The 56771-nt window shown below is 62.2% G+C and carries 54 protein-coding genes and 1 pseudogene (1 of these 55 running past the window's edge); 27 read left to right on the forward strand and 28 right to left on the reverse strand.

Annotated features, from left to right (window positions below):
• Positions 1 to 125: pseudogene (locus VFB05_RS32235) on the forward strand (IS110 family transposase); the annotation flags it as partial.
• 47 nt (positions 126 to 172) lie between these two features.
• Here the strand turns inward: VFB05_RS32235 and pimD are convergent.
• The 5 genes from pimD to VFB05_RS23315 all read right to left on the reverse strand — a co-directional run bounded on the left by pimD (position 173) and on the right by VFB05_RS23315 (position 7791).
• On the reverse strand, positions 173 to 1315 hold the full coding sequence (pimD, locus tag VFB05_RS23295; RefSeq protein WP_325016659.1) for a pimeloyl-CoA dehydrogenase small subunit: 1143 nt from the start codon (positions 1313 to 1315) through the stop codon (positions 173 to 175).
• A 135-nt stretch (positions 1316 to 1450) separates the two neighbouring features.
• Positions 1451 to 2641: a pimeloyl-CoA dehydrogenase large subunit gene (gene pimC, locus VFB05_RS23300; protein WP_325016661.1), complete on the reverse strand. Its 1191-nt coding sequence runs from the start codon at positions 2639 to 2641 to the stop codon at positions 1451 to 1453.
• A gap of 164 nt (positions 2642 to 2805) precedes the next feature.
• A complete protein-coding gene (locus tag VFB05_RS23305; RefSeq protein ID WP_325016663.1) occupies positions 2806 to 3993 on the reverse strand; it encodes an acetyl-CoA C-acyltransferase in 1188 nt (395 codons plus the stop codon).
• Positions 3990 to 5681 (reverse strand): dicarboxylate--CoA ligase PimA, encoded by a 1692-nt coding sequence (gene pimA / locus VFB05_RS23310; protein ID WP_325016665.1) that lies wholly within the window; start codon positions 5679 to 5681, stop codon positions 3990 to 3992. Before pimA ends, VFB05_RS23305 begins: the two co-directional genes overlap by 4 nt.
• Positions 5682 to 5694: 13 nt before the next feature.
• The gene (locus tag VFB05_RS23315) at positions 5695 to 7791 is read right to left on the reverse strand and encodes a 3-hydroxyacyl-CoA dehydrogenase NAD-binding domain-containing protein (RefSeq protein WP_325016667.1); all 2097 of its coding nucleotides are present in this window, start codon (positions 7789 to 7791) and stop codon (positions 5695 to 5697) included.
• 235 nt (positions 7792 to 8026) lie between these two features.
• Here VFB05_RS23315 and VFB05_RS23320 point away from each other — a divergent pair, with 235 nt between their 5' ends.
• The 8 genes from VFB05_RS23320 (at position 8027) to VFB05_RS23355 (ending at position 16667) form a co-directional block, all read left to right on the forward strand.
• Positions 8027 to 8890 (forward strand): IclR family transcriptional regulator, encoded by an 864-nt coding sequence (locus VFB05_RS23320; protein WP_325016669.1) that lies wholly within the window; start codon positions 8027 to 8029, stop codon positions 8888 to 8890.
• Positions 8891 to 8953: 63 nt separating this feature from the next.
• On the forward strand, positions 8954 to 9751 hold the full coding sequence (locus VFB05_RS23325; RefSeq protein ID WP_325016671.1) for an ABC transporter ATP-binding protein: 798 nt from the start codon (positions 8954 to 8956) through the stop codon (positions 9749 to 9751).
• On the forward strand, positions 9748 to 10458 hold the full coding sequence (locus VFB05_RS23330; RefSeq protein WP_325016673.1) for an ABC transporter ATP-binding protein: 711 nt from the start codon (positions 9748 to 9750) through the stop codon (positions 10456 to 10458). The genes VFB05_RS23325 and VFB05_RS23330 overlap by 4 nt, the downstream gene beginning before the upstream one ends.
• 11 nt (positions 10459 to 10469) lie before the next feature.
• On the forward strand, positions 10470 to 11348 hold the full coding sequence (locus VFB05_RS23335) for a branched-chain amino acid ABC transporter permease (protein WP_325016675.1): 879 nt from the start codon (positions 10470 to 10472) through the stop codon (positions 11346 to 11348).
• A gap of 2 nt (positions 11349 to 11350) precedes the next feature.
• Positions 11351 to 12394 carry a branched-chain amino acid ABC transporter permease gene (locus VFB05_RS23340; RefSeq protein ID WP_325016677.1) on the forward strand — a complete coding sequence of 348 codons (1044 nt, stop codon included), beginning with the start codon at positions 11351 to 11353 and terminating at the stop codon, positions 12392 to 12394.
• A 21-nt stretch (positions 12395 to 12415) separates the two neighbouring features.
• Entirely contained in the window at positions 12416 to 13642 is a 1227-nt protein-coding gene (locus tag VFB05_RS23345) for an ABC transporter substrate-binding protein (RefSeq protein WP_325016679.1), read from the forward strand.
• 390 nt (positions 13643 to 14032) lie between these two features.
• Positions 14033 to 15265: an ABC transporter substrate-binding protein gene (locus VFB05_RS23350; protein ID WP_325016681.1), complete on the forward strand. Its 1233-nt coding sequence runs from the start codon at positions 14033 to 14035 to the stop codon at positions 15263 to 15265.
• Between the two features lie 121 nt (positions 15266 to 15386).
• The gene (locus VFB05_RS23355) at positions 15387 to 16667 is read left to right on the forward strand and encodes a glycerate kinase type-2 family protein (RefSeq protein WP_325016683.1); all 1281 of its coding nucleotides are present in this window, start codon (positions 15387 to 15389) and stop codon (positions 16665 to 16667) included.
• Positions 16668 to 16911: 244 nt separating this feature from the next.
• Here VFB05_RS23355 and VFB05_RS23360 read toward each other — a convergent pair whose 3' ends face one another.
• The gene (locus VFB05_RS23360) at positions 16912 to 17421 is read right to left on the reverse strand and encodes a MarR family transcriptional regulator (protein ID WP_325016685.1); all 510 of its coding nucleotides are present in this window, start codon (positions 17419 to 17421) and stop codon (positions 16912 to 16914) included.
• A 146-nt stretch (positions 17422 to 17567) separates the two neighbouring features.
• Here VFB05_RS23360 and VFB05_RS23365 point away from each other — a divergent pair, with 146 nt between their 5' ends.
• The 3 genes from VFB05_RS23365 to VFB05_RS23375 are packed head-to-tail and all read left to right on the forward strand — an operon-like array spanning position 17568 to position 21084.
• Positions 17568 to 18608, forward strand: coding sequence for a branched-chain amino acid ABC transporter permease (locus VFB05_RS23365; RefSeq protein WP_325016687.1), 1041 nt, complete (start codon positions 17568 to 17570; stop codon positions 18606 to 18608).
• Positions 18608 to 20377, forward strand: a complete 1770-nt coding sequence (locus tag VFB05_RS23370; RefSeq protein WP_325016689.1) for a branched-chain amino acid ABC transporter ATP-binding protein/permease — start codon at positions 18608 to 18610, stop codon at positions 20375 to 20377. The genes VFB05_RS23365 and VFB05_RS23370 overlap by 1 nt, the downstream gene beginning before the upstream one ends.
• The gene (locus VFB05_RS23375; RefSeq protein WP_325016691.1) at positions 20374 to 21084 is read left to right on the forward strand and encodes an ABC transporter ATP-binding protein; all 711 of its coding nucleotides are present in this window, start codon (positions 20374 to 20376) and stop codon (positions 21082 to 21084) included. The genes VFB05_RS23370 and VFB05_RS23375 overlap by 4 nt, the downstream gene beginning before the upstream one ends.
• A gap of 4 nt (positions 21085 to 21088) precedes the next feature.
• Here the strand turns inward: VFB05_RS23375 and VFB05_RS23380 are convergent, their stop codons facing one another.
• The 9 genes from VFB05_RS23380 to VFB05_RS23420 form a co-directional block, all read right to left on the reverse strand.
• Complete coding sequence (locus tag VFB05_RS23380; RefSeq protein WP_325016693.1) at positions 21089 to 21787, reverse strand: thioredoxin family protein; 699 nt, start codon at positions 21785 to 21787, stop codon at positions 21089 to 21091.
• Positions 21788 to 22119: 332 nt separating this feature from the next.
• Positions 22120 to 23268 carry an ABC transporter substrate-binding protein gene (locus VFB05_RS23385; RefSeq protein ID WP_325016696.1) on the reverse strand — a complete coding sequence of 383 codons (1149 nt, stop codon included), beginning with the start codon at positions 23266 to 23268 and terminating at the stop codon, positions 22120 to 22122.
• A 53-nt stretch (positions 23269 to 23321) separates the two neighbouring features.
• Positions 23322 to 23744: a thioesterase family protein gene (locus tag VFB05_RS23390; RefSeq protein WP_325016698.1), complete on the reverse strand. Its 423-nt coding sequence runs from the start codon at positions 23742 to 23744 to the stop codon at positions 23322 to 23324.
• Positions 23741 to 24502, reverse strand: a complete 762-nt coding sequence (locus VFB05_RS23395; protein ID WP_325016700.1) for an SDR family NAD(P)-dependent oxidoreductase — start codon at positions 24500 to 24502, stop codon at positions 23741 to 23743. The genes VFB05_RS23390 and VFB05_RS23395 overlap by 4 nt, the downstream gene beginning before the upstream one ends.
• Before the next feature lie 27 nt (positions 24503 to 24529).
• The gene (locus tag VFB05_RS23400) at positions 24530 to 26383 is read right to left on the reverse strand and encodes a feruloyl-CoA synthase (protein WP_325016766.1); all 1854 of its coding nucleotides are present in this window, start codon (positions 26381 to 26383) and stop codon (positions 24530 to 24532) included.
• A 303-nt stretch (positions 26384 to 26686) separates the two neighbouring features.
• Entirely contained in the window at positions 26687 to 27148 is a 462-nt protein-coding gene (locus tag VFB05_RS23405; protein ID WP_325016702.1) for a DUF3237 domain-containing protein, read from the reverse strand.
• Positions 27149 to 27325: 177 nt separating this feature from the next.
• Positions 27326 to 28645: a TRAP transporter permease gene (locus VFB05_RS23410; protein WP_325016704.1), complete on the reverse strand. Its 1320-nt coding sequence runs from the start codon at positions 28643 to 28645 to the stop codon at positions 27326 to 27328.
• 7 nt (positions 28646 to 28652) lie between these two features.
• Positions 28653 to 29162, reverse strand: a complete 510-nt coding sequence (locus VFB05_RS23415; protein WP_325016706.1) for a TRAP transporter small permease — start codon at positions 29160 to 29162, stop codon at positions 28653 to 28655.
• A gap of 25 nt (positions 29163 to 29187) precedes the next feature.
• Positions 29188 to 30204, reverse strand: coding sequence for a TRAP transporter substrate-binding protein (locus tag VFB05_RS23420; RefSeq protein ID WP_325016708.1), 1017 nt, complete (start codon positions 30202 to 30204; stop codon positions 29188 to 29190).
• A 266-nt stretch (positions 30205 to 30470) separates the two neighbouring features.
• Between VFB05_RS23420 and pobA the strand changes: the two genes are divergently transcribed.
• Positions 30471 to 31640 (forward strand): 4-hydroxybenzoate 3-monooxygenase, encoded by a 1170-nt coding sequence (gene pobA / locus VFB05_RS23425; protein ID WP_325016710.1) that lies wholly within the window; start codon positions 30471 to 30473, stop codon positions 31638 to 31640.
• Here pobA and VFB05_RS23430 read toward each other — a convergent pair.
• Positions 31637 to 32017, reverse strand: coding sequence for a DUF6632 domain-containing protein (locus VFB05_RS23430; RefSeq protein WP_325016713.1), 381 nt, complete (start codon positions 32015 to 32017; stop codon positions 31637 to 31639). The two genes, pobA and VFB05_RS23430, sit on opposite strands and share 4 nt — an antisense overlap.
• A gap of 237 nt (positions 32018 to 32254) precedes the next feature.
• Between VFB05_RS23430 and VFB05_RS23435 the strand changes: the two genes are divergently transcribed.
• Positions 32255 to 32671, forward strand: coding sequence for a PaaI family thioesterase (locus tag VFB05_RS23435; RefSeq protein ID WP_325016715.1), 417 nt, complete (start codon positions 32255 to 32257; stop codon positions 32669 to 32671).
• Positions 32672 to 32681: 10 nt separating this feature from the next.
• Here the strand turns inward: VFB05_RS23435 and VFB05_RS23440 are convergent, their stop codons facing one another.
• On the reverse strand, positions 32682 to 33575 hold the full coding sequence (locus VFB05_RS23440; protein WP_325016717.1) for a LysR family transcriptional regulator: 894 nt from the start codon (positions 33573 to 33575) through the stop codon (positions 32682 to 32684).
• 104 nt (positions 33576 to 33679) lie between these two features.
• Between VFB05_RS23440 and VFB05_RS23445 the strand changes: the two genes are divergently transcribed.
• Entirely contained in the window at positions 33680 to 34294 is a 615-nt protein-coding gene (locus VFB05_RS23445) for a pyridoxamine 5'-phosphate oxidase family protein (RefSeq protein WP_325016719.1), read from the forward strand.
• A gap of 23 nt (positions 34295 to 34317) precedes the next feature.
• Here VFB05_RS23445 and VFB05_RS23450 read toward each other — a convergent pair whose 3' ends face one another.
• On the reverse strand, positions 34318 to 35064 hold the full coding sequence (locus VFB05_RS23450) for a glutathione S-transferase family protein (protein WP_325016721.1): 747 nt from the start codon (positions 35062 to 35064) through the stop codon (positions 34318 to 34320).
• Positions 35065 to 35288: 224 nt separating this feature from the next.
• Here VFB05_RS23450 and VFB05_RS23455 point away from each other — a divergent pair, with 224 nt between their 5' ends.
• Positions 35289 to 35987, forward strand: coding sequence for a YafY family protein (locus tag VFB05_RS23455; RefSeq protein WP_325016723.1), 699 nt, complete (start codon positions 35289 to 35291; stop codon positions 35985 to 35987).
• A 2-nt stretch (positions 35988 to 35989) separates the two neighbouring features.
• Positions 35990 to 36310 (forward strand): YkgJ family cysteine cluster protein, encoded by a 321-nt coding sequence (locus VFB05_RS23460; protein ID WP_325016725.1) that lies wholly within the window; start codon positions 35990 to 35992, stop codon positions 36308 to 36310.
• Between the two features lie 157 nt (positions 36311 to 36467).
• Here the strand turns inward: VFB05_RS23460 and VFB05_RS23465 are convergent, their stop codons facing one another.
• Positions 36468 to 36863 (reverse strand): hypothetical protein, encoded by a 396-nt coding sequence (locus VFB05_RS23465; protein ID WP_325016728.1) that lies wholly within the window; start codon positions 36861 to 36863, stop codon positions 36468 to 36470.
• 131 nt (positions 36864 to 36994) lie between these two features.
• A complete protein-coding gene (locus VFB05_RS23470; RefSeq protein WP_325016767.1) occupies positions 36995 to 37348 on the reverse strand; it encodes a DUF3307 domain-containing protein in 354 nt (117 codons plus the stop codon).
• Positions 37349 to 37732: 384 nt separating this feature from the next.
• Here VFB05_RS23470 and VFB05_RS23475 point away from each other — a divergent pair, with 384 nt between their 5' ends.
• The 3 genes from VFB05_RS23475 to VFB05_RS23485 are packed head-to-tail and all read left to right on the forward strand — an operon-like array spanning position 37733 to position 41055.
• Positions 37733 to 39133, forward strand: a complete 1401-nt coding sequence (locus tag VFB05_RS23475; protein ID WP_325016730.1) for a TAXI family TRAP transporter solute-binding subunit — start codon at positions 37733 to 37735, stop codon at positions 39131 to 39133.
• 14 nt (positions 39134 to 39147) lie between these two features.
• A complete protein-coding gene (locus tag VFB05_RS23480; protein ID WP_325016732.1) occupies positions 39148 to 40260 on the forward strand; it encodes a cyclic nucleotide-gated ion channel in 1113 nt (370 codons plus the stop codon).
• 15 nt (positions 40261 to 40275) lie between these two features.
• A complete protein-coding gene (locus VFB05_RS23485) occupies positions 40276 to 41055 on the forward strand; it encodes an enoyl-CoA hydratase/isomerase family protein (protein ID WP_325016734.1) in 780 nt (259 codons plus the stop codon).
• Between the two features lie 150 nt (positions 41056 to 41205).
• Here VFB05_RS23485 and VFB05_RS23490 read toward each other — a convergent pair whose 3' ends face one another.
• From VFB05_RS23490 to VFB05_RS23510, 5 genes are all read right to left on the reverse strand, one after another.
• On the reverse strand, positions 41206 to 41910 hold the full coding sequence (locus VFB05_RS23490; protein WP_325016736.1) for a nitroreductase: 705 nt from the start codon (positions 41908 to 41910) through the stop codon (positions 41206 to 41208).
• A 3-nt stretch (positions 41911 to 41913) separates the two neighbouring features.
• Positions 41914 to 43158: an acyl-CoA dehydrogenase gene (locus tag VFB05_RS23495; protein WP_325016739.1), complete on the reverse strand. Its 1245-nt coding sequence runs from the start codon at positions 43156 to 43158 to the stop codon at positions 41914 to 41916.
• A 145-nt stretch (positions 43159 to 43303) separates the two neighbouring features.
• Entirely contained in the window at positions 43304 to 44548 is a 1245-nt protein-coding gene (locus VFB05_RS23500) for an acyl-CoA dehydrogenase (RefSeq protein ID WP_325016741.1), read from the reverse strand.
• A gap of 9 nt (positions 44549 to 44557) precedes the next feature.
• Entirely contained in the window at positions 44558 to 45685 is a 1128-nt protein-coding gene (locus tag VFB05_RS23505; protein ID WP_325016743.1) for an acyl-CoA dehydrogenase family protein, read from the reverse strand.
• A gap of 25 nt (positions 45686 to 45710) precedes the next feature.
• Complete coding sequence (locus tag VFB05_RS23510) at positions 45711 to 46469, reverse strand: SDR family NAD(P)-dependent oxidoreductase (RefSeq protein WP_325016745.1); 759 nt, start codon at positions 46467 to 46469, stop codon at positions 45711 to 45713.
• A 334-nt stretch (positions 46470 to 46803) separates the two neighbouring features.
• Between VFB05_RS23510 and VFB05_RS23515 the strand changes: the two genes are divergently transcribed.
• Positions 46804 to 47976, forward strand: a complete 1173-nt coding sequence (locus tag VFB05_RS23515; RefSeq protein ID WP_325016747.1) for an acetyl-CoA C-acetyltransferase — start codon at positions 46804 to 46806, stop codon at positions 47974 to 47976.
• 34 nt (positions 47977 to 48010) lie between these two features.
• On the opposite strand, the gene VFB05_RS23520 is transcribed toward VFB05_RS23515, so the two are convergent.
• Entirely contained in the window at positions 48011 to 48505 is a 495-nt protein-coding gene (locus tag VFB05_RS23520) for a hypothetical protein (RefSeq protein WP_325016749.1), read from the reverse strand.
• Between the two features lie 128 nt (positions 48506 to 48633).
• On the opposite strand from VFB05_RS23520, the gene VFB05_RS23525 reads away from it, so the two are divergent.
• Positions 48634 to 49794, forward strand: a complete 1161-nt coding sequence (locus VFB05_RS23525; protein ID WP_325016752.1) for an alpha/beta hydrolase — start codon at positions 48634 to 48636, stop codon at positions 49792 to 49794.
• A gap of 120 nt (positions 49795 to 49914) precedes the next feature.
• Complete coding sequence (locus VFB05_RS23530; protein WP_325016754.1) at positions 49915 to 50253, forward strand: hypothetical protein; 339 nt, start codon at positions 49915 to 49917, stop codon at positions 50251 to 50253.
• Between the two features lie 77 nt (positions 50254 to 50330).
• Here VFB05_RS23530 and VFB05_RS23535 read toward each other — a convergent pair whose 3' ends face one another.
• Complete coding sequence (locus tag VFB05_RS23535) at positions 50331 to 51053, reverse strand: hypothetical protein (protein ID WP_325016756.1); 723 nt, start codon at positions 51051 to 51053, stop codon at positions 50331 to 50333.
• A 165-nt stretch (positions 51054 to 51218) separates the two neighbouring features.
• On the opposite strand from VFB05_RS23535, the gene mbfA reads away from it, so the two are divergent.
• The 3 genes from mbfA to VFB05_RS23550 all read left to right on the forward strand — a co-directional run bounded on the left by mbfA (position 51219) and on the right by VFB05_RS23550 (position 54336).
• Positions 51219 to 52190 carry an iron exporter MbfA gene (gene mbfA / locus VFB05_RS23540; RefSeq protein ID WP_325016758.1) on the forward strand — a complete coding sequence of 324 codons (972 nt, stop codon included), beginning with the start codon at positions 51219 to 51221 and terminating at the stop codon, positions 52188 to 52190.
• Positions 52191 to 52246: 56 nt separating this feature from the next.
• Positions 52247 to 52777: a cytochrome b gene (locus VFB05_RS23545; protein WP_325016760.1), complete on the forward strand. Its 531-nt coding sequence runs from the start codon at positions 52247 to 52249 to the stop codon at positions 52775 to 52777.
• A gap of 86 nt (positions 52778 to 52863) precedes the next feature.
• Positions 52864 to 54336, forward strand: a complete 1473-nt coding sequence (locus tag VFB05_RS23550; RefSeq protein ID WP_325016762.1) for an amidase — start codon at positions 52864 to 52866, stop codon at positions 54334 to 54336.
• A gap of 3 nt (positions 54337 to 54339) precedes the next feature.
• Here VFB05_RS23550 and VFB05_RS23555 read toward each other — a convergent pair whose 3' ends face one another.
• Positions 54340 to 56115 carry an acyl-CoA dehydrogenase family protein gene (locus tag VFB05_RS23555; protein ID WP_325016764.1) on the reverse strand — a complete coding sequence of 592 codons (1776 nt, stop codon included), beginning with the start codon at positions 56113 to 56115 and terminating at the stop codon, positions 54340 to 54342.
• Positions 56116 to 56193: 78 nt separating this feature from the next.
• On the opposite strand from VFB05_RS23555, the gene VFB05_RS23560 reads away from it, so the two are divergent.
• Positions 56194 to 56771, forward strand: partial view of an SDR family NAD(P)-dependent oxidoreductase gene (locus VFB05_RS23560; protein WP_325016765.1) — the 5' portion only. Its footprint extends 124 nt past the window's final position; only the first 578 of its 702 coding nucleotides appear in the window; the start codon lies at positions 56194 to 56196; the stop codon falls past the right edge of the window.

The following is a 56771-nucleotide window of genomic DNA, read 5'->3' on the forward strand; positions in this document are numbered from 1 at the left end:
ACCTGCGAAGCCAAGGAAAGCCCGCCAAGCTCGCTCTCGTTGCCGTCGCCCGAAAGCTGCTCGTTACCGCTAATGCGCTCGTCAAAAATAACGTCCGCTATACACCCCAGCAACTTGACAGCTAAGACAGTCGCCGGGTTCGCACTTCGTGCGCCCCGGAATGACAACAGCCCTACACCAACCCGCCGGCCGCGGTGACGCGGCGCAGGTGGTATTCGGTGTCGCCAAACGTGTTCTCGATCATGGTCAGGCGCTTGAAGTAGTGGCCGATCGCGGCCTCCTGGGTCATGCCGATGCCGCCGTGGAGCTGGATCGACTGCTGACCGACGAACTTGCCGGACTTGCCGATCTGCACCTTGGCGGCGGCAACCGCGGTGGCGCGCTCCCTGGCGTCCTCGAAGTCGCAGGCCATGGTCGCAAACATCGACATCGAGCGCGCTTGCTCGACCGCCACAAACATGTCGGCAGCGCGATGCTGCAAGGTCTGGAAGCTGCCGATCGGCACGCCGAACTGTTTTCGCGTCTTCAGATATTCGACCGTGGTCTTGAGCGACTCGTCCATCAGGCCGACCGCCTCGGCGCAAAGCGCGGTGCGGGCTTCGTCGACCACGCGCTCGATCAACGGCAAGGCATTTTCCGGATCGCCGATCGCAGCATCCGCGCCGACCTCGACGCCGGTGAAGGTGACGTCGGCGCCATGCAGGCCGTCCTGGGTTGGGTAGCCTTTTTTCGCAATGCCTTTGGCATTGGCCGGCACCAGGAAGACGCCGATGCCGTTGGCGTCACGATGGCTGCCCTTGGTGCGCGCGGTGACGACAAAAGTGTCGGCCGCCTCGCCGTTGAGCACGACGAACTTCTCGCCGTCGATGATCCAGCCGTCGCCCTTTTTCTTGGCCGACGTCGTCACGTCGGCAAGGTCGTAGCGCGAATTCTTCTCGAGCTGCGCAAACGCGAAGGTCTTGGTTCCGTCGATGATGGACGGGATATGCGCTTCCTTCTGCGCCGCCGAGCCGCCATGGCGCAGCAGTCCGCCGGCAATCACGACAGTCGCAAGATAAGGCTCGATCACGAGCGAGCGGCCGAGCGCTTCCATCACGATCATTGTCTCGACCGCGCCGGCGCCGAAGCCGCCGTCGTCTTCGGCGAACGGCAAACCAAGCAGGCCCTGTTCGGCAAAGCGGCCCCACATCGCCCTGCTCCAGCCGCCCGGCTCCTTCATGTATTTCTTGCGCGCTTCGAAATCATAGGCGTCGCCGAGCAGCCCCTCGACGCTGTCCTTGAGAAGCCGCTGCTCCTCCGTCAAATCGAAATCCATAGATCTAATTCCCTGTACCCGGACTATTTCCACCCCGTCATTCCGGGACACGCGACTTCGCGTGGACCCGGAATCCAGAAGTTATTGGCGCGCGCTTCCGGGTTCACGCTTCGCGTGCCCCGGAATGACGTCTCTCTACAACCCCAGCACCGCCTTGGTGATGATGTTGCGCTGGATCTCGTTCGATCCGCCATAAATCGAGACCTTGCGGTTGTTGAAATAGCTCGGCGCGATCTGCGCGGTCCATTCCATCGCTTCGTTCGAGCCGTCATCGCCATGCTCGTCGAAGGGCGCGGCGAACGGACCGATCACTTCCATCAACAGCTCGGTCGTTGCCTGCTGGATTTCCGAGCCCTTGATCTTGAGCACGGAGGACGCCGGATTCGGCTTGCCCTTGCCGTGCTTGCCTTCGTCGGCGACGACGCGCAGCTGCGTCAGTTCGAGCGCCTTCAGCTCGATCTCGACAGCCGCCAGCTTTTCGCGGAACCCTTGATCTTCCATCACGGGCTTGCCGCCGGACTCGACCTTGGACGCGAGATCCTTGATGCGGCGGATGCGTTCCTTGGAAACGCCGACCCGCGCAATGCCGGTGCGCTCGTTGCCGAGCAGGAATTTGGCGTAATCCCAGCCCTTGTTCTCCTCGCCGACGAGATTTTCGATCGGCACCTCGACGTCGTCGAAAAAGACTTCGTTGACCTCGTGGCCGCCGTCGATGGTCCGGATCGGCCGCACAGTGATGCCCTTCGACTTCATGTCGACGAGGATGAAGGAAATGCCGCTCTGCTTCTTCGCGGACGGATCGGTGCGGCAAAGGTTGAAGATCATGTCGGCGTGCTGGGCGAGCGTGGTCCAAGTCTTCTGGCCGTTGATGACCCACTTGTCGCCTTTGCGCTCGGCTTTCGTCTTCAGCGAAGCGAGGTCCGAGCCCGAGCCCGGCTCGGAGAAGCCCTGGCACCACCAGTCATCGACATTGGCGATGCGCGGCAGATAGCGTTTCTTCTGCTCCTCGTTGCCGAAGGTGTAGATGACCGGACCGACCATGCTAACGCCGAAGGCAAGAGGCGCCGGCGCCGGATGCGCCTGAAGCTCTTCGTTGAAGATATAATGCTGCACCGAGCTCCAGCCCGTGCCGCCATATTCCTTCGGCCAGTGCGAGACGCCCCAGCCCTTCTTGTTCAGGATGCGCCACCAGGTCACCATCTCGTCCTTGCTCAGGTGACGGCCCTCGACCAATTTCTGCCGGGTTGCCGGCGGCACGTTGTCACGGAAGAACGCCCGCACCTCGTCGCGAAACGCCTGTTCTTCCTTGGTAAAAGCGAGATCCATTGGAGTCTCCTGTGAATTTCTAACTTGTTCTATCCCACTGTCGTCCCGGCGAACGCCGGGACCCATAACCCCCAGCTTACGTTCTTGGCAAAGCCGGCTACCACAACGCTTCGACCGTTAGGCCGCGGCGTATGGGTCCCGGCTCAAGGCCGGGACAACAAAACTCAGTGCACCACCTCGAACAGACCGGCGGCGCCCATGCCGCCGCCGACGCACATCGTCACCACCGCGAGCTTCGCCTTGCGACGGCGACCCTCGATCAGCGCATGACCAGTGAGACGCGCGCCCGACATGCCATAGGGATGGCCGACCGCGATCGCGCCACCATTGACGTTGATCTTTTCCGGGTCGATGCCGAGCTTGTCGCGGCAGTAGAGCACTTGCACCGCGAAGGCCTCGTTCAGCTCCCAGAGATCGATGTCGTCGACCTTCAGGCCGTGGCGCTTCAGGAGCCGCGGCACGGCAAACACCGGCCCGATACCCATTTCGTCCGGCTCGCACCCGGCGGCGACAAAGCCGCGGAAGATACCGAGCGGCTTCAGGCCGCGCTTTGACGCTTCCTTGTCGCTCATGATGACGGAGGCGCTGGCGCCGTCCGACAACTGGCTGGCATTGCCGGCGGTGATGGTGAAACCTTCGCCGCGCACCGGCTTCAGGCCGGCAAGGCCTTCGGCGGTGGTCTCCGGCCGCGGGCCTTCGTCCTTCGACAGCGTAACTTCCTTGAAGGAGATTTCCCCGGTCGCCTTGTCGGCGACGCCCATCATGGTGGTGATCGGCGCGAGCTCGTCGTTGAACTTGCCGCCTTGCTGCGCGGCGGCCACCCGGCGCTGGCTCTCCAGCGAATACTCATCCTGCCGCTCACGCGAAATGCCGTAGCGTTTTGCCACGACCTCGGCGGTGTCGATCATCGGCATGTAGACCTCGCCCTTGATCTTGAGGAGCGCCGGATCCTGGGTGTGAAACTTGTTGGCGTGATCGTTCTGCACCAGGCTGATCGATTCGCCGCCGCCGCCGACCGCAACCTCGACGCCGTCGAAAATCACCGAACGCGCGGCAAGCGCAATCGCCTGCAAGCCCGAGGCGCATTGCCGGTCAATCGTGGTGCCGCCGACCGTCACAGGGAGACCGGCGCGCAGCAGCGCCTTGCGCGCGATATTGCCGCCGGTCGAGCCCTGTTGCAGGGCCGCGCCCATCACGACGTCCTCGACCTCCTTGGGATCGACCTTGGCGCGCGCGACCGCTTGCCCAATGGCGTGACCAAGCAGCGTGGCGCCTTCAGTGGCGTTGAGCGCGCCGCGATAGGCCTTGCCGATCGGGGTGCGGGCGGTGGAAACGATGACGGCGTCGGTCATGAACGACCTCCTGTTGCGAGTTGTTTGTGTTCTTGTGCGGGTTGGCTTTTAGCCTGCTGGCTGCGCAATTCATGGCGCGAGAGCTTGCCGACCGGCGTGCGCGGCAGTTCATCGACGAATGCGAGCGCGGCGGGAATTTCATGCCGCCCAAGCTTGCCGGAGAGGAATGCCTTCAGGTCATCGAGCGAAAAGGAGGCGCTGCCTGCACGCAGCTTGATGAAGGCTTTCGCCGCTTCGCCGCGATATTCGTCGGGAATGCCGATCACGATCACTTCCTGCACGGCAGGATGCTCGTAGATCGCCTGCTCAATCATTTGCGGATAGACGTTGAACCCGCCGGAGATGATCATGTCCTTCTTGCGGTCGACCAGGAAGAAATAGCCGTCCGCGTCCATGTAGCCGATATCGCCAGTCAGGAAGCGGTCCCCGACAAAAGCTTCCGCGGACCCCGCGGGGTTGTTCCAGTAACCCTTGGTGACGTTCGGCCCCTTGATGCGGATCTCGCCGACTTCGCCCGCGGCCAGCATTTTCTTCGGATCATCGAGCGCGACGACGTCCATCTCGATGCCTGGCAGCATCAGTCCGATCGAGCCGGGTTTTTCGGGCCCCTCATTGGGGTGGCCGGTGCCGGGCGAGCAGGTCTCGGTCATGCCCCAGCCGCTCTTCAATTTCAGGTTCGTCCTGCGCTCAAAGACCTTGGCGACCTCGACCGGCAGCGGCGCGCCGCCAGAGCCCGCCACCGCAAGCGAGGAAAAATCGCGCCTGTCGAGATCAGGCAGGCTTGCGATCGCGATCCACATGGTGGGAACGCCGGGAAATGCGGTCGCACGCTTGACCTCGATGTCGCGCATGACGGCTTCGACATCGAAGCGCTGGTGCAGAGAAATCAGGCTGCCGACGCGGAGCGCGGACAACATCACCACGGTCAGCGCATAGATGTGAAACAGCGGCAGCACGCAGATCACGCGGTCGATCGTATTGCGTTCGAGCCGCGTCGGTCTGGTCCACACTTCATAGATCGACACGGCCGACGTCAGATTGCCGTGGCTGAGCATCGCGCCTTTCGGCAATCCCGTGGTGCCGCCGGTATATTGCAATAGCGCGACGTCGTCGGGCGTCACATCCGGCCATTGCGCAGGCTTGGTCGCGCCTTCGGCGAACTTCGCGAAAGTCGTTATCGCGGGATCGTCCGGGATCGGCGTATGCGGGTTACCCACCGCGCCCCAATGATCGTCCTCGCAGACGATCAGGCGGTCGATCAGGCCTTGCTCCAGAAATTTCACCGCGGTCGGCAGCAGCGTCGCGAGGTTCGAGGTGACCAGAATTCGCGAGCCGCTGTCGCTCAATTTGTGGGACAGAGCACGCATCCCGTCGAGCGGGGAAAGATGGGCGATGCGGCTGCCTGCCTTCAGCGCCCCGAAGAAATTGATCGGATGATCGGGCGAGTTGCCGAGAAACAACGCCACCGTCGCGCCCTTACTGATGCCGGCGCGCAGGAATGCGGCCGCGGCGACATCGGCAAGCGCCTCGAGCTCGGTGAACGAGATTGCGCGGTCGCGAAACTCGATCGCCGGCCGCGACCCGAATTGACGGGCCGCGTCCGACAAGAGATCAGGCAGCGTGCCGCGTTCGATCGGGTCGTCCCAACGGACGCCCTTCGGGTAGAACTGTTCACCGGGATGGGTCATCGTGAAAGACCCATCACGCCGCCTTTGCGCCCTGCGCCCATTGCGCAAAGGTCTTGCCTTCGGCGGCGAGACGCTTGAGCAGAGGCGCCGGCTCCAGGCTGGGATCGTTGGTTTCCTTGGCGTAGAAAGCGAGGCGATCGGCGACGTGCTTGAGGCCGACCTGATCGGCATAGAACATCGGGCCGCCGCGATAGACCGGCCAGCCGTAGCCGTAGAGCCAGATCACGTCGATATCGCCAGGACGCGCCGCGACCTTCTCTTCGAGAATCCGCGCGCCCTCGTTGATCATCGGATACATCATACGCTCGAGGATTTCCTCATCGCTCACCGCGCGGCGCTTGCGGCCGAGCCGTTGCAAGGTCTCGTCGATCAGCTTCTCGACGTCCGGATCGGGCAGCGGCGCGCGCGAGCCGGCTTCGTATTTGTAATAGCCCTTGCCGGTCTTCTGTCCGAAGCGCCCGGCCTCGCACAAAGCGTCTGCGATCTCCGACTTGATGCCGCGGTCCTTGCGTGAGCGCCAGCCGATATCGAGGCCGGCAAGGTCGCCCATCGCGAACGGACCCATCGGCATGCCGAACTTGGTGACGACGGCATCGACCTGCTGCGGCAGCGCGCCCTCGAACAGAAGCTTCTCGGCCTGCTTGCCGCGTTGGGCGAGCATGCGATTGCCGACAAAGCCGTCGCAAACGCCAACCACGGCCGGAACTTTTGCGATTTTCCGAGCAACGGCGACGGCGGTGGTGAGTACATCAGGCGCGGTCTTGTCCGCGCGCACGATTTCGCACAGCTTCATGACGTTCGCAGGCGAGAAGAAGTGCATGCCGAGCACATCCTGCGGACGCTTGGTCTCCTTCGCGATCTCGTCGATGTTGAGATAGGAAGTGTTGGACGCCAGCACCGCGCCGGGTTTGGCGTATTTGTCGAGCGCGCCAAACACTTCCTTCTTGATCGCCATGGTCTCGAACACCGCTTCGATCACAAGATCGGCGTCTTTGACGTTCTCAAGGCCGACGACGCCGTTGATCAGCGCCATGCGCTTGGCGGGCGCATCGGCCGGGATGCCGCCGCGCGCGGCGGTGGCTTCGTAATTCTTCCGCATCACGCCCATGCCGCGCTTGAGCTGCTCTTCCCCGGTCTCGATCAGCGTCACGGGAATGCCGGCGTTGACGAACGACATCGCGATGCCACCGCCCATGGTGCCGGCGCCGATGATGGCGACCCGCTCGACGTTGCGCGGCTTGGTACCATCAGGCACGCCGGCGATCTTGGCTGCCTCACGCTCGGCGAAGAAGGCATAGCGCTGCGCCTTGGACTGATCGCCCGACACCAGCTTGAGGAAACCCTCGCGTTCCTTCTTCAGGCCTTCGTCGAAAGGCAGATCGATCGCAGCTCCGACCGCGTCGGCGGCCGCAAACGGCGCTTCCAGCCCGCGCGCTTTCTTGGTCATCGCCGCGACCGCATTGGTGAAGATCGAGCGATCGGCTTTTGCGGCTTTCAGCTTGCTGTCGTCGTCGCGCAATTTCCTTAAAGGCCGCTTCTCGGCCAGGACTTTTCGGGCAAAGGCCTCGCCGCCAGCGGTCGGGCCTTCGACGATGTCATCGATCAGGCCCTTCTTCAGCGCGTCCGACGCCGAAATCGGATCACCGCCGACGATCATCTTGACCGCAAGCTCCGGACCGACTGCGCGCGGCAGGCGCTGCGTTCCGCCCGCGCCGGGAAGCAGCCCAAGTTTTACTTCCGGCAGGCCAAGCCGTGCTTCCTTGACGGCAACGCGGTAGTGGCAGGCGAGCGCGACTTCGAGCCCGCCGCCAAGCGCGGTGCCATGAATGGCGGCGATCACGGGCTTCGGAGAATTTTCGATCTCGACGAGCACTTCGTGAAGGCCGGGCGAAACCGGCGGCTTGCCGAATTCGGTGATGTCCGCGCCGGCGATGAAGGTGCGCCCGGCGCAAGTCAGAACGATAGCCTTGACCTCGGAATCAGCGATCGCGCGCTTGACGCAATCCGAGATGCCGCCGCGCACGGCGGCGCTGAGCGCATTGACCGGAGGATTGTTCACCGTGACGATGGCAACGGCATCATGACGTTCAAGGCTGACCACTTCACTCACGGAAACTCTCCCTGGATATCCTGTTCTTGCGCAGCTTATTTGAAGTAGACCGATTTATTCCGCATTGCGGAATTGAATTCCGCATCTTGACACGGAGGGTTATTTTGAAGCACGTCCCTTGTCAACAAAGCCTCGTACACGGCTTCGCATTTGATTTTCACATGTTGGACTCGCGGGTACGTCGGTAGCGAACATCGAATTCACTCCACCAGCAGGCGGACGTCGGCGGCAGAACATGAAGCGTCAAGGCAAGAAAGTCGCGACTGATCGCAGTTTTGTCGTCGCGCTTTCCCGCGGTCTCGATGTATTGCGCGCATTTCGGCCCAATGACGGGCTTCTCGGCAATCAAGAGATTGCGGCCCGGACCAATTTGCCGAAACCAACGGTCTCCCGGCTGACTTATACGCTCACCAAGCTCGGTTACCTTACGCCCGTTCCGCGGTTTGAGAAATACCAGCTTGCGCCTGCAGCCATGGCGCTCGGTTATGCCGCGCTTGCCAATCTCGGCGTTCGCCATCTGTCGGAACCATACCGGGAAGAATTGATGCGCGAGACCGGTGGCGCTGTGGCCGTCGGTGGCCGCGACCGTCTCAGCATGATCTATTTCGGCCAGAGCCGCGGCATGACCATCGGCGTTCAGCTCGACGTCGGCTCGCGCGTTCCGATCGCGACCACGGCGATGGGCCGCGCCTATATCTGGGCGCTGTCCGAACAGGAACGAAACGAGTTGCTCGGGGAATTGAAGGAGCACTATGGCCCGCGCTGGGCCAAGATGCGCGACGGTGTCGAGCGCGCCGGCGAGACCGTCGCCAAGCATGGCTTTGTGATCTCGGCCGGCGAGTGGCATGACGACATTGCCGCGGCTGGCGTAGCACTAAAGCTTAATGACGGAACCGGCCCTTATGCGTTTAACTGTGGCGCACCGGCCTTCCGCTTTACAGAAGAGCGGCTGCGCAACGACATCGGCCCGCGTCTTTTGACCATGGTCCGAAATATAGAAGCCTCGCTCGGCGGAATGACGCCGCAAATAAAAAAACCAGAGGGGCGGAAACTGAAAACGGGAGGGAGAGTTGCGCGTGTGGTTGAGGGGATCAGGTAGCCGTTGCCGCTTCTATTCAGCAAAGCTTGATTCCGGCCGGATCTCCTTTCCGTTCGGTGAGCGATGACGGCGGCCCCGACGATGCAGGCGCCCTCGCCGCTGCTTGCAGTTCGCGACGTCAGCGTCACCTTCGGCGGCATCGTTGCGTTGAACGGCGTCTCGTTTCACATGAACCAGGGACAGATCCTGGGTCTGATCGGACCGAACGGCGCCGGCAAGACCACGCTCTTCAACTGTCTGAGCCGGCTCTATCAGCCGAGCTCCGGCGACATCCTGCTGGAAGGCGCGAGCATTTTGAATCGCCCGCCGCACCGGATCGCCGAAATCGGCATTGGCCGCACCTTTCAGAACGTCGCCTTGTTCTCCAACCTGTCGGTGCTCGACAACGTCCGGATCGGCGCGCATGCACGAACGTCCAGCGACATCGTCAGTGACTCGCTGAGGCTTCCGAAGGTTCGCCGCGACGAGGTTGCGCTCAACGGGCGCGTTCATGAAATTCTCAAGTATCTCGAACTCGAAGACGTCGCCCATGCAACCGTTTCGGGACTGCCCTTCGGCACCCAGAAGCGCGTTGAGCTGGCGCGCGCGCTCGCAGCCGAGCCGAAGATCCTGCTGCTCGATGAGCCCGCTGGCGGCCTCAATCACGAGGAAGTTCACGCACTCGGCGACCTCATCCGGCGCATTCGCGATGACCGCAAGGTCACGGTGCTGCTGGTCGAGCATCACATGGGCCTCGTGATGTCGATCGCCGACCACGTCGTCGCGCTGAACTTCGGCAAGAAGCTCGCCGAGGGCACGCCAGCGGCCGTGCAATCCGATCCCGACGTGATCAAGGCCTATCTCGGGAGCAAGGATCAATGACCGCGCTCCTCAACATCAAGGCGCTGAAGGCCTATTACGGCCAGGTCCAGGCGCTGCATGGCCTTGAATTCTCGTTGAACGAAGGCAGCGTGACCACGCTGCTCGGGGCCAACGGCGCGGGCAAGACCACCACCTTGCGGGCGATCTGCAACATGGTCCGGACCTCGGGCGCAATCGAATTTGACGGCGCGCCGCTGACGAGCCGGTCGACCGAAAGCATCGTCCGTCTCGGTATTGCTCACGTGCCGCAGGGCCGCGGCACCTTTACCACCGTGACGGTGGAGGAAAACCTTCAGCTCGGGGCGATCACGCGAAGCAAGTCCGGCGTGGCCTCCGATATCGAACGCATGTACGCGTATTTTCCCGTCCTCAAGCAGCGGCGCGCCCAGCAGGCCGGTACGCTCTCGGGCGGCGAGCAGCAGATGCTGGCGGTGGCGCGCGCGCTGATGCTGCGGCCGCGCCTGATGCTGCTCGACGAGCCCTCGTTCGGGCTTGCGCCCCTGATCGTGCGCGACCTCTTCAAGATTCTCGGCAAGATCAACCGGGAAGACAAGGTCACGATCCTGGTGGTCGAACAGAACGCACAGCTCGCGCTGGAAATTGCCGATCATGCCTATGTGATCGAGACCGGCCGCATCGTGATGTCCGGCAAGGCGAATGAGATCGCGGACAACGAAGACGTCCGCAAATCCTATCTCGGCTATTAGGGAACGCCGCCATGGAGCTGTTCATCAACCAGATCCTGTCCGGCATCGCCACCGGCGCGATCTATGCCTGCATGGCGCTCGCGGTCGTCATGATCTACCAGGCGATCGATCATCTCAATTTCGCGCAGGGCGAAATGGCGATGTTCTCCACCTTCATCTCCTGGCAACTGATGCAATGGGGCTTTCCCTATTGGGGCGCTTTCGTGCTCACGCTGATCTTCTCCTTTATCGGTGGCATCGTGATCGAGCGGGTCCTGTTCAAGCCGCTCGCCAAAGCGCCGATCCTGACCAATGTGGCCGGCTTCATCGCGCTGTTTGCCATTCTCAACAGCTCGGCCGGGCTGATCTGGGATTTCACCATCAAGGAATATCCAACGCCGTTCGGCTCGGCGCCTTTCCTCGGCAGCCAGCTGATCTCGACCCACCAGGCCGGGATGATCGGCGTGACCGTGCTGCTTTTGATCGCGCTCTATGCCTTCTTCCGCTACACACGTGTGGGCCTTGCGATGCGCGCGGCCGCCTCCGTGCCGGAATCGGCGCGGCTGGTCGGGATCAACACCTCCTGGATGATTGCGCTCGGCTGGGGCATGGCGGCTGCGATCGGTTCGATTGCCGGCATGCTGATCGCGCCGGTGGTGTTTCTCGAACCCAACATGATGGTCAGCATCCTGCTCTACGGCTTTGCCGCCGCGGTGCTCGGCGGCCTGACCAGTCCGTTCGGCGCTGTGATCGGCGGATTTCTGGTCGGCATCATCGAAAATCTCGCCGGCACCTATATTCCAGGCGTCGGCAATGAGCTGAAGTTGCCGATCGCGCTGGCGCTCATCATCACCGTTCTGGTCATCAAACCGGCCGGGCTATTCGGCCGGCCCATCGTGAAGCGAGTCTGAACATGAGCGCCGTGCAGGAAGCCGTCACCGGGGCGCCCGCCATCGAAGCCGTTCCCAAGCGCGCGATGACGCTGGGGGCCGGCACCTCGCTGATCGTGCTGGCGCTATTGATCGTCGTGCCGTTCTTCGTGAAGAACTTCATCATCTTCCAGTTGACGATGCTGCTGGTCTACGGCCTTGCGGTTCTGGCGCTCAACATCCTGACCGGCGGCAGCGGACAATTCTCGCTCGGTCAAAGCGCCTTCTACGCAGTCGGCGCCTACACTTCCGCGATCCTGATGGAACATGCCGGCATGAACTACGCGCTGACGCTGCCGATTGCCGGCTTCGTCTGCTTCCTGTTCGGATTTCTGTTTGGTCAGCCGGCGCTGCGCCTTTCCGGCGTCTACCTCGCGCTTGCGACGTTCGCCTTGGCCACCGCGATGCCGCAGATCCTCAAGCTCGGCTATTTCGAATACTGGACCGGCGGCGTGCAGGGCCTCGTGGTGACCAAGCCGGATGCGCCCGACATCGTGCAGAGCGCGCTTCGATGGTTCCACCTGAAAATGTCGCAAGACATGTGGTTCTATTACTTCACGCTCGCGATCACGATGGCGATCTACATTCTCTCCGTCAACCTGCTGCGATCGCGCTCGGGCCGCGCCTTCATGGCGATCCGCGACAACGAGATCGCGGCCTCCGCCATGGGCGTCAACGTCGCGCTCTACAAGACGCTGGCGTTCGGTGTCTCCGCCGCCATCACCGGCATCGCCGGCGGGTTAGGTGCGATTGCCGTGCAATTCGTCGCGCCCGACGGCTACACCATCACGCTCGCGATCTCGCTGTTTCTCGGCATGGTGGTCGGCGGCGTTGGCTGGCTGCCCGGTTCGATCGTCGGCTCCGCCTTCATCATCTTCGTGCCGAACATCGCCGAAGGCGTTTCGAAAGGCCTCTCCGGTGCGGTGTTCGGCGTCATCCTGTTTCTCGTCATCTTCCTGGTGCCGCATGGCGCAAGGCAGGTCGCCATGGTCGCCCAGCATCTGCTTGGGCGCCTCAAGAAACGCTAAGAACAACCCAAGGAGAAAACGATGCTTGCAAAACGAAAACTGCTGGTTGCCGCGGTCGCCGCCGGCGCCGTCGCACTCGGCTCAACCGGCAGCGCGCTGGCGCAGAAGAAATATGACACCGGCGCATCGGATACCGAAATCAAGGTCGGCAATATCATGCCCTATAGCGGCCCCGCTTCCGCATACGGCGTGATCGGCAAGACCGAGCAAGCCTACTTCAACAAGATCAATGCCGAGGGCGGCATCAACGGCCGCAAGATCAATTTCATCTCTTATGACGACGGCTATAGCCCGCCGAAAGCGGTCGAGCAGGCGCGCAAGCTGGTCGAGAGCGACGAGGTGCTGCTGATCTTCAACCCGCTCGGCACGCCGTCCAACACGGCAATCCAGAAGTACATGAATGCGAAGAAAGTCCCGCAGCTGTTCGTCGCGACCGGCGCCACCAAATGGGACGAACCGAAAGAGTTTCCGTGGACCATGGGTTGGCAGCCCAGCTACCAGAGCGAGGCGCGGATCTACGCCAAATACCTGCTCAAGACCAAGCCCGACGCCAAGATCGCGGTGCTCTACCAGAACGACGACTTCGGCAAGGACTATCTGAAAGGTCTGAAGGACGGCCTCGGCGCCAAGACGTCGATGATAGCAGCCGAGGAGGGTTACGAGACCTCCGAGCCCACAATCGACGGTCACATCGTCAAGCTGAAGGCCTCCGGCGCCGATGTCTTCATCAGCATCACCACGCCGAAATTTGCGGCGCAAGCGATCAAGAAACTGGCGGAGATGAACTGGACCCCGCTGCATATCGTGTCCAACGTTTCGACCTCGATCGGCAGCGTGATCAAGCCGGCAGGCTTCGAGAACTCGCAAGGCATTCTCTCGGCGAACTATGGCAAGGACGCCGCGGATTCGCAGTGGGACAACGATCCCGGCATGAGGAAATTCCTCGACTTCCTGGCGAAGTACTATCCCGAAGCCAACAAGCTCGACGCCTCGGTGGTGTACGGCTATGGCGTCGCCCAGACCATGGTGAAGGTGCTTCAGATGTGCGGCGACGATCTCACCCGCGAGAACGTGATGAAGCGGGCTGCCAGCCTGAAGAATTTCGCTCCCGACACCATCCTGCCCGGCATCACCATCAATACGTCGCCGACCGACTTCGCGCCGATCAAGCAGCTTCAGATGGAGCGGTTCAAGGGCGAGAAGTGGGAATTGTTCGGCGACATCATCTCGAGCGAGCTGAGCAACTAGTGGTCCGATTCCAACATTTGTGTTCCTTCTCAGCACGCGCTTTACAAATGTTAGAATCAAAGCACCACTAGCAAATATCGGTTTCTAGTGGAGCTTTGGATTTGGCATTCGCTTGTCGAACGCGCTGCCAACGGGTAGCGAACGTCAAATCCGCTCCACTAGCGTCCCGACCCGAACTGTCGGAATCGGACCACCGGCATTCCACCCCGTGAAATCTTAACGCCTGCAAAAGCCTACTAAAGAAGCAGCCCTCCGCGACATCAGCGGGGGGCTTTTTCTTGTGACCGGTTTGGCAAAATGATACGCAAGCATCAGGCTATCCAAGAGCTTTCGATCAAGAAAAGCCATGCCAGACACAGCCGCCAGAGACTGGACAAGAGGGAGAACGTTATGACTGTTTTCTTAAATAGAATTGCGATCGCGTCCGTTACTGCATTTGCGCTGCTTGCCGGATCGAGCAGTGGCGCGCTCGCGCAGAAGACATACGACACCGGCGCCACCGACACCGCAATCAAGATCGGCAACATCATGCCCTATAGCGGACCGGCTTCCGCCTACGGTGTGATCGGCAAGACCGAGGCCGCCTACTTCAAGAAGATCAACGACGCCGGCGGCATCAACGGCCGCAAGATCGACTTCATCAGCTACGACGACAGCTATAGCCCGCCGAAGACCGTCGAGCAGGCGCGCAAGCTTGTCGAGAGCGACGAGGTCCTATTCATTTTCAACTCGCTCGGCACGCCGCCGAATTCGGCGATCCACAAGTACATGAACGCCAAGAAGGTGCCGCAGCTCTTCGTCGCCACGGGCGCCGCCAAGTGGAACGATCCGAAGGATTTTCCGTGGACCATGGGCTGGCAGCCGAACTACCAGAGCGAGGGGCGCATCTACGCCAAATACCTTCTCAAGGAGAAGCCCAACGCCAAGATCGCCGTGCTCTATCAGAACGACGATTACGGCAAGGACTATCTGAAAGGTCTGAAGGACGGCCTTGGCGACAAGGCCGCTTCGATGATCATTGCGGAGGAAAGCTACGAAACCGCGGAGCCGTCGATCGACAACCACATCGTCAGGCTCAAGGCGACCGGAGCGGACGTCTTCTTTGACGTCACCACGCCGAAATTCGCAGCGCAAGCGATCAAGAAAGCGGCCGAGATCGACTGGAAGGCGCTGCACATTCTCAACAACGTCTCCGCTTCGCTCGGCAGCGTGATCAAGCCCGCCGGGTTCGAAAACTCGCAGGGCATTATTTCGGCGTCCTACCTGAAGGACGTGACCGACCCGCAATGGGAGAATGACCCCGGCATGAAGGCGTTCCTGGAATTCATGGCCAAGGATTTTCCGGAAGGCAACAAGCTCGATCAGTCCACCATCGTCGGTTACGGCGTGACGCAAACGTTGCTCCAGGTCCTCAAGCAATGCGGCGACAACCTCACCCGCGAGAACATCATGAAACAGGCGGCGAACCTGAAGGACTTCCGCACCGAAGTTCTGCTGCCCGGCATCAAGATCAACACCTCGCCGAACAATTTCGCGCCGATCACCCAGCTTCAGCTGCAAGTGTTCAAGGGCGAGCGCTGGGTGCTGTTCGGCGATGTCATCAGCGGTGACGTCAACGGCTGACGTTTCCTTAAGGCGCAAGCGCAAACAAACCCCCGCTGAGATCATCCGCGGGGGTTTTCTTTTGCCGCAAGGAGAGTGATAACGGCGTTCCTGTTCTGACGCGAAGTAAAGCCGTGACGCCATGACCGACAGACGCCCTCTCCTGCGCGCGATTTTCGATGCGGCGGTCGCCGCCGCGCATCCCGACGTGGTGCTGTCGGCGCATTTGCGCCCCATCCCCAAGGGCAAGATCATTTGTCTTGCCGCCGGCAAGGGCGCAGCCGCGCTGGCCGCCGCGGCCGAGCGGCATTATCTCGATCGCCTCAAGCTCGATCCGGCGCGGCTCTCGGGCATTGCCACCACGCGGCACGGTCACGGCGTACCGACGCGGCGGATCAAGGTGATCGAGGCCGGCCATCCCGTGCCAGACGAGGCCGGGCTTAAGGCCGCCGACGAGACCCTTGCTCTGGCAGGGACCGCGGGACCTGACGACTTGCTGCTGGTGCTGTTGTCAGGCGGCGGTTCGGCCAACTGGATCGCGCCGGCCGACGGGGTGACGTTCGCGCTGAAGCAGCAGGTGAACCGCGCGCTGCTCCGCTCGGGCGCGCCGATCGGCGAGGTCAATACCGTGCGCAAGCATCTGTCACGGATCAAGGGCGGACGCCTGGCGCGCGCCGGGCAACGCGCCGAGGTCGTCACGCTCGCGATCTCGGACGTTCCGCGCGACGAGCCGTCCGCGATCGCATCCGGTCCCACAGTGCCGGATCCGACGACGCTGGCCGATGCGCGCGCCATCGTTGCGAAATACCAGCTCGAGATCGACGATGCGGTGCGCCGCGCGCTCGACGATCCCAAAAACGAAAGTTGCAAGCCGGGCGATACCGCCTTTGCCCGCGCGCATTTCGAATTGATCGCGCGGCCGAAAGCTTCGCTCGATGCCGCGGTCAAGGTCGCTGCCGATGCCGGCTATGCGACCATCGACCTCGGCGCCGATCTCGAAGGCGAGGCGCGTGAGGTCGCTGCCGATCATGCGCATCTGGCGCTGAAGGCGCGGGCGGAAGGCAAGCGGGTTGCGATCCTTTCCGGCGGCGAACTCACCGTCACCGTGCGCGGTAACGGGCGCGGCGGCCCGAACCAGGAATATGCGCTGGCGCTTGCGGCTCTTCTGAAGGACACGCCCGATATTTCCGCGCTCGCCGCCGACACCGACGGCGCCGATGGCGGGGCCGGCTCGGCCTCCGATCCCGCCGGCGCCACCATCGACGAGGCGACCTTCGCCAAAATGAAATCGCTCGGGCTCGATCCCGCCGCTTACCTTGCCAACAACGACGCGACCGCTTTCTTCGCTCTCACCGGCGATCTCTTGTTGACCGGGCCTACGCTGACCAATGTCAACGACGTCAGGGTGATTTTGGTGGACTAGCGCCCGAGCCGGCCGAGCTTTGGCGAGGCCGTTAGCGAATGGCGCAAACGGAAAAGCACGCGCCGCCGCGGTCACGTTCCCCGGATGCTGCGCAGCACGAAGTGATGCGCTGCTGATCCAGGGTCCAGCATGATAAGAAATGTTGTCAGCTCTGGGTCGCAGATCTGCGGATGCAACGCCATAGCGCGTCGAACGCGCGCGTAAACGCGCTGGTGGCGCTGCACCGCATCCGGGACACGCACTCTCAAAACTCTTCGGCGATCTTGGCCAGCATCCCGACCAGCGCGGCGCGGTTGTCGGCGCCCAATAATTCGTTGAGGCGCGTCTCGTGTTTGGCGGCGACGAGCTTCTTCGCTCGCGCCAGCACCGCTTTGCCCTTGTCGGTGAGCACGAGCTGGTGCGAGCGGCGGTCGTTGACCGAGCGGATCCGCGCGCAGAGATCGCGGTTCTCGAGTCCGTCGAGCATCGCGACGAAATTCGGCCGCAGGATTCCAAGCGTGCTCGCGATCTCGGTCTGGTTGCGGCCGGGATTGCGGTCGAGCAGGAGCAGGACCGAGAATTGCGCAGGCGTCAGTTGCAGCGGCGCCATGCAGCGCAGAAAATCCTCGAAAATCTTGAGCTGCGCACGCTTGAGCGTATAGCCGAGCAGTTCCGACAGCTCGCCAAGTTCGATCGGAATGCTGTCGCTCTCCTTGCGGGCGGCGTCCCTGCGGGCGGTCTTGGCGCTATTGGCTGCGGCTCTGGAAACGGTCATCGTCAGGCGCTTGAAAATCGCGTTATGCTCAAAACGACCGGCCGACCCGGTCTTGTGATTATAACTGATAATTGTTATTCACCATATCAAAATAGCGATGCGGATTTCAACCGCCCCGATGTGAGGGATTTGAGGGGAGCGCCTTTTTGAACACCACCATCGTGCTGTTCCTGCTGCAGGACGGCATTACCAATGGCGCGATCTATGCCCTCCTCGGCCTGGCGCTGGTTCTGGTCTTCGCGGTGACGCGCGTCATCCTGATCCCGCAAGGCGAGTTCGTCACCTATGGCGCGCTGACCTATGCCACGCTCGCCTCCGGACAGGTGCCCGGGACCGCGCGGCTCGTCGTCGCCATGGGCATCGTCGCCTTCGCTCTCGATCTCTTCATGCGCCGTCGATCGCTGCGCCCCGCGCTGATCGGGCAGAGCCTTGCGACCAATATCGTCTTGCCCGTGGCGATCCTCATCCTCACCTTGACGGTCGCCGGCAAGGACACCCCGATCGCGGTCGACATCGCGCTCTCGCTCCTGATCGTGGGCGCGATTGGGCTTTTTCTGTATCGCATCGCCTTTGCGCCGATCGCGCACACGTCCGTGCTGGTGCTCCTGATCGCCGCGGTCGGCTGTCATCTCGCGCTGCAAGGCATTGGCCTTGTCTTCTTCGGCGCCGAAGGCCAGCGCGGTCCACCGCTGTCGAATGCCGCCATCACCATCGATCGCTTGCGCTTCTCCGGCCAGAGCATCGCAGTCTATGCGGTCACGTCAGCACTGATCGTGGCGCTCTGGCTCCTGTTCAGCTTCACGCTCTACGGCAAGGCGCTGCGCGCCACCGCGGTCAATCGCCTCGGCGCGCGGCTGGTCGGTATCCGGACCGCGATGTCGGGACAGATCGCATTCCTGCTGGCCGCCGTCATCGGCGCCATTTCCGGCATTCTCATCGTTCCCATCACCACGCTTTATTACGACACCGGTTTCCTGATCGGGCTGAAAGGCTTTGTCGCCGCGATCATCGGCGGCCTCGTCAGTTATCCCTTGACCGCGATCGCCGCTCTCGTCGTCGGCACCGTGGAGGCTTTCTCGTCGTTCTACGCCAGCAACTTCAAGGAGGTGATCGTGTTCGCGCTGATCATTCCGGTGTTGCTGTTGCGCTCGCTGGCAACGCCCGCCCTCGATGAGGAAGAGGAATAATGCGACAGCGGCTGCCTGTGTTGCTGTTCGCGCTTGTCATGGCGGCCGTGCCGTTCGTGCCCGGCATGCCGCCGTTCTGGATCGTGCTGCTCGACAACATCGGGCTGTCGGCACTGGTCGCGATGGGGCTCGTGCTGCTCACCGGCGTCGGCGGCCTCACATCGTTCGGCCAGGCCGCATTCTGCGGGTTCGGCGCCTACACCACGGCGGTGCTGACCACCGCGTACGGGCTTTCGCCATGGTTGACGCTGCCGCTCTCACTTCTCGTGAGCGGACTCTTTGCTGTCGCACTCGGCCTGATCACCGTGCGGCTCTCCGGGCATTATCTGCCGCTCGGCACCATCGCCTGGGGCCTCGGCCTGTTTTATCTCTTCAGCAAGCTCGAATTCCTCGGCCGCAATGACGGCATCTCCAGCATTCCGCCGCTTGAAATCGGTTCGCTGAAAATGCTCGAGCCGGACACGATCTATTTCGCCATCTGGACCGCGGTGATCGTTTCGGCATGGCTGACGATGAACCTCTTGGATTCCCGCACCGGACGGGCGATCCGCGCGCTGCGGCGCGGCCACGTCGCGGCCGAAGCGTTCGGCATCAGGCCGCCGCGCGCGAAGCTTCTGGTTTTCATCTATGCCGCGGTGCTCGCCGGACTGTCCGGATGGCTCTATGCCCATTTCGAACGCGCCGTGAACCCGACGCCATTCGGCGCCCAGGCCGGCATCGAATATCTTTTTGTCGCCGTGATCGGCGGCGCCGGTTACGTCTGGGGTGGCGTGCTGGGGGCCGCCATCGTCGTGATCCTGAAGGAGATCCTGCAGAGCTATCTGCCATATCTCTTCCACGGCGAGGGCCAGCTCGAGACGATCGTTTTCGGCATGCTGCTGGTGCTGTTGCTGCAGCTCGCACCGAGCGGCGCGTGGCCGTGGCTGATCCGGCGCCTGTCCGTGAAGCCGGATCGCAAGGCGATCGACGCGGCGCTGGTCCTGCCGCCACGTGAAAGGCCTGATACCGCCGGCGGCGCCCTGCTGCGGATCGAGCATGCGAAGAAACAATTCGGAGGCGTGGTCGCGGTCAACGACGTTTCCTTTGGTGTCGACGCGCGCGAGATCGTCGCCTTGATCGGCCCGAACGGCGCCGGCAAAAGCACGACATTCAATCTCATCACCGGCGTGCTCTCGGCTTCCAGCGGCGCGATTTCCGTACTCGGCAAGGCCGTTGACAACGCCACCCCGCAGGAGGTGACAAGGCTAGGCGTCTCCCGCACCTTCCAGCACGTCAAGCTGATCGCCGACATGACCGTTCTCGAAAACGTCGCGATCGGCGCGCATCTGCGCGGACATTCGGGCGCAATCGCCAGCATGCTCCGGCTCGACCGCGGCGACGAAGCAAAATTGCTGGCTGAGGCGGCGCGACAGATCGAGCGCGTGGGGCTCGTCGCGCAAGCGCATATGCTGGCGGGAAGCCTCTCGCTCGGCCAGCAGCGCGTTGTCGAGATCGCCCGCGCGCTGTGCGCCGATCCCGTGCTGCTGCTGCTCGATGAACCGGCGGCAGGCCTGCGCCACATGGAAAAGCAGCGTCTCGCTGCTCTGCTGCGTGAGCTCCGCGACGGCGGCATGTCGGTGCTGCTGGTCGAACACGACATGGGATTTGTCATGAATCTCGCCGACCGCGTCGTCGTGCTCGATTTCGGTACCAAGATCGCCGAAGGCACGCCCGAGGCGATCAAAGCCAACCCCGACGTGATCCGCGCCTATCTCGGAGCAGTGGCATGAGCACACTTCTCCGGGTGAACGATGTGCATATCGCCTATGGCAAGGTCGAGGCAGTGCGCGGCGTGTCGCTCGACGTCGCTGCGAACGAGATCGTCACCATCATTGGCGCCAACGGCGCCGGCAAGACGACGCTGCTCAACGCCATCATGGGCATCCTGCCGCTGAAAGGCGGCGTGAGTTTTGCCGGCAACGATCTGGCGCGGCTCGAGATCGAAGACCGTGTCGCGGCAGGCTTGAGCCTCGTGCCGGAGCATCGCGAGCTGTTCGCCGCCATGAGCGTCGAGGATAATTTGCGGCTCGGGGCGTTTCGAATCGGAAATGCGCTTGCCGCCCAGTCGCTCGAGCGGGTCTTTACGCTATTCCCGAGGCTGAAGGAGCGGCGGCGGCAACTCGCGGGAACGCTCTCCGGCGGCGAGCAACAAATGCTAGCAATGGGCCGCGCATTGATGGGCGCGCCAAAACTGCTGATGCTGGACGAACCAAGCCTGGGGCTCGCGCCGATTATCGTCGCCGACATCTTCCGCACCGTCTCGGAACTCCGCGCAAGCGGCGTCTCGGTGCTATTGGTCGAGCAGAATGCGCAGGCCGCGCTGCAAATCGCCGACCGCGCCTATGTCATGGAACTCGGCGAGTTCGTGCTCCAGGGCGCGGCTAAAGATGTCGCGAGCAATGCGCGTGTCGCAGAAAGCTATCTTGGGGTCGGCTAGCGCTTCAATACTGATCGTGCCGGCGGACCCATCTCATCGGGAAGTCGTAACCGTCCTCGTCACGACCCTTGGGAACGAGATCGAGGAACTGGTAGGCGCCGTTGACCGTGTCGATGCCGCGGCTGTAGCAGGAATAACTGTGAAATACCTGGCCTGAAGCATCCTTGGCGAAGATGCTGATTCCCTGCTCATCCGATACGGTAATGGGGTGGCGCCTGTAATTGTAATACGCCTCGCCTGCTGCGACCTCCTCTGGCGTGAACGAGACGTGATAGTCGAAGTTGAAATCATTCTCGCCCGATGACACCCACGGGAAGCTCCAGCCCATGCGCTTCTTGAACGCATCGATTTTGGCGTACGGTGCGCGTGATATGGCCACCAGCGTCGTATCGCGGTGATTGAGATGGATCGAGATGCCATTGAAGTTGTCTGCCCAGAAAGAGCATGACTTGCATCCTTCCTTCCAATCAGGGCCAAACATAAAGTGGTAGACAATCAGTTGGGAGCGCCCATCGAACAGATCGGAAAGCAAGAGCCTGCCGTTCGGTCCTTCAAACCAGTAGGTTTTTTCCACGCGCTCCCAGGGCAAGGCCTTCCGACGCCGCGTCAGGACATCGCGTTGCCGCATGAACTCTTTCTCGGCTGCGAGCAAGTCACGGCGCGCCTCCAGCCATTCCTGATGCGACACGATCTGGTTCTGCATATCTCGCCTCCAGCATTGATCTGCTCCGTCGCATCGGAGTGGTGGACGAATTTATGACTGACCCGTCAGTCGATGAGAGCGATGCTCCGGGCGGACAGGCCAACTACCAATCGACACTTGCGATACTCGTTCCCTCGCCTCGCGACAGTCCTTAACTCCGCGGTCGAGACAACCGTCGGGAGCCCGTGACCGATTTTCGCGTTCATCGCTTAGTTCGTGTGAGTTGCGTGCCGAATCAAAAGCGGCGCTCTCTCGCAAAGGAGAAGGAGCGCCGCGAGCAGCCAGTTTTCAGCCTGGATATTCGCCGCCGAGATCTCCCTCGGCCGCGCGCCTCACATCGCCGGGACGTACTTGCCGTTCTTTACTGTCAGCAGGATACGTGAGCGGTCGTCGAGGCCGGAGCGATCCTTTTCCGTCCAGTTGTAGACGCCTTGCGTCGCCGCGATCTCGTGCTCGCTCATGAAGGCCTGGCGGATCGCTTCGCGAAACTCCGGCGTACCGGGCTTGGCTGTTTTCAACGCCACCGGGATCACGCGTTTCAAGACCTCGAACGCGTCATAGGAATGTCCGGCGAACTGGCTGCGGGTGTTGGGGCCATATTTCGCCTCATAGGCCGTGTCGAGCGCGAGGCCCGGCTTCTTGGTCAGCGCTGAATCCGCCTGGCCTTCCGGATTCATCACCGGACCCGAGGCCATGATCACACCTTCCGCCGCAGGGCCTGCGATGCGGATGAAGTCCATGCTGGCCGCGCCGTGTGTCTGATAGATCAGGCCTTTATAGCCGCGATCGCGCAAGCTTGTTTGCGGCAGCGCGGCGGCGGTGCCGGAAGCGCCGACCAGGACCGCATCCGGATTGGCCGCCACGAGCTTCAAGACCTGACCGGCGACTGATGTATCCGGCCGCGCAAAGCGCTCCTCGTCGACCAGCGTCAGCGCCATCGGCTCGGCCTGCTTTTTGAAATCGTTGAACCAGAGATCGCCGTAGGAATCAGAATAGCCGATATATCCGACGGTTTTGACGTTATGCGCCTTCATGTGCTCGTAGATCACCTTGCCCATGATCGGCACCGGCTGCGGCAGCACGACCGACCACTTGGCGCGCTCGGGCGTCAGCGGGAACGGCGCGAGCGCCAGGTGCGGAATGCCGGCTTCGCTTGCGACGTTCGAGACCGCGATCGTCGGCGGGGTCGTCGACGAGCCAAGGATGACGTCGGCCTTGGATTCGGTGACGAAGCGGCGCGCATTGGTGGTGGCATTGGTGGGATCACCGCCGTCGTCGAGCACGATGACCTTGAGCGGCACGCCCGCGATCTCCTTCGGCACAAAATCGAGCGCGTTGCGCTCGGGCACACCGAGCGCGGCCGCGGGCCCCGTGGTGGAAATCGAGATGCCGATGGTGATTTCGTTCGATTGCGCGGCCGCCGGCAAAGCGGGCAACGCGAACACCGCCGCAGCGACAGCAACGAGAGACAGTCTGTTCATCAATTCCTCCCTTTTCGCTTTGTTATCCTATCGATTGGCTCCGGCAGATCGAGCTATCCTTTGGTGAATTTCGCCACCATCTCGTCGGGCATCGGCGCCGATTTCAGCCTGTTCGGGTCGTCCGGGTGAGGCCCGACCAGCACCCGCGTCTCGAACGCCTCGATCGCGAGCGCGTCGGCCTTGAACACCTTGTGCGTGACCTCGAAGCTTGAGCGCTTGACGCTCTCGATCCGGGTCTCGATCGTGATCCAGTCGCCATGGGTCGAGGCGATGTAGAATTTCGCCCGTGTGTCGACCATGGGAATGCCGACAAGGCCGTATTTCTTGACGAGGTCCTGCTTGGAAAAGCCGGCCGCCTCGAACAGGATCGAGGTCGAGTCGTCGAACATCGCGAAATAGCGCGGGTAATAGACGATGTTGGCGGGGTCGCAATCGCCCCACTGGATCTGCACATCTCTGCGGTGAACGAACGTCATTTCGGCGCCATGCGAAGCGACGCGTCGAGGCGCACCACTTCGCCGTTCAGGTAAGGGTTGTCGATCATCTGCATCACGAGCGAGGCAAATTCGCTCGGATCGCCCAGGCGGCGCGGAAACGGAATCGAGGCGGCGAGCGAATCCTGCGCCTCCTGCGGCAACATCGCGAGCAGCGGCGTCAGGAACAGGCCCGGCGCAATTGCCAGCACGCGAATGCCGAACTGCGCCAGTTCGCGCGCGATCGGCAGCGTCATCGAAACGATGCCGCCCTTGGAGGCCGAATAGGCCGATTGCCCGATCTGGCCGTCATAGGCGGCGACCGAAGCGGTCGAGACCACCACGCCGCGCTCGCCGTTTTCCAGCGGCGCAAGCTTCGACATTTCGGCGGTCGCGAGCCGCAGCATGTTGAAGGAGCCGATGAGATTGACCTTGATGACCCGCTCGAAATCGGCAAGCGCCATCGGCCCCTCGCGGCCGACCACCCGCTTGGCAACGCCGATGCCGGCGCAATTGATCAAGACCCGCGCCGGACCATGGGCCTTCGCCACAGCCGCGATCGCCGCCTCCGCCGAGACGCTGTCGGCCACATCGCAGGTCACCGCGACGCCGCCGATCTCCTCGGCTACCGTCTCGGCGAGCTTGGTGTTGAGGTCGCAAACGGCAACTTTCGCGCCCTCCCTGGCGAGCCGGCGCGCGGTCGCCGCACCCAGTCCCGAGGCGCCGCCGGTGACGATTGCGGCCTGATCTTTCAACTGCATGCTTTCCTCCTGCAAGAAGCCACTGGCTTAAGGCGTTATCACGTCGGCGGCCAGCTTCGATGAATAAAGCATCTCGACCAGCTCGCGGCGGTGGTCAAGCACCGCGCGCTGGTTGACCGAACCCTTGTCGGTGACCTCGCCGCGATCGATTGACAGCGGTACGGCGAGCAGCAGCGCGCGCGTGATCTTTGTCGAAGAACCGGTTGCCGCCGACTGAAATGCCGTAAACCTCTCGCGAAAGACCCTGCGCACCTCCTTGTCGCGCGCGCAAATGCCGACGTCGTTCGACCGCAGCGCCGGATTGATCTGGCGGCAGCCGTCAGGATCGAGCACGACCAGGGCGGCAATCTCATCGCGGTTGATGCCGGCGATCACGGCGTCGCGCACCAGCGGAGCGCACGCCGCGATGAAGCGCGCGCGCAGCGGACCGACGCTGACCCAGGTGCCGCTCGCGAGCTTGAAATCCTCGGCGATGCGGCCGTCGAAGTCGAAGCCGGCATGCACATTGTTCGCATCGGCGGGCTTGAGCGAATCGCCAAGCTTGTAGAAGCCTTCGTCGTCGAAGGCGGCTTCGGTCATATCGGCCTGCCGCCAATAGCCCGGTGTCACGTTCGGTCCCCTGGCGCGCACTTCGAGCTTGCCATTGTTGGGCACGAGCTTCGCTTCATTGCCGGGCACAGGCAGCCCGATATGGCCGGATCGGCTGGTCCGCGGATTGACGGACATGAAGAAAGGCGCGGTCTCGGTCGCGCCGAGCCCGGTCAGCATCGGCACGCGCGCGCCCGTGGCCTGCACGGACAATTCGTCGAGACCGTTCCAGATGTGCGGCGCAAGGGCTGCGCCCGAGAAGAACATCGCATGCAGCCTCCCGAAGAATTTATCGCGCAGGGCAACGTCGTCGCGCAGATAGGGCAGAAGCGATTCATAACCCTTCGGGACGTTGAAATAGACCGTCGGAGAGATCTCGCGCAGATTGCGCACCGTCTCCTCGATACCGCCCGGCACCGGCTTGCCGGCGTCGAGATACATCGAGCCGCCGTTGTACAGTGTAAGCCCGATATTGTGGTTGCCGCCAAAGGTGTGGTTCCAGGGCAGCCAGTCGACGATCACCGGCGGCTCGCCTTTGAGGAAAGACATCGTCTCGCGGATCATCACCTGGTTGGCGCAGATCATCCTTTGCGTATTGATCACCGCCTTGGGATTGCCGGTCGAACCGGACGTGAGCAGGAATTTGGCGATGGTATCGGGCCCGATCGCCTCATGCGCGGCGTCGAGGCCGGGATGCAGCGGCGTCGCGGCCAATTCGGCGAGCCGCGTGACTGCGCGGCCGTCCAGGACGCCGCGCGAGGTGACAATCTCGGTGTCATCGCCAACATTGGCTTGCAGCGTCGCCGCGAACTGCGCGGCATCATCGGCGAAGACAAGTCCCGGCGTGAGCAGCTTCATCAGATAGGAAAGCTTGCCGTAGTCCTTCGAGATCAGGGAATAGGCCGGCGACACCGGGCAGTACGGCACGCCGGCATAGAGCGCGCCGAAGGCCACAAGCGCATGGTCGATCGAGTTGCCGGAGAGGATGAGGAGCGGCCGTTCGGCCGAGAGACCGCGGGAAAGCAAGCCCGATGCGATGTGGCGGCTTACTTTCAGCAGTTCGACATAAGTGACCTTGCGCCAACTGCCATCGCCGTCCCGTTCCGCCATGAAGACGCGATCCGGCGTGGCGCTCGCCCAGTGGTGCAGCCGATCGGTGATGCGGACGGGGTATTCCGGCAGAGCGCGAAGGGGACGCAGATAGGTGGTGCCATCGGCGCGGCGATCGACCGACACCGCCGGATCGCCGAACGAAATCAGGCGCAAGGGATGCGTGCCGCCGCCGGGCGGCATCGTGCCACCCTTTGACTGCAAGGACAGGTCGGCTTCCGCGCTCATGTCCAGTGCTCTCCTCCCGAATAGTTATGTTTTATAACTAATTTGCCGGGAGTCAATAATTTCGCGAGGATCCCTCATCCCGAGGAGCCGCGAAGCGGCGTCTCGAGGGATGGCTGTTGGCCTCATGGTTCTCCCGGCGATACGAAGTATCGTCCGGCGACGCGCACTTAATATTATTGCGCCGTTCGCTAACGGCCTCGCGCTGCTTGGCCTGCTCGGGCGCGGCGCGCTCCTCACCACGAGGGTCCAAACGAGCGCTCAAAGCACCTGATGGACGTCGATCACGACCCGCGAGGCGTGGCGGGCGGCGGATGCAACGAACAGGCTCTGCATCAGCCAACGGTATTTTGCAGCTCCGGTTTCGAACCGCGGCACGGTGCGGAAATAGATCAGCGCGGGATCGACCGCCTCGCCGCGGTTGAGCTTCTGGATCAGTTCCGCCGGGCCGCAACGGATGCCGCGGTTTTCCACATAGATCACCGCGCCGTCATCCGTCTCGATCGCATATTTCGCTTCCAGCTCGATCGAGGAATCCGGTCGGACGATCTGGAAGTCCGCGCCAAAGGCGAGAACCTTGCCGTTGAGGTTCTTGCCCCTCACCTCGCCGCCAATGATTGGAATGATGCGGCGCTCGCCGAAGCCGAGGTCGCCGGCCGATGTGACACCGGCGACATGGGCGGTGATGGTGAAGGCATATCGGGTCGCAAGCGCAGGTTCCATGGGATCAATGCCTCCATTGCTTCCGCCGTCCTTCGAGACGCATCGCATCGCGCGATGCTCCTCAGGACGAGGTCCTCATGGTGAGGAGCGCGGTCGCGTCCGAGCAGGTCGAGCGTCAGTGAGACCGTCAGCGAACGACGCAAATCAAAAACAGCGCGTCTCGAACCATGAGTAAATCTAGCGAGCCATCATCTGCTGCGGCAACCAGGTCGCCAGCAGCGGAAACGCAATCAGAATGAGCAGGCGAAGGATATCGGTCAACACGAAGGGAATCACGCCCTTGAAGATCGTGGTGAAGGAGACGTCCTTGACCACGCTCTTGATGACAAAAACGTTCATGCCGACCGGCGGATGGATCAGGCCGAGTTCGACCGTCATCACGATGATGACACCGAACCAGATCGGATCAAAGCCGAGCTGCGAGACGACCGGAAAGATGATCGGCACGGTGAGGATGATCATCGCCATGGCGTCCATCAGGCAACCAAGCACGAGATACATCACCATGATGACGGCCAAGACGCCGTAGCTGCCAAGGCCAAGTCCGGTGAGGAACTCCGTCACCTTTTGCGGCGTCTGCGTCACCGTCAGGAAATAACCGAAGATCAAGGCGCCGATCAGCACCGTAAACACGGCCGCCGCGGTCCGCGTTGCCTGCAACAGCGACGCGAGGATTTTCTCCCTGTCGAGCCGGCCGGTAAAAATGCCGATCAGGAACGCGCCGGAGGCGCCGACGCCGCCGGCCTCTGTCGGCGTGAAGCGCGGCAGAAAAGGCAGGCCATAGAGGCCGCCGATGACAAAGATGAACAAGAGGACCGGCGCCCAGATATCCTTCAGCGCAGCAAGACTCTCGCGCCAGCTCATCGGCGTTCCCTTCGGCAGGAAGCCGGGCCGCAAGGTGCCGATCAACGCGATGGTGATCATGTACATGGTCATCGCGAGCAGGCCCGGGATGATGCCGGCCATAAACAGCTTGCCGATGTCCTGCTCGGTGATGATGCCGTAGACCGCAAGCACGGTCGACGGCGGCAGCATCGCGCCGAGCGTCCCGCCTGCCGCAATCACGCCAGTAGCAAAGGATTGCGGATAGCCGAAGCGACGCATTTCCGGATAGGCGACGGCTGAAAACGTCGCGGCTGTCGCGACCGACGAACCGCAGATCGCGGCAAAGCCGCCGCAGGCCGCGACCGTCGCGATGCCGAGACCGCCGCGCAGATGTCCGACAAAGCCGTTGGCGGCGCGAAACAGGTCGCGGCTCATGCCGGAATGGCTGACGAGCGTTCCCATCAAAAGAAACATCGGGATCACACCGAACGTATAGTCGGTCACGGTGCGCATCGAGGTCTGGCCGACCAGTTTCAGCGCCGGCGTGCCGCCGACGAGATAGCTGAAGCCGGACACGCCGACGAGGCCCATCGCCATGCCGACCGGCACGCGCAACAGCATCAGCGCGAACAGCGCGACAAAGCCGATGATGGCGACGGCATCGGTGCTCATGCCGCGCTCACTCCGTGCTCTTGAGTTGGGGATCGTGCATGTCTTCAGGATGGAAGATCAGCCGATAGGTTCGGATCGCAATCAGCAGCACCGCCGAGATGTCGCCGATCCACGCCACCGCAAAGAATGGCCAGGTCGGCATGTGCAGATCGAAGGTGGCGACATGGTCCCGATAGGTGCCGCGCACTTTGTCAAACAGCGTGTACGTCTGCACTGTCACCACGAACAACAGCACCAGCGTCGCGAACACGTCGATCCAGCGCTGGTATCTCGGACCGACATTGCCCCAGACCAGATCGACCGTGATGTGGGTGCCGCGATAACTGGTCGCGGCGATGCCCCAGAAAATCAGGATGCCGAGCAGCATCCGTCCTATGTCGAAGGAATCCGGGATCGCGTAGTTGAAGAGATTGCGCAGCAGGACCGAGACGAAGATGTCGATGGCGACGAGGCCGACAAAGCCGGCCGCGATCCATTCGATCGCATCGATGAAGCGATCCATGAAATGGCGCGTCATGTCTCGCTCCGACGAAGCAGCGGGGTTATGGTGTCAGGGCGTTGTACTTGGTGAGCGAGGCCTTCAATTCCGAAAGCGCCGCGTCAGGGTCCACGCCGGTCTTGCGGACGCCGTCGCTCCAGGTTTTCACCAAAGGCTCGGCCGCCTTCTTCCACGCCGCGGTTTGTTCCGCCGTCAGCGCGTAAACTTCCTGGCCGGGCTCGGCTTTGACCTTGTCGAGGCCTGCGTCCTCGAACTTGCCCCAGGGTTCGCCGACGCGCCCCGCAGCCTCGGTGTTGCAGTTGTCGTCGATCGCCTTCTTCTGCCGGTCCGACATTTCGTCGTATTTGTCCTTGTTCATGACGAAGACGAAGGTCGTGACATAGAGCGGCGCGTCCATGTGGAATTTCGTCACCTTGTCGATGCCGAACAGCACCAGCGATCCCCAGGGGAAGGTGACGGCATCGGCGACGCCGCGCTCGATGATGTCGCGCACTTCCGGCGCCGACGACTGCACGTTGGTACCGCCGAGCAGCGTCACGAAGTTGGCGATCGTCGCATCAGCGGGGCGGATCTTCATGCCCTTGATGTCCTCGGGCACGACGACCTTCTTGGTGCGGGAATGAAACGACGATGGCGCGTGGATGAAGGCGAGACAGAACTTGACGTCCTTCATCTCCTTCGCGGCATATTTGCGATACCAGGCGTCCAGTCCCATCGAGCCGCCCTTGGCGCTCGACATCAGGAACGGCAGCTCGCCGGCGCCGATGATCGGGAAACGACCGGGCTGATAGCCGGGATTAACGTAGGTCACGTCGGCGATGCCGTCACGCGCCATATCGTAATGATCGAACGCCTTGCCGAGTTGTTGTGCGGGAAAGACCTTGTAGTGAATGGTGCCGCCGGACTCCTTCTCGACCGCGGCGCCCCAATCCTCCAGCGCCTTTTGCAGCGGATGCGACGCGGGCACCCAGTGCGAGATCTTCAGGTCGAAGGTTTTTTCCTGCGCCATGGCCGGCGAGGCGAGCGCAGCCAGCAGCACGGCGAGCAAGGCCTTGTTCATCGATCACTCCCTTTGGATGAAGGCAGGCTTTGATCAGCGATCAGCCGCTCTTTTATTTAACATGTTATAGAAGGTTTCACTGCCGTTTCAAGACGAGCCGCGGACTCCGTGCGATATGCGAACGGGAATTATCCTCGTAGTCTCGGAGAACACCCGATTGAACTTACGTACGGTGCTTTTGCGCAACCGTTATATGATATAACTACTACCAGCGTTTGGGGATTGCGGCCACCGTCGCAAAGTTAGACTATCGGGGAGGGACACTATTGCGGACCAAAGTCGCGATCATCGGTGCGGGCCCGGCGGGCCTTTTGCTTGGGCAGTTGCTGCACACCTACGGCATCGACAACGTGATCCTGGAGCGCCACACGGGCGAATACGTGCTCGGCCGCATCCGCGCCGGTCTGCTTGAAGAAGGCACCGTCGCGCTGCTCGACAGGGTCGGCGCCGGCGGACGCGCGCATCACGAAGGCCTGGTCCATGAAGGCATCGAGCTTGCTTTCGGTGGCGAGCGCCATCGCATCGATCTGCACGGCCCCACCGGCAAGACCGTGATGATCTATGGTCAGACCGAAGTCACGCTCGACCTGATGAATGCGCGGCAGGCGGCCGGACTGACCAGCATCTATGAGGCCGACCACGTCAAGCCGATCGATTTCGACACCGACCATCCCCGCCTCTCCTACGTCAAGGACGGCGTGACGCACGAAATCGACTGCGACTTCATCGCCGGCTGCGACGGCTATCACGGCATCAGCCGCGCCAGCGTCAAACCCTCCGCCATCGAAACGTTCGAGCGCGTGTACCCGTTCGGCTGGCTCGGCATCCTGTCCGAGACCCCGCCGGTCAGCCATGAGCTGATCTATTCCAATCATGAGCGCGGATTTGCGCTCTGCACCATGCGCTCGACCAGGCGCAGCCGTTACTACGTGCAGTGTCCGCTCGACGACCATATCGACCAGTGGCCGGACGACAGGTTCTGGGATGAACTCAAGCGGCGCGTCGATCAGAAAGCAGCCGATGAACTTGTCGTCGGGCCCTCGATCGAAAAGAGCATCGCGCCGTTGCGCAGCTTTGTCGCCGAGCCGATGCGGTTCGGCCGGATGTTCCTCGCTGGCGACGCCGCACACATCGTGCCGCCAACCGGCGCCAAGGGATTGAACCTTGCGGCGTCCGATGCGCATTATCTCGCGCAGGCGTTCCGCGAATATTACGACGAGAAATCCTCCGCCGGCATCGACGCCTATTCCGCCAAGGCCCTGTCGCGGGTCTGGAAAGCCGTGCGCTTCTCGTGGTGGATGACGTCGATGCTGCACAAGTTTCCGGACAACGGCGCCTTCGGCGCGCGAATTCAGCTCGCCGAGCTCGACTATGTCGTAAACTCAAAGGCCGCCGCTGCTTCACTCGCGGAGAACTACGTCGGCTTGCCGTTCTAGGCGCTCGCGGTCTTCGACCGCGGTATCAGCACTGCGAGCAGGATCGCGGCAATAAACAGCGCCGGCACGTCGCCGATCAGATGGCCGTATTCCATCGGATCCTGGATCGACTGGATCGCCATGATGCCGCCATGCACGACGCTCGACCACACCGTAAACCAGATCAGGCTGCGGTGATTGAGCGGATCGCGCGAGGCGAGCAGCAGAAAGACGCCGAGCGTCGCGTAGACGCCGACAATCATCATCGCGTAGTGGGAATGTCCGTGTCCCCAGGCCCAGCCCGACGGCCACAGAATCATCAGCGGATAGACGGCAAGGATAAAAATCAGACCGACCGCAATCAAGGCAAGCCGAAGAAAGAACATTCGATCCGACATATTCCCCTCCCCATTGACGGCCTCATTTTCCGGCGTTTCTACCGGCCCAGAAACGATAGCACGGACAGCGGCGCGGGTCAGTTCCTCACTTGGGTGAGGCTCGCGCTTTATTTCACGCAAGACGCGAATGCGCGAACCGTTTCGAACGTCAGTGCAAATCCCGTTTAAAACTTTGTAGGCGGTGATTTTCGCCGCTCGCTGATCTTCAATGGCAGCTCATCAGCATGCGAGCCGCCCATGACATCCGCCAATATCCCTGAAGGCTTCGAACCGCATTTTCGCAAGAGCCCCTTCACCGATCCCTGGGAGCCGCTCTATTCGAAGCGAACCGAGAAGGCCGTGATCATGGGATTGCGGCTGGCGAAGCCGCATACCAATGCGCGCGGCCTCATCCATGGCGGGCTGATCGCCTCCCTTGCCGACAACGCGATGGGCTATAGCTGCGCGCAGGCAACGGACTGGGTCACCTCGTTCGTGACGATTTCCTTGGCCGTCGATTTCACGGGCAGCGCTGAGATCGGTCAGTGGCTTTCCGTCGAAAGCGACGTTATCCGCACCGGGAGCACGATTTGCTTCGCGCAGAGCCTGATCAAGGCCGACGACATCGTGATTGCGCGGGCAAGCGGGACGTTCCGCGTCGTGAAGAAGCAATAGGCACCCTCGCTCAGCCAAAGTGCCAGTCGCTGACCTCGACAACGAGATCGATGAAGGCGCGCACCTTCGCCGACAACAGCCGCGAGGTCGGATAGACGACATGGATCGGAAACGGCGGCTGTTCGAATTTCGCCAGCACGATTTTCAGCCGTCCGCGCTTGATCGCATCCGCGGCCTGGTAGGCGAGCACACGCGTCAGGCCGCCACCGGCGGCCGCATACTGGATCGCGGCGTCCGCGCTGTTGGTCATCAGGCGGGGAACGGGGGCGATCCGGATCTCCTTGCCATCACGCACGAAACGCAAATCCGGCGATGCCATGGTGGCGCCGAACTGAATCGTCTGGTGAGATTTGATCGCTTCCGGCGTCTTCGGCTCGCCATGCGCCTTGAGATAGCCGGGCGATGCAACCACGATGCGGCGCATCTCGCCGACATGGCGCGCCACCAGACTGGAATCGGCGAGATGACCGATCCGCACGCCGAGGTCGACGCCATCCTCGACCAGGTTGACGACGCGATCGGTCAGCCGCAGTTCGCCGGACACCTCCGGATAGCGCTTGAGATATTCGGACATCACGGGGCTAACGTGGAGCCGCCCGAACCCGATCGGCGCCGATACGACGAGCCTCCCGCTCGGCCTGGTGCGCTCGTCCTTGATCGAAGCCTCGGCTTCCTCGACATCGGCGAGAATTCGCCTGACACGCGCAAGGTAGCGCGCACCGGCATCGGTCAAGGCAACAGACCGCGTGGTCCGCTGCAACAGCCGGGCGCCGAGATGCTCTTCGAGCGAAGCGATCAGCCGCGTTACCGCAGAGGGTGACAGCTTGAGTTTGCGGGCGGCCGGCGCAAAACCCTCGAGGTCCGCGACCGCCAGAAAGGCCTGCATGGCGTCGATGCGATCCATGGCATTATTTCATAATACGCAATGATCTGCTGTCAATCGTATCAATTGTTTTGCGATGAAAAAGGCCTCATTTGTAAAGCCGGAACCGGACACGGAGGCTTCCGATGTCAGAACTGCAAACCTATTCCAGCGACGTCCCATTCACGGCGGCCGTGAAGGCCATTCAGGAACGCAAAGGATCGCGTGCGGCTTACGCCGAGCGGGGCGATTGGCGCACCGAGATCGACGAAAATCTGGCGGCGTTCCTGGGCGAGGCCAACAGCTTTTATCTCGCAACCGCCTCGGCGGACGGACAGCCCTACATCCAGCACCGCGGCGGGCCGAAGGGCTTCGTCAAAATCCTCGACAAGAATACGCTCGCCTTCGCCGACTATGCGGGCAACCGGCAATACATCACCCAAGGCAATCTGTCGGAAAATCCCAAGGCCTATATCTTCGTGATGGACTATGCCCATCGCCGCAGGGTGAAGCTCTGGGGCGAGGCAAAGGTCGTCGAGGACGATCCGGCGCTGCTGCAATCGCTGATGCCGAAGGGTTACAAGGCCCGCCCCGAACAGGCGATCCTGTTCCGGATGGCGGCGTGGGACACCAACTGCCCGCAGCACATCCCGCAGAAGTTTGATGCCGCTGACGTCGCCGCGGCCCTTTCCGCGCGCGATGCGCGGATCGCCGAGCTGGAGGCGGAGGTTGCTGCGCTGAAAGGCCAACCCGCCTCCTGACTTTAAAGTTTACGCGAAGCGATTCATTCTGCCGCCTGGAACTGTGTTAGCTCGCGAAGCGGCGTCCAGGCAAAGTCCGGATAATATTGCTCCATCATCCGATCGGCATAGGCGACGAGATTGTCGAATTGCTGGGCGCGATCGCGCAGCGGGGATTCGAAGAACGGGGTGAGGATCCCCGCCACAATGGCAAACGCGGTTGCATCAGCGCCGCACGGCGTATCGCCCATCAGATAGCGCTTGTCGCCGAGCTGGACGGAGAGCGCGAGCAGCGAGCGAATCGCCAGATCGGTATCTTCATCCGGCGCGTGGCGGCCAAGGCCGCTGATCAGATAGTTCTCGGCGACGCGAAACTGTGCGTCCTCGCGCAGCTTCTCGCGCATATGCGCCGGAGCAGCGTCGAAGAAATGTGCTGGTCCCTTGGCGAAATTCTCTGGATCCGTCCAGCGTGCGCCGACCAGCGCCCAGTACAGGTGGTGCTCGATCAGGCGCTCGAACGCCCAGGCCTGCGCGCGGGCTTGCAAATTCAACGGCGCGTCGAAATCGAAACCGTATTTGGCCTCGATATGGGCGCGGATGAAGGTGGAATCGGCGATGGTCTCCGTGCCATCCTGGATATAAGGCAGCTGCCCCTTGGGCGAGGCCGTTGGCCTTGCCTTTTCCTTGACATAGCCGAGGCCCGCCATCTTGAGCTGGACCTCTGTCTTGGTCACGAATGGGCTGATTTCCGGCAGGCCGAAGCCGGCGCCAAAGCCATAAACCGTGATCAATGGATCACTCCTTTTTCCCTGAGAAGCCGCTTCAGACTAGCCACTCCCTGCTGCCACCGTGGTGTCAGCAGTGGCGACCAGGTCGTCCATAGGTCGAGGCCGTAGAGTATGATCATGGGACAAACCCCTCTCGATTTCAGTGTTGTCCCTTTATACTTGCCAGCTGCTGCCAACATGGTGTCAGCATCCGACAGCGCCTCTCGAAAAAGATACGAGCTCTTGCCATGCGACGTGCCGATCGTTTGTTCCAGATCATTCAGGTGCTAAGGCGCACCCGAAAGCCGCTGACGGCGGACGCAATCGCGGCCGAGCTCGAAACCTCGAAGCGCACGATCTATCGCGATATCGCGACCTTGATGGAGCAGCGCGTGCCGATCCGCGGCGAGGCCGGCATGGGATATATTCTAGAGAAGGGATTCGACCTGCCGCCGTTGATGCTGACGCCCGACGAGATCGAGGCCGCGGTGCTGGGCGCGCAATGGGTCGCCGGTCATGCCGACGAGGCGCTGTCGCGTGCTGCCGCCGACCTCATCGCCAAGATCTCCGAAACAGTGCCGGAGCGGCTCAGACCATTCGTACTTGAACCGGCGAGCCGCGCTCGGCCGGCCTGGCGCAAGGAGCCCGACCGCATCGACATGGCGCGGACGCGAACGCAAATCCACGAAGGCAAGAAAATGGCGCTGCGTTATCGCGACGAACAAGGCCGTGACAGCGAGCGCACGATCTGGCCAATCGCGATCGGCTATCTCGAAGCCGTGCGCCTGCTCGCCGCGTGGTGCGAACTGCGCCGCGACTTTCGCAGTTTCCGCACCGACCGTGTCATCGACGCCGTTTATCTGGAGGAAAAATATCCGGAGCGGCGCGATCTGCTGCGGGCGAAATGGCGGCGTAGTCTCGTCTGGGAAGCCCCGAGCGACATCTGATCATGGAAACAGGCGATCACGCTTCGGCATCCGAAAGCCCGTGCCAGTCCTGTGGCGCCTGCTGCGCTTACTCGGAGAACTGGCCGCGCTTCACGACCGAGGATGACGCGGAGCTCGATCTCATACCGGCCCGCTTCGTCAATGCGCGGCAATCCGGCATGCGATGCGATGGGGATCGTTGTTCGGCGCTGTCGGGACAGGTCGGTGTCGAGACGTCCTGCACGATCTATGCGGTGCGGCCGGAAGTGTGTCGCACCTGCATGCCGGGCGATGCGGAATGCGTCATGGCGCGGCGGAAATGGGGATTGCCGCCTCTGGACTGACTCTTCTCGTCGTCCCTGCGAATGCAGGGACCCATACCGCGTGACGCCTCAATAAGGCTCGCTGGTCGAGACCAAAGCAAAACAATGAAATTTTGTGGCTATGGATCCCGGCTCGCGCTAGCGCTTGGCCGGGACGACGGCGGAGAACAAGCGACGCTTACGCCGTAACGGCTCTGGCGAATTCGGCGAAATCTTCGTCGTCGGGTTCGTCCGCGATCGGTGCGACCTGCGTGAGCGGCTTGGTCGAGAGCGTGATCGGCTTTCGGTTGCCGTAGGACGATGGAGCGGTGTTGCGTGACGCAGGTTCGCGGGACAGCGCGAAAAGCGTCGAGCCGACGCGGCCGCCGGCCTGAACCAGCTCTTGTTCGCTGCAGCTTCCGGCAATTGCCAGCGCCAGCGAGTAAAGATGGCTCTTGCGATAGCAGAACAGCGCCAGCATGGCCCGGACATCGGGCGAGACACTGGCGACCAGTTGCGGCAGGCCGTGTTCGCTGGCGCGGTACATCTCACCGAGCAGTTCGTCCCGGACCGGGCAAAAGTCGTTCTCGAACATTTGCAAATCCCCCGAGCCCGAGGATGCAGTGCGACTCTCTAACGAAAGGTTAACCAAGGGCGCCAGTAGTGCCACGGGGGGCTTGATCGATGGCGGGTGTTGCAGCGCTGCCTGATTCGCGAGGCGCGCAATCAGTTCGCGGCCATAAAGATCGACAGACCGAAGTCGGTCAGGTGGTGCAAGGCCTGATCGACGCCGATCAAGGTCCAGAACCAGGGATGATGGTTTTCCTGCGTCACCCCGAGATGCGACGAGATGCGGCCCTTGCAGAAATCGACCGTGATGTGAATGACGAAATCGATCACGGCCACGAACCAGAAGCGCGGTGCGACGGCGAGGATCACCGCCAGGATAACGGCGAAGTGGACGCCGCAATGAGCGAGTAGCGGAAGAAACCAACCCGTCTTCTGATCCTTGCCGATCGCCATCCATGACGTCTGCAGCACGAAGTCGGCAATGACGTGCTTCACCGTCAGAAGCACCATCCATCCGATCAGCGCGCCCAGCGGAACCGACGCGGACATGGGAGGAAACGACAAGCGGAAGCCCTCAGCCGTAAATGACAGGATAAACTCTCGAGGCTTCAGCGCTACTTCTTCTTGGTCCCCGACAAGTCCGGTCAGGGTTACTCTTTTTATGACACCTCCGGACGCGGAATGCACCATCGGAGCCTTCGAAAAAAACAGGGGTGTGGCGGACCGCCGCTGCCACCGGTAAGGTTACCGGGCACGGCCGGAGCAGCGGGCGTTTGCAATCCGCAAATTGGCGGATATCATGGGCCCTGTAAAATTCTCGTTCTTTTTTAGGCATTTAGCACGTCATTCGGGCGATTTTGGCCCGTCAACATCTTCAAGTTGCGGATATCGGTCATGAGTGCTGCAGTCCCTACGCCAGCCTCCGACACGCGACGTTCGCGTCCGCCCTTTCTCAACAGCAATCGCAGGCAGGTGATCCTGTTTGCCGTCATGACGCTTGTCCTCACCGTTGCGACCGTTTGGGGCGGCCGCATCTGGCTACGAAATTCCGAAACGCTGACCTTTGCCGTGGGCGAGATCAATGGGCCGGAAGCGCGCTTTGCCGCCAAACTGGCCGCCATGTTGAAAGCATCGTCGTCGCGGTTTCAGCTCAAGATCATTCGCAACGCCGACAACGCCAAGGCGCTTGCCCAGTTCGACCGCAAGCTTGCCGACCTCGCCGTGCTGCGCACCGATGCCCGTATTCCGCCTCGCGCACGCTCGCTTGCGATCCTCGAACACGACTTCGTGATGCTGATCAGTCCCGGCGACAAGAAGATCAAATCGCTGGCCGAACTGAAGAGAAAGAAAATCGCGGTGCTGACGAGCGCCAGCAACAATCTCGCTTTTGTTCGCAAGGTGCTCGACCTTCCCGATAGCACTGAGGCCAACGCGCGCCTGCAACTGGCGCCGCCGAACGCGACGCTCGACAAGCTGTTTACCTCCGGCGGCTATGGCGCGGTGATTGCGATCGATCACGCGTCCGCCATCGTCAAGGACAAGAGGTTCGAGCAATCCGCCGCACGCGCGCCCTTCACGGTGAACGCCATCGACGAAGCCGCCGCGTTAAGCCGCCGCTATCCCGGCATTTCGGAGGAGACGCTGGCGACCGGCCTGTTGTCCTCGACGCCCCAAATTCCAGACGACGATCTGGATACCGTGGGGTTGCATTGGCTGCTGGTCGGTCAGGCCGCAATGCCCGCGAACACCGCAGGCGAGCTGGCGCGCACGATCTATGAGAACAAGGCAGAGCTCGCGCTCGACGACGGCTTTGCGTCCAAGATCGAGCCGGCCGATGTCGACAAGAGCGCTTTTGTCGCGGCCCATCAGGGCGTCGCCGAATACATCAACGACACCTCCAAATCGTTCCTCGAGCGTTATAGCGACGTGGCTTATCTCGGCGCCGCCGTACTCAGCATCATCGGCTCGCTGTTTGTCGCGCTCTACACCAAGGTCACCCGCGTGGCGCCTGAAAAGGCGAGCGAACTCGCGACCGCGATCCTTGATATCGGCGAGCGCGTGGCCGACGTCCAGACCATCGAAGCGCTCGACGGCTTGCAGGACGAGCTCGAAGCCGTGCTGCGCGGCGCGGTGATTGGATTGCGGGACGGCACCATCTCCAGCGACGGACTTGATACCTTCAGGCTCGGCTATGAATTCGTGCGCGACGAGATCGGCCTGCGGCGCGAAAGCCTGAAGCGGCAGAGCAGCCACGACGACAACGTCGTCGTCGTCAAGACCGCGCAAAGCGCGTAAAGCGACGGCGCACAATGTCCCAATCGAGCCGGTTTCCATCCCTCTCGCAATTCGTGACCGCTACCGCCGGTCGCAATATGACCAAGCCCGCCTACGTTGCCATCACCAGCGGCGTGGTCTTGATCATGCTGCTGACGGTCGATCCGGCCTACGCGGCGATGCACTATTTGATCGACGCGCTACTGTGGGCGTGTCTTGCTTTCTTCGTGTTCGAATGGGTGATCCGGCTTCGCCATGCCGCCGGCGCCGGCCGCCGGGCAGCCTATATCTTCTCATTTCGCGGGATCGTGGATGCAGCCTCGGCGCTGGCCGTGCCGATTGCGCTGGTGGCCGGCGCCAGTTCCGGAACGGCCTGGCTGCTCGGCATGTTCTGGGTGCTCAAGGTTGTTCCCGGCATTCGCGGCTTGCGGCAATTGCGTCGGGTCCTCGTAGTGGAATCCGGACCGCTGCTCAGCGTGCTCGTGATTTTCCTGATGGTCCTCTTCATGGCCTCGGTCGCGGAATTCTTCCTGGAGCGTGATGTCCAGCCGGCCAACTTCGGCAGCATCCCGGCAGCCTTGTGGTGGGCGGTGGCGACTCTGACGACAACCGGCTATGGCGACGTGGTTCCGCTCACACCGCTCGGCCGGCTGATCGCAGCCGGCGTCATGATCTGCGGACTCGGCGTGTTCGGGCTATGGACCGGTATTCTTGCGACCGGATTTGCGGCAGAAACCCGCCGCGACAATTTCCTTCGTAGCTGGGAAGCCGTCAGCAAGGTGCCGTTCTTCGCCTCGCTTGGCCCGTCAGCGATCGCCGACGTCACGCAAATGCTGCGAACCATCGACTTGCCGATGCGCACCACCATCATCCGCAAGGGCCAGGCCGGCGATTGCATGTATTTCATCGCCAGCGGCGAGGTCGAGGTCGATTTGCCAGGCAAGAAGATCGTCCTTGGCGAAGGCGCATTTTTCGGCGAAATGGCGCTGCTCGGCAATAATCTGCGCTCCGCCGATATCACGACGACGCGGGTGTCGCGGCTCCTGATGCTGGACCTCGTCGACTTTCGCCTGCTGATGGCCCGGCATCCCGATCTCGCCGAGACGATCGACGCCGAAGCCAAACGGCGCGCGCTCGAGAACAAGTAGCGGAGAAAGGAAAGAATGTCGGAAAACGACGCAAGTCCACCCGTGCTCGAACGGCAAGGCGCACGTGCTACGATCCGGTTGAACCGGCCGAAGCACCTCAACCGCCTGCAGGCCGAAGATCTCGACGTGCTGCTAAGACTGTTCGCGGAGGTCGAGGCCGATCCGGCGCTTCGCGTGCTCGTGCTCACGGGCACCGGGCGAGCGTTCAGCGCCGGCTACGATCTCAATTCGGTGTCCGAACGCGCTTCCAGTGAGATCGAACAGAAAAGCGCCGGCTCCGCCTTCGAGGTGGTCGTCAACCGGCTCGAAGACATCGGCATTCCCACCATCTGCCGGCTCAATGGCGGCGTCTATGGCGGCTCGACGGACCTCGCGCTTGCCTGCGATTTCCGCATTGGCGTCGATACCGGTGAAATGTTCATGCCGGCGGCGCGGCTCGGTCTGCACTATTACAAGAGCGGCATCGCCCGCTACGTCGCGCGGCTCGGGCTCGACAACGCCAAGCGGCTGTTTCTCACTGCCGAAAAAATCGGCGCGACGGAAATGCTTCGCATCGGCTATCTCACCTCGGTCGTGCCGCCCGAGGCGCTGGACGAGGAAGTCGACCGCCTTGCAACACTTCTCGCCGGCAACGCGCCGATCGCGATGCGCGGCATGAAGCAGACCATGCACGAGATCTCGCGCGGCAAGCTTGACGTCGAGGCCGCCGACCGCCGGGCGCGCGACAGCATGCGCGGCGAGGAGATCAAGGAAGGCATCAAGGCGTTTGCCGAGAAGCGTCCGCCGAAGTTTTAGAGAAGCACGAACTGCGTGTCCCGGGCGCGTCGCAGCGTCCTTCACGCTGCTGCGCAGAACCGGCACCCAGGACGTTCATCTCTTTCTGGACCCCGGCTCAGCAGCGCACCGCTTCGCGCTGCGCTGCGTCCGGGGAACGCCAAAGCAAACCTATTCGTCGACGAACACCGCCGCATCCGCCACGCTGGCGCGTGAGGTGCGGTAGCTGTTGATGCGGTGATCGCGATCGGCAAAGCCGAACGAGATGCCGCAGACCACGCGCCGGTCGTCGCCGATCTTGAAGTGACGCCGGATCAGGCCTGATTGATGCGCGAGCGCAGCCTGCGGAATGGTGCCGAGGCCGAGCGCCTGCGCCGCCAGCATGAAGTTGGAGACATAGGCGCCGCAATCGATCGCGCCGTAGACGCCGAGCGCTTCGTCGGTGTGGATGATCGCAACATGCGGCGCGCCGAAGAAATTGAAATTTTCCAGCGCCTGCTTGGCGTAAGCCGCCCTGTCACCGCGCGGAATGCCAAGCGTGTTGTAGAGCTGGAAGCCGCTTTCACGCCGCCGCTCGAGGTACACGCCGCGATATTCCCGTGGAAACGGAAAATCGCCGTCGTCCTTGCCGCTGCTTGCGGCTGCGTAGATCGCCTGACGAAATCTTTCCTTGGCCTCGCCGCTCGCGATCACGACCTGCCATGGCTGGCTGTTGCACCAGGACGCGGTGCGCTGCGCGGTTTTCAGAACGTGCTCGATGATCGGCCGCGGCACCGGATCCCGCCTGAAGGCGCGGCAGGAAAAGCGCTCGTCCAGCAGTTCCTGGAGAACGCTGATGCGCTCCTCGGCGCTGTGCTTGCTGGCGAGAGTTGACATGCTTTATCTTCCCTTGGTCGGGATTTGGTTGAACGGCACATCCTTGTCGACGCGGATATCGCCCGGCAAGCCCAGCACGCGTTCGGCGATGACGTTGCGCAGGATTTCGTCGGTGCCGCCCGCAATGCGGATCGACGGCGATGAGAGCAGCATGGCCTGAAACTGACCGGCAGCTTCGGCGGTGGAGGGATCGTTCAGCAGGCCGCTCGCGCCTTGCAGGTCCATCGCGTACGTCGCAATGTCCTGGAGCATCGAACCGGACACCAGCTTGCCGATCGAATTTTCCGGCCCCGGCCGCTCGCCCCTGGAGAGCGCCGAGATCGTGCGCATGCTGGTATATTTGAGGCCGCTGTTCCTGACCGCCCACTGCGCGAGCTTCGAACGCGTCGCGCGATCGTCGATCGCAAGCCCGTCGTCGGTCATCAGGCTCGAGCAGAAATCGAAGATTTCGTTGAAGCCGGTCGCAAGCCGCGCGCCGATCGACATCCGTTCGTTCATCAGCGTCGTCAACGAGACATTCCAGCCGTCGCCGACCGCCCCTAACCGCTGCGAATCGGGAATGCGCAAGTTCGTCAAGAACACCTCATTGAATTCCTGCATGCCGTTGGCCTGTTTGATGGGCCTGACCTCGACGCCCTTGCTCTTCATGTCGATGAAGAACATGGTGAGCCCCTTGTGCTTCGGCACGCCCGGATCGCTACGGGTGATCAGAAGGCCGTAATCGGCGTAATGCGCGCCCGATGTCCAGATCTTCTGGCCGTTGATGATCCAGTCATCGCCGTCGCGCTCAGCGCGGGTGCGCAGGCCCGCGACGTCGGAACCGCCGGCCGGCTCTGAAAACAATTGGCACCAGATTTCCTCGCCGGAGGCGATCTTCGGCAAATAACGCCGCTTGTCAGTCTCGCTGCCGAACGCCATCAGCGTCGGCCCGCACATGCCCTCGCCGATCTGGAACGGGCTTGTCAGCTTGAAGTAGACGCCCTCCTCCTGCTGCCAGATCACGCGTTCGACCGGCGAGGCCCCACGGCCACCATATTCCTTCGGCCAGTTCAGACACACCCAGCCGCTGTCGGACTTCTTCTTTTGCCAGGCTTTCGCGACCTCGACGATGTCGTGCTTCTGCAAGCGGATGCGGCCGAGCGACGCCTTCGAAAGCTCCGCCTCGAACTCCTTCGGTGCGTTGGCTTCGATCCATGCCTTCGTCTCCGCGCGGAACGCTGCCTCTTGCGGACTGTCATCGAAGTTCATCGGGTGTCCCCTCGTCTCAGAAGCGTGCCCCGGATGCTGAGCAGCGTGAAGCGATGCGCTGCTGAGCCGGCGCCCATTGGTCGGCATAGGTCCCGGATCTGCGACGCGGTGTGAAGAACGCCGCGCCGCGTCCGGGACGCGAGAACTATCTCCCCTTGGTCGGGATCTGGTTGAACGGAACGTCCTTGTCGACGCGGATGTCGCCGGGCAAGCCCAGCACGCGCTCGGCGATGATGTTGCGCATGATCTCGTCGGTGCCGCCTTCAATGCGGGTGCCCGGCGCACGCAGCAGCATGGCCTGGAACTTGCCGGCGGCTTCTGCATCTTCTGGTCCCGAGAGCACGCCCGCCGCGCCCTGCAGATCCAGCGCGTAAGCCGAGATGTCCTGGATCATCGATCCTGCGACCAGCTTGCCGATCGAATTCTCAGGTCCCGGCCGCTCGCCCCTCGACAGCGCCGAGATCGCACGCATGTTGGTGTATTTCAGTCCGCTGGCGCGGACCGCCCACTGGGCAAGCTTGGAACGGACGCCGCGGTCGTCGATCGCAGGTCCGTCTTCCAGCATCAGGTTGCTACAAAACTCGAACAGCTCCGGAAAGCCGGTCGCGATGCCGGCGCCGATCGACATCCGTTCATTCATCAGGGTGGTCAGCGAGACGTTCCAGCCGTCATTGACGGCGCCCAGCCGCTGCGAGTCGGGAATCTTCACGTCGGTGAAATAGACCTCGTTGAAGTGAGAATCGCCGTTGGCCTGCTTGATCGGCCTGATCTCGACGCCCGGGCTCTTCATGTCCAGGAAGAACATGGTGAGCCCCTTGTGCTTGGGGACAGTCGCATCGGTGCGCGTCAGCAGGATGCCGTAGTCCGAATAATGCGCGCCCGAGGTCCAGATCTTCTGACCGTTGATGACCCACTCGTCGCCGCGCTTCTCCGCGCGCGTGCGCAAGCCCGCAACGTCGGATCCCCCGGCGGGTTCGGAGAACAACTGGCACCAGATTTCCTCGCCCGAGGCGAGCGGCGGCAGGTAGCGGCGCTTATGCTCCTCGCTCGCATAGCCCATCATGGTGGGGCCGCACATGCCATGGCCGATGATGAAGGCGAAGGACAGCTTGCCGAAAGCGCCTTCCTCCTGCTGCCAGATCACCCGCTCAATCGGCGACGCGCCGCGTCCGCCGTAATCCTTCGGCCAGTGCAGGCAGGCCCAGCCAGCGTCCGCCTTCTTTTTCTGCCACGCCTTGGCGACGTCGAGAAAATCGGCGCCTTTGAGCACCGAGCGTCCAAGCGAGGAGCTTTTCAGTTCCTCCTCATATTGCTTCGGCGCGTGTGTGGCGATCCAGGCCTTCGCTTCGGTGCGAAAGGCGGCTTCCTGCGGGGTATCGTCGAAATTCATGGCGCGTTCCTAAGCCGCGTTGCGCTTCCGCATGCGATCGATCAGCGCATCTTCCCAATACGACATCGAGCCGAGCGAGAGCGCGGTCGCATTGGCGCGCCGGTAATACAGATGACAGTCGAACTCCCAGGTGAATCCCATGCCGCCGTGAACCTGGATGTTGTTCTTCGCGCAATGCTGAAAGGCTTGCGTCGCGCTGATGCGCGCCGCGGCGGCCGCTTCCGGCAATTCGCCGGCGTTGGTCGAGAGCGCCCAGGCGCCATAGTAGCAATTGGAGCGCGCCAGCGTGGCCGAGACGTACATGTCGGCCAGCATATGCTTGATCGCCTGGAACGATCCGATCGGCCGGCCGAAGGCGATGCGATCCAGCGCGTAGTCGCGTCCCATTTCAAGCGCGCGGTCGGCGCCGCCGATCTGCTCGAAGGCGAGCAGCACCGCGGCACGGTCCAGCACCTGCGAAATGATGCTCCAGCCTTCGCCAGCGGGACCGAGAGTCTCCGCCTTGCACTTCTTGAAGGTGACTTCGGCTTGTCCGTGCGACGGATCGATGTTGCCGAGCGCTTTTGCCTCGACACCACCGGCCTTCATGTCGACCAGAAACAGCGAGATGTCAGTCTCGCGTCCGGCCGACGCCGTGCGCGCGGCGACGATCGCAAAATCCGCGATTGCCCCGTCGGCGACGGGCATCTTGACGCCGTCGAGTGTGCCGCCAGAGGCGGCAAGCTTGATCGCCGCTGGCGATGGATTGCCCTTGCCTTCGAACAAAGCGAGCGTCCCGATCGCGTCGCCCGAGGCAATCACCGGTAGCCACTTCTCTTTCTGCGCTTCGCTGCCGGCAAGCAGCAGCGCCTCGGCGGCAAGATAGACCGTGGAAGAGAACGGAACCGGTGCCAGCGCACGACCCATTTCTTCGGCGATCACGCACAGCTCGAGATGACCGGCGCCAGTGCCGCCATAGGCCTCCGGAATCGCAACCCCAAGAAAGCCCATTTCGGCGAGCCCTTTCCAGAGCTCGCGATCATACGGCGCCTTGCCGTCGATGACGGCGCGCACTGCCTTGGGCGGACATTTTTCGGCAAGGAATTTCCGCGCGGAGTCGCGCAGCTGTTTCTGGTCGTCGGAAAAATCGAAATTCATATCGTCACTCTCCGAATTCGCAGCGTCAGCGCGGCGCCATGCGGATGGCGCCGTCGAGGCGAATGGTTTCGCCGTTGAGCATGGCGTTCTCGACGATGTGGACCGCGAGATTGCCGTATTCGCTAGCATCGCCAAGCCGCGCCGGATGCGGCACCTGCGCGCCGAGGCTCGCCCTTGCCTCTTCGCTCAATCCCATCAGGAGCGGCGTGAAGAACAGGCCGGGCGCAATCGTGTTGACCCGAATCTTGTGCTGGGCGAGGTCGCGCGCGGCCGGCAGCGTGAGGCCGACCACGCCGCCCTTTGACGCCGAGTAGGCGATCTGGCCGATCTGGCCCTCATAGGCGGCGACGCTCGCGGTATTGATGATGACGCCGCGCTCTTCGCCGACCGGTTGTTCGGTCAAGAGACGTTCGGCGAACAACCGCAGCACATTGAACGTTCCGATCAGGTTGACGTTGATGATGCGCGCGAATTTTGCCAACGGATAGACGCCATCCCTGCCGACGATGCGCTGCGATCCGCCGATCCCCGCGCAATTCACCAACACCCGCGCGACGCCGTGCGCGGCTTCGGCCTTTGCGATGGCCGCCTTGACTCCGTCCTCGTCGGTCACATCGGCGACCAGCGCGATGCCTTTCAGTTCGGCTGCGACCTTCTCGGCGTTTTCCTTGCTTTGATCGAGGACTGCGACCTTGGCGCCCTTGGCTGCCATGGCGCGCGCGGTCGCGGCGCCAAGGCCGGAACCGCCGCCGGTGATCATGACTGCAACGTCTTTCAATTGCATGGTGACGTCTCTCCCGAATTATTCATTCTTGCTTGCACGCTAACCCTATGGCGCGGGCGGCCTCAAGACTTAAATTGCAAGCTAGTGTGGCGACACTGACGTTCCTTTCAGTTTTGCTGTGACCTCGTCAAAGGAACGTCAGAGTCAAAGCCACACTAGAACCATGGATTTGCTAGTGTCCCTTTGGTTCTGACATTCGTAAAAAGTGCCGCCGCGACAGGATACGAATGTCAGAACCGGGACACCAGTATTGATTGACTCAATCCGCCTGCGTCACTTTAATTCCGCCAAGCAAAATCACGAATTCCGCCAAGCAAAATCAGGGAGAACGCCCATGGCCGAGGCCTATATCGTCGCCGCTGCGCGCACCGCCGGAGGCCGCAAGGGAGGCCGTCTCGCCGGCTGGCATCCCGCCGATCTCGCAGCCTCGGTGCTCGATGCGCTGGTGGAACGTTCGGGCGCCGCACCGGACCAGATCGAAGACGTGATCATGGGCTGCGTGATGCAGGTCGGCGAGCAATCCAACAATATCGCGCGCAATGCCATCATGGCTTCCAAATTGCCGGAGAGCGTGCCGGGCACGTCGATCGACCGGCAATGCGGCTCCTCGCAGCAGGCGCTTCACTTCGCCGCACAGGCGGTGATGTCGGGAAGCATGGATGTCGTGATCGCGGCCGGCGTCGAGGCGATGACGCGGGTGCCGATGGGCCTTGCCTCGCAGCTGCCGGCGAAAAACGGCTTTGGCCACTACAAGAGCCCGAACATCGAGCAGCGCTACCCGAACATCGTGTTCAGCCAGTTCACCGGCGCGGAAATGATGGCGGAGAAATACGGCCTCTCCAAAAACGAGCTCGACGAATATTCCTATCAAAGCCACCAGCGCGCGATCGCGGCGACGCAAGGCGGCCGCTTCAAGGATGAGATCGTCCCGCTGCCGATCACGCGCGCGGACGGCTCAAAGGACATTCATGCGATCGACGAGGGCATTCGTTTCGACGTCAGCCTCGACGGCATCAGAAACGTCAAATTGATCGCGGAGAACGGCAAGCTGACGGCGGCCTCCGCCAGCCAGATCTGCGACGGCGCGTCCGGCGTGATGGTTGTCAACGAGAAGGGGTTGAAGTCGCTCGGTGCCACACCGCTGGCGCGGGTTCATCACATGACCATGATGGGCGGCGATCCCGTGATCATGCTGGATGCGCCGCTGCATGCGACGGAACGCGCGCTGAAAAAGGCCGGCATGAAAGTCGACGATATCGACCTGTTCGAGGTCAACGAGGCGTTTGCATCGGTGCCGACCGCGTGGCTGAAGACGACAGGCGCCGACCCCGAGCGGCTTAATGTCAATGGCGGCGCCATTGCGCTCGGTCATCCCCTGGGCGGGTCCGGAACGAAACTGATGACGACGCTCGTCAATGCACTCAAGCAGCGCAACAAGCGCTACGGCTTGCAGACGATGTGCGAGGGCGGCGGCATGGCCAATGTGACGATCGTGGAGCGGCTGTAGAAGCGCGGTTGCTTCCGGGCGACGGCGACGTTCGCTAAAGCGACGTCGACGGCGCGCAAACGGCAGATGACGACGCGCGCAGATGTAACTGCCCCCGTTTTCCGCCTGATGCGCCCGTCCACTCGGCATCGATTTGCTGGAGATCGCGCGAAAGGCGGCCCCGGTGGCTGCCGTCGGTGACGAAGGCGCCGCTGGTGACGTTGCCGCCGCTTTCAGGTGACTGTTCCAGAATCTGGACCCGCAAATCGGACCGGTTGACCAGCATCTGCACCTTGATCTTCGTCACGTAACGGCCGACCTCGTAGGCGCCACATCCTGTGGCTTCGGCGCTCTCATCGGTCAACATCCGCACCTGATCAAATCTGATGACGACGTGCTGCACCGTCTCGTCGCCGTCCCACCGGAATTCACCGATATAACCGTGCGGCAGGTCGTTGATCAGACCGCCTTCCCTTGGGGCGCCGAGCGCCGACACGCAGGACAGAAAAGCGGTCATGGCGAGGAGACTGACGTAACGATACATCTGCATGTGCCTTTCCAAGAACGCCTGCGCAACCGGCCGGAACGGCGACGTTGCTTGCCTTGCCAGCCTCTCGGCAGGTAGCATCGTCCCGTTGAAGAGCCGCCAGGATGCGTATTAGTCGTGGATTCGCCAGGATGAGTTCAACTTCCACCAACCTCCCCGATCTCCCGCTCCCTGCCGGCATCCGGTCGCGCGTCATCGAGGGCGTCAACGGCCTCTCGGTGCATGTGCTCGAAGCTGGCTATGGGAGCAACGAACGCCCGTGCGTGCTGCTGCTGCACGGCTTTCCGGAACTCGCCTATAGCTGGCGAAAGGTGATGCCGGTGCTGGCCGAAGCCGGCTATCACGTGATCGCGCCGGACCAGCGCGGCTACGGCCGCACCACCGGATGGGATGCGAGCTATGATGGCAGCCTGACGCCGTTCCGCCTGACAAATCTCGTGCGCGATGCGCTGGGCGTCGTCGCGGCGTTCGGCTATCGCTCGGTCGCCGCCGTGGTCGGCCACGATTTCGGCAGTCCGGTCGCCGCCTGGTGCGGCTTAATCCGTCCCGACGTGTTTCGATCGGTTGTGCTGATGAGCGCGCCGTTCCCGGGCCCGCCGCAAATGGCTTTCAATTTCGCCGATGCGCCGCTGCCGCCAAAGCGCGTTGATCCGGTGCATCACGAACTCGCATCACTGCCGCGGCCGCGTAAGCACTATCACTGGTATTACGCGACGCGCGAGGCGAACGACGACATGTGGCGCGCGCCACAAGGCGTGCATGATTTCCTGCGCGCCTATTATCATCACAAGAGCGCCGACTGGAAGGACAACAAGCCGCATCCGCTCAAATCATGGTCGGCAACAGAACTCGCCAAGCTGCCGACTTACTATGTGATGGATCTTGCCAAGACCATGCCCGAAACGGTCGCGCCGGAGATGCCGTCGAAGGAAGCGATCGCCGCGAACACTTGGCTGCCGGATCACGAGCTTGCCGTCTATAGCAGCGAATATCAGCGCAACGGCTTTCAGGGCGGCCTGCAATGGTATCGCTGCGGCACATCAGGTGCGTTCACCGCCGAGCTCGAGACCTGGTCGGGCAAGAGCATCGACGTGCCCTCCTGCTTCATTTCAGGTAAACAGGACTGGGGAACCCATCAGCGGCCCGGCGTGTTCGAGACCGTGCAGACGACGGCTTGCACGCGCATGACCGGCGTTCACCTCATCGACGGCGCCGGGCACTGGGTGCAGCAGGAGCAGCCGGGTGAGGTGAGCCGCTTGCTGCTGCAATTTCTGAAAACGGCTGCAGTCTAGAAGCGCACTCGAATCCAGGCCTTCCCAGATCATTCGATCAAAGTTGTGGGGAACGATCGCGGGTTCCCGCGCGTTGGCGGCTGAGGGATATGTGCCCTGCATCAAGTTTGGAGGAAATCCATGGAGAAGAAGATCGCTGGCCTTTTGGGCGCGGTAGCTGCGCTCGGAACCTTGGGCTCCGCCCAGGCCGCACCAGCGCCACTGGCCCCGGCTGAAAGCCTGAAAGCCAATTCATTTGCCGAATTGCTGGAGCCTATCCCCAATGCTGCGGCGTTGCTGCGAACGGTCGATCAAGCCCCTGCGCCGTCGACGACGGGGAATGTGCAGCTGACGCAATTTTACCATCACCACCACCATCATCATCACCATCACTTCTGGCGACGATACTACAGGCCCCGATACTATCATCACCATCACCACCACCATCATCACCACCACGGCTACTACCGCTATTATTGATGATCGGAAGAAATGCCGAACGCAAACAGGACCCCCAAGGGTCCTGTTCTTTTTCGGATGACGACATCAGCGAGATACTATTGCTCGCGCGCCTTCTCTTTCGCTGCGCGATGAAGATGCCTATAGGTGCCATCGAACACGGTGTCGGTTGACGAGGTCCATTCGGTCCCGGCCGATAGTGTCGGCCGGCTGTTGTAGATCCGGCGCGATTGCAGCTCGCGTTCGGCGAATTCTTCCTCATTCATCGGTTCGAGTTCGAAACTGGCCTCTTCGGGGATCACGATAATCTGGGCAAACGGCTCCTTGGGGCGGAAAATATGCGTGCATCCCTCATCGGGTGACTTGAACACGCAAAAGAACATCATCGGCCACCAGTTTCGGATCAACGCCGGCACTGCGATCGGAACAGTGCCGGTTCGATCGTTGTAAAAGCGCGGATGCGGTTCGGTGCGGATCGCCATGCCCTGCTCGACCTTGAGGTCGAGCAGGATCTGATAGGTGTAAAAATCGTCGCCGAAGGTCCGGAACGGCGGCCAATGAACCCCGCCGTCCGGTGGCTCGCCCCAATCACTTTCCAGAACGAGACGCCCGTCCTTGGTGCTGACGCGCAATTCGTTGTCGTAAGGGTAGAACAGCTCGATCCCGTATTGCGCGCCTTCCGAAAACGGAACGCAGTGCCACACCTGCTCTCGCGAGCCATCGGCGCGCGGCTCGCGCTTGCCGGCCCATCCGGGAATCTCAAGCCTGGTCCGCCGCGGCGCAAGCCGCGGGTCGTTCATGCGGTATTTGACCTTTTGCATACGGGTTTCCTGCAAACTCTTTCCGGAAATCGAACGGACCGGCCTCGCAACGGTTCCATCGAACCTCCGAAACATGCGCGGCAAGAACCCGGCGATTTGACGCCGGCTGAGGCTGAGGCTATATCGACTTTAGAATAATTCTAAATCGATTGCCGGGGGTTCGCGTTGAAGAAATTTGCCGATCTGACCGAGCGGGAAGTGCTGGCGGTTGCGATCGCCGCCGAAGAGGAAGACAGCCGCATCTATATGAGCTTCGCGGAAGACCTCGCCGAGCGCTATCCGGAATCCGCAAAGCTGTTCGAGCAAATGGCGGAGGAGGAAAAAGGCCATCGCCACATGCTGCTCGAAATGTACGAAAAGCGTTTTGGCCAGAACCTGCCGCCGATCCGTCGTGACAACGTCAAGGGCTTTCTGCGCCGTCGCCCGATCTGGCTGACCAAGAACCTGTCGCTCGATGCGATCCGCAAGGAAGCGGCGACGATGGAGTTCGAGGCGGAGCGGTTCTACATCAAGGCCGCCGAGCAGACGCAAGACGTTGGCGTTCGCAGGCTGCTCGCCGACCTGGCGGAAGCCGAGAAAGGCCACGAAAACGTCGCCGCCAAACTGACGGACCAGATCCTCACCCCCGACGTGCGCGCCGAGGAAGACAAGACGCGCCGCCGCGTGTTCGTGCTGCAATATGTGCAGCCGGGCCTTGCCGGGTTGATGGACGGATCGGTGTCGACGCTGGCCCCGTTATTCGCCGCAGCCTTCGCCACCCACCAGAACTGGCAGACGTTTCTGGTCGGTCTCGCCGCATCGATCGGCGCCGGCATCAGCATGGGTTTTGCGGAAGCACTGTCTGATGACGGATCGCTCACGGGACGCGGCTCGCCCTGGTTGCGCGGTCTCACCTGCGGCTTAATGACCACGGTCGGCGGTCTCGGCCATACCATACCATATCTGGTGCCCGACCACTGGGCCAATGCCTTCTGGATTGCGACCGCAATCGCCAGCGTTGTAGTCTTCTTCGAACTCTGGGCGATTGCCTTCATTCGCGCGCGCTATATGGATACACCATTCTTGCAGGCCGTGTTCCAGATCGTGCTCGGCGGCGTCATCGTGCTCGGTGTCGGTATTCTTATCGGCGCGGCTTAGCTGGAATTGATGCAGCTCTCGATATCTGAAACCAGTCCTGGACGAGAGATGAGGCCATGACAACTCGCCTGCAATACGGGACCACCGCGAAGACGTTTCACTGGCTGATCGTCGCGCTGCTCGCCGTGCAATATCCGATCGGCTGGCTGATGCCTGATCTCCATCGTGATCAGACGCCCGGCGCTCCCATGACGTTTCACGTCTCCTTCGGTATCGTCATTCTCTCATTGATTGTTCTGCGTTTCATCTGGCGCTTGACGCACCCGGTTGCGCCGGAAAACTCGCTTCCGCCCTGGCAACGGTTGACATCGGTATTCGTTCACTGGGCGCTCTATGCGCTCGTACTTGCGACCACACTGACCGGCTGGCTGTTCGCGTCCTTTCGCGGCTGGTCATTGTCTTTCTTCTATCTCATGCCGTTGCCGATGCTGGCGTCCGACAACCCCGCCGCCAATAAATTCATCGACGGCTGGCATCAGGTGGCAGGGTGGACGTTACTTGTCCTCATCGGAATTCACGTCATGGCCGCATTGGTCCATATCTTTGTGTATCGCGACGGGATCATGCGGCGGATGCTGCCGGGATAATCCACGGACAGCAATAGCGGTCTAGCGACGGTCATTTTCGGCGCGCATATTCTCCCTCGAAGAGATATCAGACCGGGAGAACTGACGTGGCGAAATCGCAATGGACTTTTGAGACTGCCATCGGCCTGTCGAGGGCGCTCGCGCGAAAAGAAGTGTCGTCAGTCGAACTGACGGAGCACGCCATCGCACGCATCGAACGCCACGATGCGAAAATCAACGCGGTCTGCGTCCGTGATTTCGACCGCGCGCGCGATGCCGCGCGAGCCGCCGACGGGGCGCGCGCCCGCGGCGAAACGCGGCCGTTGCTCGGCATTCCCATGGTGATCAAGGAATCCTTCAATCTCGCAGGGACGCCGACGACCTGGGGCATGCCGGCACAAAAGGATTTTCATCCCAAGGAAGACGCAGTCGCGGTTGCACGCATCAAGGAGGCTGGTGGCGTCATCCTGGGTAAGACCAACGTGCCGCTCGCGCTTGGCGACTGGCAGAGCTACAACGACATCTACGGCACCACCAATAATCCCTATGACCTCACGCGCACCCCCGGCGGTTCGTCCGGCGGATCGAGCGCCGCGCTCGCGGCCGGCTACGGGTCGCTCTCGATCGGAACAGACTTGGCCGGATCGCTGCGCGTGCCAGCCTTTCATTGCGGCGTGTTCGCGCACAAATCGACGCAAGGGTTAGTGCCAATCCGCGGCCACGTGCCACCGCCGCTTCCGGCACTGCCCACCGACCGCGACATGGGCTCGATCGGCCCGATGGCGCGCTCGGCCGCGGACCTCACGCTCTTGCTGGACGTCATCGCGGGACCGGATCCGCTCGAAGCCGGCAAGGCCTACCGCCTGTCGTTGCCGCCGCCGCGTCATGCCGACCTGAAGAACTTCCGCGTGCTGGTGATCGAGAGCGATCCCGTGGCGCCGACCGACACGGTGGTGCGCTCGGCGATCGATCAACTCGCCACCAATCTCGCCAAGGCTGGCGTCAACGTCGCGCGCGAAAGCCCGCTCTGGCCGGATTTCGGCGCCGCTTTTCGCCTGTTCATGCGGATGCTGATGTCCGCTCTCTCGGTGGGATTCCCGCCCGAGGTCTATGCGAACCTCGTGACGGCAGCAGCCAATCTTCCCGCCGACGCAATGAACGGGCAGGCCGAGCGCTTGCGCGGCATTGCGCTCAGCCACCGCGACTGGGTCATGGCCGACAACGCGCGGTTGCGGTTGCGGGCAGAGTGGCGCGCCCTGTTCGAAAGCTTCGATGCGGTGATCTGCCCGGTGATGTCGACACCGGCCTTTCCGCATGACCACAATCCGGAGCAGGAGAAAAGGCGCATCACGATCGACGGCAAGGAATTTTCCTTTGTCGACCAGATGGCGTGGCAAGGTGTTGCCAATCTCACGGGCTTGCCCGCAACCGCGATACCTGTTGGTTTCGCTCCCGACGGCCTGCCGGTCGGCGTTCAGATCGTCGGCCCGTGGCTGGAAGACCGCACGCCGCTCAAGCTTGCAGAATTGATCGAGCACGCATTCGGCGGCTTCGTGCCGCCGCCGGCGTTCGACGACTAGAAGCTACTCGGCCAACTCACCAGCCTCTTCCATGCCGACCGCGCGATCGCCAAGCAAAGCTTGCGTGATCGCGCGTTGCCTGCCGTCATCGGACATGCGGAACGGATCGCCGGAAGGCAAGCGGTGATCAATCACCAGCCGCGAGAGCAGCAAGCGCCGTGCATCACCGCGCATCTGGTGAATGCGATGGGCCTCCCACGCCAGCGCCACCGCGCTTGCAACGTGATAAAGAAGACTGGTGGCGCGGCGGGCTTCAGCCTCGTTCTCGCCGCGGCCGGCGACCTCGCGGGCAAATCCGACGGCGCGATCCGTCAAGCCACGCAAACGATCGCGCCAGCCACTTGGGACATCGGCGGAGTCATCGAGCCGCGCATGCAGATCGGCCGCCAGCGCAGCGTCGGCGCCGTGACGGCCGACCGCTCGTGTCAGCGCGTCGATCGCGACGATGTTGCCGGTGCCCTCCCAGATCGAGCCGAGATGCGCGTCACGCAACAGCCGCGCGGTGGCGAATTCCTCGATGTAACCGATGCCGCCGCGCATCTCCATGGCATCGCCGCAGACTTTTCTGGCATCGCGCGTGGCGCGGAATTTCAGCGTCGGTGTCAGAATGCGCAGCAACGCAGCCGCATCCTGACTGCCGGCCTCAGCACGATCGAGCGCATCGGCGGTGAGGAAACTCATCGACAGCGCCTGCTCGGTCGCAAGCGTGATCTTCATCAATTGCCGTTGCGCCAGCGGCAGGTCGATGATGCGCCTGCCAAACACGACACGGTTTTTCGCCACCGTCATCGCATCGTGCCAGGCGCGGCGCATCAGCGCGGTGGATTTGACGCCGTTTGAAAGCCGCGACGAATTGACCATCTCAGCCATCTGCACGAAGCCGCGATCGAGTTTGCCGACCGCGTACGCAATCGCGCCCTCGAGCTTGATTTCGCCCGACGCCATCGAACGGGTGCCGAGCTTGTCCTTCAGCCGCACGATCCGGTAGTGGTTGGGCGAGCCGTCGTCGAGCGTGCGCGGCATCAGGAACAGACCGACACCGCGCGTGCCGGGACCGGCGCCCTCGGGGCGCGCCAGCAGCATCACGACCTTGGCGTCGGCATTCGAGCAGAACCATTTCTCGCCATAAAGGCGCCAATGGTCGCCCTCCTCGACCGCGGTCGTGGTCAGCGTCCCCACGTCGGAGCCGCCTTCCTTTTCGGTCATGAACTGGCCGCCCTGAGTGAGCTTGTTCATGTCGGTTTGCGTGAGGCCGTCGAGATATTTCGCCTTCAGCGCTTCGCTGCCGAAATTAGCAAGCAATTTGGCGCAGCCGTCGGTGACGTTGATCGGGCAGCCGAGCCCGAACTCGGCCTGATTGAACAGAAACGTAAAGGCATGCTTGGCGGCGACGGGATACTTGTCGCCCCAGCCCAGGATGCCCTTGCGGATCGACATCGCATGAATGCCGAACTCGCCGAAGGCGGCGCGTTCGAGCTCGCGGTAGGCCGGATGATATTCGATCCACTGCACGTCGCGGCCAAAGCGGTCGCGCTGATGCAGCACCGGCACGTGACGGTCGGCGAGCCGCGCGCATTCGTCGAGATGCCCGCCGGCAAGTCGGCCCAGGCGCTCAAGGTGCGGCTCGATATGGTGAAACAGCGCCTCCGGCAAATGGATGCGAAGCAGATCCGACAGCGATGGGTCAGCATGATAGAAATTCATGCCAGACGTGTCCGGCGCCAGCCGCGACGAACGCGGGTCGGAATTCACAAGGTCATTTTGTGAATGCTGTTGCATTGAATTTCCCTGATCGCTTCCTCATCTGTTGTAGCGAACTATTGCACATCTGGCCGCCGATCAAACGAGGAACATCCGATGGAAACGCCAAAATACAAGAATGCCCTGATCGTCGGGGCCGGCGAAGGCCTGAGCGCCTCGCTGGCGCGGCTGTTTGCGCGCGAAGGCATTCGCGTCGCGCTCGCAGCCCGCAGCATCGAGAAGCTTGGCGCGCTCTGCACAGAGACCAAGGCAAAGGCCTATGCCTGCAACGCGACCGAGCCTGATGAAGTCGAGCGCCTGTTCGGCCTCGTCGAGCGCGAAATCGGCACGCCTGATCTCGTCGTCTACAATGCGAGCGCTCGGGCGCGTGGCCCGCTGATCGATCTGGCGCCCGCTGACGTGATGCAGGCGATTGCGGTCAGCGCCTTCGGCGGCTTTCTGGTGGCCCAGCAGGCAGCCAAGCGGATGCTGCCGAACAAGCAGGGCGCCATTCTCTTCACCGGCGCGTCGGCGAGCGTCAAGGGCTACGCGCAATCGGCATCGTTCGCGATGGGAAAATTCGCGCTGCGCGGGCTCGCGCAAAGCATGGCGCGCGAATTATCGCCGCAAGGCCTTCACATCGCGCATTTCGTCATTGATGGCGGCATCCGCAGCGCCACGCGCACAGACCCCGC

This window comes from Bradyrhizobium sp. (assembly GCF_035652035.1).
Taxonomy (GTDB): domain Bacteria; phylum Pseudomonadota; class Alphaproteobacteria; order Rhizobiales; family Xanthobacteraceae; genus Bradyrhizobium.

Coding starts and splice junctions, on each gene's coding strand:
- VFB05_RS23490 (WP_325016736.1), bottom strand. CDS start 41,910: ATGTCAACTCTCGCCAGCAAGCACAGCGCCGAGGAGCGCATCAGCGTT.
- VFB05_RS23360 (WP_325016685.1), bottom strand. CDS start 17,421: ATGACCGTTTCCAGAGCCGCAGCCAATAGCGCCAAGACCGCCCGCAGG.
- VFB05_RS23370 (WP_325016689.1), top strand. CDS start 18,608: ATGCGACAGCGGCTGCCTGTGTTGCTGTTCGCGCTTGTCATGGCGGCC.
- VFB05_RS23345 (WP_325016679.1), top strand. CDS start 12,416: ATGCTTGCAAAACGAAAACTGCTGGTTGCCGCGGTCGCCGCCGGCGCC.
- VFB05_RS23465 (WP_325016728.1), bottom strand. CDS start 36,863: ATGTTCGAGAACGACTTTTGCCCGGTCCGGGACGAACTGCTCGGTGAG.
- VFB05_RS23520 (WP_325016749.1), bottom strand. CDS start 48,505: ATGCAGATGTATCGTTACGTCAGTCTCCTCGCCATGACCGCTTTTCTG.
- VFB05_RS23410 (WP_325016704.1), bottom strand. CDS start 28,645: ATGAGCACCGATGCCGTCGCCATCATCGGCTTTGTCGCGCTGTTCGCG.
- VFB05_RS23320 (WP_325016669.1), top strand. CDS start 8,027: ATGAAGCGTCAAGGCAAGAAAGTCGCGACTGATCGCAGTTTTGTCGTC.
- VFB05_RS23485 (WP_325016734.1), top strand. CDS start 40,276: ATGTCGGAAAACGACGCAAGTCCACCCGTGCTCGAACGGCAAGGCGCA.
- VFB05_RS23305 (WP_325016663.1), bottom strand. CDS start 3,993: ATGACCGACGCCGTCATCGTTTCCACCGCCCGCACCCCGATCGGCAAG.
- VFB05_RS23420 (WP_325016708.1), bottom strand. CDS start 30,204: ATGAACAAGGCCTTGCTCGCCGTGCTGCTGGCTGCGCTCGCCTCGCCG.
- VFB05_RS23440 (WP_325016717.1), bottom strand. CDS start 33,575: ATGGATCGCATCGACGCCATGCAGGCCTTTCTGGCGGTCGCGGACCTC.
- pimD (WP_325016659.1), bottom strand. CDS start 1,315: ATGGATTTCGATTTGACGGAGGAGCAGCGGCTTCTCAAGGACAGCGTC.
- VFB05_RS23500 (WP_325016741.1), bottom strand. CDS start 44,548: ATGAATTTCGACGATACCCCGCAGGAAGCCGCCTTTCGCACCGAAGCG.
- VFB05_RS23340 (WP_325016677.1), top strand. CDS start 11,351: ATGAGCGCCGTGCAGGAAGCCGTCACCGGGGCGCCCGCCATCGAAGCC.
- VFB05_RS23470 (WP_325016767.1), bottom strand. CDS start 37,348: ATGGTGCTTCTGACGGTGAAGCACGTCATTGCCGACTTCGTGCTGCAG.
- VFB05_RS23480 (WP_325016732.1), top strand. CDS start 39,148: ATGTCCCAATCGAGCCGGTTTCCATCCCTCTCGCAATTCGTGACCGCT.
- VFB05_RS23330 (WP_325016673.1), top strand. CDS start 9,748: ATGACCGCGCTCCTCAACATCAAGGCGCTGAAGGCCTATTACGGCCAG.
- pimC (WP_325016661.1), bottom strand. CDS start 2,641: ATGGATCTCGCTTTTACCAAGGAAGAACAGGCGTTTCGCGACGAGGTG.
- VFB05_RS23445 (WP_325016719.1), top strand. CDS start 33,680: ATGTCAGAACTGCAAACCTATTCCAGCGACGTCCCATTCACGGCGGCC.
- pimA (WP_325016665.1), bottom strand. CDS start 5,681: ATGACCCATCCCGGTGAACAGTTCTACCCGAAGGGCGTCCGTTGGGAC.
- VFB05_RS23350 (WP_325016681.1), top strand. CDS start 14,033: ATGACTGTTTTCTTAAATAGAATTGCGATCGCGTCCGTTACTGCATTT.
- VFB05_RS23385 (WP_325016696.1), bottom strand. CDS start 23,268: ATGAACAGACTGTCTCTCGTTGCTGTCGCTGCGGCGGTGTTCGCGTTG.
- VFB05_RS23430 (WP_325016713.1), bottom strand. CDS start 32,017: ATGTCGGATCGAATGTTCTTTCTTCGGCTTGCCTTGATTGCGGTCGGT.
- VFB05_RS23515 (WP_325016747.1), top strand. CDS start 46,804: ATGGCCGAGGCCTATATCGTCGCCGCTGCGCGCACCGCCGGAGGCCGC.
- VFB05_RS23460 (WP_325016725.1), top strand. CDS start 35,990: ATGGAAACAGGCGATCACGCTTCGGCATCCGAAAGCCCGTGCCAGTCC.
- VFB05_RS23505 (WP_325016743.1), bottom strand. CDS start 45,685: ATGAATTTCGATTTTTCCGACGACCAGAAACAGCTGCGCGACTCCGCG.
- VFB05_RS23510 (WP_325016745.1), bottom strand. CDS start 46,469: ATGCAATTGAAAGACGTTGCAGTCATGATCACCGGCGGCGGTTCCGGC.
- VFB05_RS23495 (WP_325016739.1), bottom strand. CDS start 43,158: ATGAACTTCGATGACAGTCCGCAAGAGGCAGCGTTCCGCGCGGAGACG.
- VFB05_RS23555 (WP_325016764.1), bottom strand. CDS start 56,115: ATGCAACAGCATTCACAAAATGACCTTGTGAATTCCGACCCGCGTTCG.
- VFB05_RS23325 (WP_325016671.1), top strand. CDS start 8,954: ATGACGGCGGCCCCGACGATGCAGGCGCCCTCGCCGCTGCTTGCAGTT.
- VFB05_RS23545 (WP_325016760.1), top strand. CDS start 52,247: ATGACAACTCGCCTGCAATACGGGACCACCGCGAAGACGTTTCACTGG.
- VFB05_RS23435 (WP_325016715.1), top strand. CDS start 32,255: ATGACATCCGCCAATATCCCTGAAGGCTTCGAACCGCATTTTCGCAAG.
- VFB05_RS23415 (WP_325016706.1), bottom strand. CDS start 29,162: ATGACGCGCCATTTCATGGATCGCTTCATCGATGCGATCGAATGGATC.
- VFB05_RS23375 (WP_325016691.1), top strand. CDS start 20,374: ATGAGCACACTTCTCCGGGTGAACGATGTGCATATCGCCTATGGCAAG.
- VFB05_RS23355 (WP_325016683.1), top strand. CDS start 15,387: ATGACCGACAGACGCCCTCTCCTGCGCGCGATTTTCGATGCGGCGGTC.
- VFB05_RS23395 (WP_325016700.1), bottom strand. CDS start 24,502: ATGCAGTTGAAAGATCAGGCCGCAATCGTCACCGGCGGCGCCTCGGGA.
- VFB05_RS23535 (WP_325016756.1), bottom strand. CDS start 51,053: ATGCAAAAGGTCAAATACCGCATGAACGACCCGCGGCTTGCGCCGCGG.
- VFB05_RS23335 (WP_325016675.1), top strand. CDS start 10,470: ATGGAGCTGTTCATCAACCAGATCCTGTCCGGCATCGCCACCGGCGCG.
- VFB05_RS23525 (WP_325016752.1), top strand. CDS start 48,634: ATGAGTTCAACTTCCACCAACCTCCCCGATCTCCCGCTCCCTGCCGGC.
- VFB05_RS23475 (WP_325016730.1), top strand. CDS start 37,733: ATGAGTGCTGCAGTCCCTACGCCAGCCTCCGACACGCGACGTTCGCGT.
- VFB05_RS23390 (WP_325016698.1), bottom strand. CDS start 23,744: ATGACGTTCGTTCACCGCAGAGATGTGCAGATCCAGTGGGGCGATTGC.
- VFB05_RS23400 (WP_325016766.1), bottom strand. CDS start 26,383: ATGCCGCCCGGCGGCGGCACGCATCCCTTGCGCCTGATTTCGTTCGGC.
- VFB05_RS23380 (WP_325016693.1), bottom strand. CDS start 21,787: ATGCAGAACCAGATCGTGTCGCATCAGGAATGGCTGGAGGCGCGCCGT.
- VFB05_RS23455 (WP_325016723.1), top strand. CDS start 35,289: ATGCGACGTGCCGATCGTTTGTTCCAGATCATTCAGGTGCTAAGGCGC.
- VFB05_RS23405 (WP_325016702.1), bottom strand. CDS start 27,148: ATGGAACCTGCGCTTGCGACCCGATATGCCTTCACCATCACCGCCCAT.
- VFB05_RS23530 (WP_325016754.1), top strand. CDS start 49,915: ATGGAGAAGAAGATCGCTGGCCTTTTGGGCGCGGTAGCTGCGCTCGGA.